This window comes from Halorientalis brevis, assembly GCF_023077655.1.
The window spans coordinates 1-57,671 of record NZ_JALLGV010000012.1 but is presented as its reverse complement, the minus strand read 5'-3'; the positions used below and the strand labels follow the sequence as shown (position 1 = coordinate 57,671).

At 58.0% G+C, this 57,671-nt stretch carries 54 protein-coding genes and 2 pseudogenes (1 of these 56 running past the window's edge); 29 read left to right on the top strand and 27 right to left on the bottom strand.

Annotated features, from left to right (window positions below):
* Window positions 1–965, top strand: the 3' portion of a protein-coding gene (locus tag MU553_RS22440) for a cobyric acid synthase (RefSeq protein ID WP_247381833.1). The gene continues 535 nt to the left of window position 1, outside the view; the window shows 965 of its 1,500 coding nt (coding positions 536–1,500); the start codon falls outside the window, past its left edge; it ends in the stop codon at window positions 963–965.
* Window positions 966–1,013: 48 nt separating this feature from the next.
* Window positions 1,014–1,796, top strand: a complete 783-nt coding sequence (locus MU553_RS22435; RefSeq protein WP_247381832.1) for a nucleotide-binding protein — start codon at window positions 1,014–1,016, stop codon at window positions 1,794–1,796.
* Window positions 1,797–3,594: 1,798 nt separating this feature from the next.
* Here MU553_RS22435 and MU553_RS22430 read toward each other — a convergent pair.
* Both MU553_RS22430 and MU553_RS22425 read right to left on the bottom strand, forming a co-directional pair.
* Window positions 3,595–4,722 carry a tyrosine-type recombinase/integrase gene (locus MU553_RS22430; RefSeq protein ID WP_247381830.1) on the bottom strand — a complete coding sequence of 376 codons (1,128 nt, stop codon included), beginning with the start codon at window positions 4,720–4,722 and terminating at the stop codon, window positions 3,595–3,597.
* Window positions 4,712–5,023, bottom strand: coding sequence for a hypothetical protein (locus MU553_RS22425; protein WP_247381828.1), 312 nt, complete (start codon window positions 5,021–5,023; stop codon window positions 4,712–4,714). The genes MU553_RS22430 and MU553_RS22425 overlap by 11 nt, the downstream gene beginning before the upstream one ends.
* A gap of 243 nt (window positions 5,024–5,266) precedes the next feature.
* On the opposite strand from MU553_RS22425, the gene MU553_RS22420 reads away from it, so the two are divergent.
* Entirely contained in the window at window positions 5,267–5,656 is a 390-nt protein-coding gene (locus MU553_RS22420; protein WP_247381826.1) for a DUF8054 family protein, read from the top strand.
* 255 nt (window positions 5,657–5,911) lie between these two features.
* Here MU553_RS22420 and MU553_RS22415 read toward each other — a convergent pair whose 3' ends face one another.
* Both MU553_RS22415 and MU553_RS22410 read right to left on the bottom strand, forming a co-directional pair.
* Window positions 5,912–6,148, bottom strand: a complete 237-nt coding sequence (locus MU553_RS22415) for a helix-turn-helix domain-containing protein (RefSeq protein WP_247381824.1) — start codon at window positions 6,146–6,148, stop codon at window positions 5,912–5,914.
* An 86-nt stretch (window positions 6,149–6,234) separates the two neighbouring features.
* Window positions 6,235–6,423 carry a hypothetical protein gene (locus MU553_RS22410; RefSeq protein WP_247381822.1) on the bottom strand — a complete coding sequence of 63 codons (189 nt, stop codon included), beginning with the start codon at window positions 6,421–6,423 and terminating at the stop codon, window positions 6,235–6,237.
* A gap of 186 nt (window positions 6,424–6,609) precedes the next feature.
* Here MU553_RS22410 and MU553_RS22405 point away from each other — a divergent pair, with 186 nt between their 5' ends.
* From MU553_RS22405 to MU553_RS22395, 3 genes are read left to right on the top strand one after another with little or no spacing between them, the layout of a single operon-like run.
* On the top strand, window positions 6,610–6,858 hold the full coding sequence (locus MU553_RS22405) for a hypothetical protein (RefSeq protein WP_247381820.1): 249 nt from the start codon (window positions 6,610–6,612) through the stop codon (window positions 6,856–6,858).
* A 48-nt stretch (window positions 6,859–6,906) separates the two neighbouring features.
* Window positions 6,907–7,065 carry a hypothetical protein gene (locus tag MU553_RS22400; RefSeq protein ID WP_247381818.1) on the top strand — a complete coding sequence of 53 codons (159 nt, stop codon included), beginning with the start codon at window positions 6,907–6,909 and terminating at the stop codon, window positions 7,063–7,065.
* Between the two features lies 1 nt (window position 7,066).
* Window positions 7,067–7,978, top strand: coding sequence for a UbiA family prenyltransferase (locus MU553_RS22395; protein WP_247381816.1), 912 nt, complete (start codon window positions 7,067–7,069; stop codon window positions 7,976–7,978).
* Window positions 7,979–7,983: 5 nt separating this feature from the next.
* On the opposite strand, the gene MU553_RS22390 is transcribed toward MU553_RS22395, so the two are convergent.
* Entirely contained in the window at window positions 7,984–8,220 is a 237-nt protein-coding gene (locus MU553_RS22390) for a DUF2196 domain-containing protein (protein ID WP_247381815.1), read from the bottom strand.
* A gap of 189 nt (window positions 8,221–8,409) precedes the next feature.
* Window positions 8,410–8,832: a DUF2267 domain-containing protein gene (locus MU553_RS22385; RefSeq protein WP_247381813.1), complete on the bottom strand. Its 423-nt coding sequence runs from the start codon at window positions 8,830–8,832 to the stop codon at window positions 8,410–8,412.
* A gap of 107 nt (window positions 8,833–8,939) precedes the next feature.
* Here MU553_RS22385 and MU553_RS22380 point away from each other — a divergent pair, with 107 nt between their 5' ends.
* Window positions 8,940–10,193, top strand: a complete 1,254-nt coding sequence (locus tag MU553_RS22380; RefSeq protein ID WP_247381811.1) for a CBS domain-containing protein — start codon at window positions 8,940–8,942, stop codon at window positions 10,191–10,193.
* An 18-nt stretch (window positions 10,194–10,211) separates the two neighbouring features.
* On the opposite strand, the gene MU553_RS22375 is transcribed toward MU553_RS22380, so the two are convergent.
* Window positions 10,212–11,537: an erythromycin esterase family protein gene (locus MU553_RS22375; protein ID WP_247381808.1), complete on the bottom strand. Its 1,326-nt coding sequence runs from the start codon at window positions 11,535–11,537 to the stop codon at window positions 10,212–10,214.
* Window positions 11,538–13,351: 1,814 nt separating this feature from the next.
* A complete protein-coding gene (locus tag MU553_RS22370; RefSeq protein WP_247381805.1) occupies window positions 13,352–16,966 on the bottom strand; it encodes a type IV secretory system conjugative DNA transfer family protein in 3,615 nt (1,204 codons plus the stop codon).
* 517 nt (window positions 16,967–17,483) lie between these two features.
* On the opposite strand from MU553_RS22370, the gene MU553_RS22365 reads away from it, so the two are divergent.
* Window positions 17,484–17,741 carry a hypothetical protein gene (locus tag MU553_RS22365; protein ID WP_247381804.1) on the top strand — a complete coding sequence of 86 codons (258 nt, stop codon included), beginning with the start codon at window positions 17,484–17,486 and terminating at the stop codon, window positions 17,739–17,741.
* Between the two features lie 95 nt (window positions 17,742–17,836).
* On the opposite strand, the gene MU553_RS22360 is transcribed toward MU553_RS22365, so the two are convergent.
* Both MU553_RS22360 and MU553_RS22355 read right to left on the bottom strand, forming a co-directional pair.
* Window positions 17,837–18,109: a hypothetical protein gene (locus MU553_RS22360; RefSeq protein WP_247381801.1), complete on the bottom strand. Its 273-nt coding sequence runs from the start codon at window positions 18,107–18,109 to the stop codon at window positions 17,837–17,839.
* Between the two features lie 422 nt (window positions 18,110–18,531).
* Window positions 18,532–18,927 (bottom strand): hypothetical protein, encoded by a 396-nt coding sequence (locus tag MU553_RS22355; protein WP_247381799.1) that lies wholly within the window; start codon window positions 18,925–18,927, stop codon window positions 18,532–18,534.
* A gap of 232 nt (window positions 18,928–19,159) precedes the next feature.
* Here MU553_RS22355 and MU553_RS22350 point away from each other — a divergent pair, with 232 nt between their 5' ends.
* The 7 genes from MU553_RS22350 to MU553_RS22320 all read left to right on the top strand — a co-directional run bounded on the left by MU553_RS22350 (window position 19,160) and on the right by MU553_RS22320 (window position 27,544).
* The gene (locus tag MU553_RS22350) at window positions 19,160–19,549 is read left to right on the top strand and encodes a hypothetical protein (protein ID WP_247381796.1); all 390 of its coding nucleotides are present in this window, start codon (window positions 19,160–19,162) and stop codon (window positions 19,547–19,549) included.
* Window positions 19,550–20,224: 675 nt separating this feature from the next.
* Window positions 20,225–20,701: a hypothetical protein gene (locus MU553_RS22345; RefSeq protein ID WP_247381794.1), complete on the top strand. Its 477-nt coding sequence runs from the start codon at window positions 20,225–20,227 to the stop codon at window positions 20,699–20,701.
* A 53-nt stretch (window positions 20,702–20,754) separates the two neighbouring features.
* Complete coding sequence (locus MU553_RS22340; protein WP_247381792.1) at window positions 20,755–22,392, top strand: DUF8186 domain-containing protein; 1,638 nt, start codon at window positions 20,755–20,757, stop codon at window positions 22,390–22,392.
* Between the two features lie 155 nt (window positions 22,393–22,547).
* Window positions 22,548–23,276, top strand: a complete 729-nt coding sequence (locus tag MU553_RS22335; protein WP_247381790.1) for a COG1361 family protein — start codon at window positions 22,548–22,550, stop codon at window positions 23,274–23,276.
* 1 nt (window position 23,277) lies between these two features.
* Window positions 23,278–24,537: a TrbL/VirB6 family protein gene (locus tag MU553_RS22330; RefSeq protein ID WP_247381788.1), complete on the top strand. Its 1,260-nt coding sequence runs from the start codon at window positions 23,278–23,280 to the stop codon at window positions 24,535–24,537.
* Complete coding sequence (locus tag MU553_RS22325) at window positions 24,537–25,556, top strand: TraC-like domain-containing protein (protein ID WP_282594427.1); 1,020 nt, start codon at window positions 24,537–24,539, stop codon at window positions 25,554–25,556. Before MU553_RS22330 ends, MU553_RS22325 begins: the two co-directional genes overlap by 1 nt.
* Window positions 25,553–27,544 (top strand): VirB4 family type IV secretion system protein, encoded by a 1,992-nt coding sequence (locus MU553_RS22320; RefSeq protein ID WP_247381785.1) that lies wholly within the window; start codon window positions 25,553–25,555, stop codon window positions 27,542–27,544. Before MU553_RS22325 ends, MU553_RS22320 begins: the two co-directional genes overlap by 4 nt.
* 103 nt (window positions 27,545–27,647) lie before the next feature.
* Here MU553_RS22320 and MU553_RS22315 read toward each other — a convergent pair whose 3' ends face one another.
* Complete coding sequence (locus MU553_RS22315; protein WP_247381782.1) at window positions 27,648–29,048, bottom strand: hypothetical protein; 1,401 nt, start codon at window positions 29,046–29,048, stop codon at window positions 27,648–27,650.
* A gap of 853 nt (window positions 29,049–29,901) precedes the next feature.
* On the opposite strand from MU553_RS22315, the gene MU553_RS22310 reads away from it, so the two are divergent.
* The 3 genes from MU553_RS22310 (at window position 29,902) to MU553_RS22300 (ending at window position 32,207) form a co-directional block, all read left to right on the top strand.
* A complete protein-coding gene (locus MU553_RS22310; protein WP_247381780.1) occupies window positions 29,902–31,398 on the top strand; it encodes a lamin tail domain-containing protein in 1,497 nt (498 codons plus the stop codon).
* Complete coding sequence (locus MU553_RS22305) at window positions 31,395–31,682, top strand: DUF3006 family protein (protein ID WP_247381778.1); 288 nt, start codon at window positions 31,395–31,397, stop codon at window positions 31,680–31,682. The genes MU553_RS22310 and MU553_RS22305 overlap by 4 nt, the downstream gene beginning before the upstream one ends.
* 186 nt (window positions 31,683–31,868) lie before the next feature.
* A complete protein-coding gene (locus MU553_RS22300; RefSeq protein WP_247381777.1) occupies window positions 31,869–32,207 on the top strand; it encodes a helix-turn-helix domain-containing protein in 339 nt (112 codons plus the stop codon).
* A gap of 72 nt (window positions 32,208–32,279) precedes the next feature.
* Here MU553_RS22300 and MU553_RS22295 read toward each other — a convergent pair whose 3' ends face one another.
* From MU553_RS22295 to MU553_RS22285, 3 genes are all read right to left on the bottom strand, one after another.
* Window positions 32,280–32,450, bottom strand: coding sequence for an exodeoxyribonuclease VII small subunit (locus MU553_RS22295; RefSeq protein WP_247381775.1), 171 nt, complete (start codon window positions 32,448–32,450; stop codon window positions 32,280–32,282).
* Between the two features lie 75 nt (window positions 32,451–32,525).
* A complete protein-coding gene (locus MU553_RS22290; RefSeq protein ID WP_247381773.1) occupies window positions 32,526–32,945 on the bottom strand; it encodes an exodeoxyribonuclease VII large subunit in 420 nt (139 codons plus the stop codon).
* A 160-nt stretch (window positions 32,946–33,105) separates the two neighbouring features.
* Window positions 33,106–33,624: a hypothetical protein gene (locus MU553_RS22285; protein ID WP_247381771.1), complete on the bottom strand. Its 519-nt coding sequence runs from the start codon at window positions 33,622–33,624 to the stop codon at window positions 33,106–33,108.
* 134 nt (window positions 33,625–33,758) lie between these two features.
* On the opposite strand from MU553_RS22285, the gene MU553_RS22280 reads away from it, so the two are divergent.
* The 5 genes from MU553_RS22280 to MU553_RS22260 all read left to right on the top strand — a co-directional run bounded on the left by MU553_RS22280 (window position 33,759) and on the right by MU553_RS22260 (window position 37,612).
* The gene (locus MU553_RS22280) at window positions 33,759–34,583 is read left to right on the top strand and encodes an HNH endonuclease signature motif containing protein (RefSeq protein ID WP_247381769.1); all 825 of its coding nucleotides are present in this window, start codon (window positions 33,759–33,761) and stop codon (window positions 34,581–34,583) included.
* A gap of 434 nt (window positions 34,584–35,017) precedes the next feature.
* A complete protein-coding gene (locus MU553_RS22275; RefSeq protein WP_247381767.1) occupies window positions 35,018–35,677 on the top strand; it encodes a hypothetical protein in 660 nt (219 codons plus the stop codon).
* Between the two features lie 107 nt (window positions 35,678–35,784).
* Entirely contained in the window at window positions 35,785–36,075 is a 291-nt protein-coding gene (locus tag MU553_RS22270; protein WP_247381765.1) for a hypothetical protein, read from the top strand.
* A 244-nt stretch (window positions 36,076–36,319) separates the two neighbouring features.
* Window positions 36,320–37,156 (top strand): N-glycosylase/DNA lyase, encoded by an 837-nt coding sequence (locus tag MU553_RS22265; RefSeq protein WP_247381763.1) that lies wholly within the window; start codon window positions 36,320–36,322, stop codon window positions 37,154–37,156.
* A gap of 12 nt (window positions 37,157–37,168) precedes the next feature.
* Window positions 37,169–37,612: a DUF6884 domain-containing protein gene (locus MU553_RS22260; protein WP_247381761.1), complete on the top strand. Its 444-nt coding sequence runs from the start codon at window positions 37,169–37,171 to the stop codon at window positions 37,610–37,612.
* Between the two features lie 78 nt (window positions 37,613–37,690).
* Here the strand turns inward: MU553_RS22260 and MU553_RS22255 are convergent, their stop codons facing one another.
* Window positions 37,691–38,845, bottom strand: coding sequence for a restriction endonuclease (locus MU553_RS22255; RefSeq protein ID WP_247381760.1), 1,155 nt, complete (start codon window positions 38,843–38,845; stop codon window positions 37,691–37,693).
* Window positions 38,846–38,953: 108 nt separating this feature from the next.
* Between MU553_RS22255 and MU553_RS22250 the strand changes: the two genes are divergently transcribed.
* From MU553_RS22250 to MU553_RS22240, 3 genes are all read left to right on the top strand, one after another.
* Window positions 38,954–39,712: a DUF429 domain-containing protein gene (locus MU553_RS22250; RefSeq protein ID WP_247381758.1), complete on the top strand. Its 759-nt coding sequence runs from the start codon at window positions 38,954–38,956 to the stop codon at window positions 39,710–39,712.
* A gap of 624 nt (window positions 39,713–40,336) precedes the next feature.
* Entirely contained in the window at window positions 40,337–40,879 is a 543-nt protein-coding gene (locus MU553_RS22245) for a hypothetical protein (RefSeq protein ID WP_247381756.1), read from the top strand.
* Between the two features lie 652 nt (window positions 40,880–41,531).
* Window positions 41,532–42,377 (top strand): DNA-binding protein, encoded by an 846-nt coding sequence (locus MU553_RS22240; RefSeq protein ID WP_247381753.1) that lies wholly within the window; start codon window positions 41,532–41,534, stop codon window positions 42,375–42,377.
* A gap of 438 nt (window positions 42,378–42,815) precedes the next feature.
* Here the strand turns inward: MU553_RS22240 and MU553_RS22235 are convergent, their stop codons facing one another.
* A complete protein-coding gene (locus MU553_RS22235; RefSeq protein ID WP_247381751.1) occupies window positions 42,816–44,171 on the bottom strand; it encodes a hypothetical protein in 1,356 nt (451 codons plus the stop codon).
* A 240-nt stretch (window positions 44,172–44,411) separates the two neighbouring features.
* Window positions 44,412–45,320: a beta-ribofuranosylaminobenzene 5'-phosphate synthase family protein gene (locus tag MU553_RS22230; RefSeq protein WP_247381749.1), complete on the bottom strand. Its 909-nt coding sequence runs from the start codon at window positions 45,318–45,320 to the stop codon at window positions 44,412–44,414.
* 87 nt (window positions 45,321–45,407) lie between these two features.
* On the opposite strand from MU553_RS22230, the gene MU553_RS22225 reads away from it, so the two are divergent.
* On the top strand, window positions 45,408–46,175 hold the full coding sequence (locus MU553_RS22225) for a non-canonical purine NTP pyrophosphatase (RefSeq protein ID WP_247381747.1): 768 nt from the start codon (window positions 45,408–45,410) through the stop codon (window positions 46,173–46,175).
* A complete protein-coding gene (locus MU553_RS22220) occupies window positions 46,172–46,717 on the top strand; it encodes a nucleoside/nucleotide kinase family protein (RefSeq protein ID WP_247381745.1) in 546 nt (181 codons plus the stop codon). Before MU553_RS22225 ends, MU553_RS22220 begins: the two co-directional genes overlap by 4 nt.
* Here MU553_RS22220 and MU553_RS22215 read toward each other — a convergent pair.
* The 6 genes from MU553_RS22215 to MU553_RS22190 all read right to left on the bottom strand — a co-directional run bounded on the left by MU553_RS22215 (window position 46,692) and on the right by MU553_RS22190 (window position 52,267).
* The gene (locus tag MU553_RS22215; RefSeq protein WP_247381744.1) at window positions 46,692–48,491 is read right to left on the bottom strand and encodes an HsdM family class I SAM-dependent methyltransferase; all 1,800 of its coding nucleotides are present in this window, start codon (window positions 48,489–48,491) and stop codon (window positions 46,692–46,694) included. The two genes, MU553_RS22220 and MU553_RS22215, sit on opposite strands and share 26 nt — an antisense overlap.
* 3 nt (window positions 48,492–48,494) lie before the next feature.
* Window positions 48,495–49,232 (bottom strand): hypothetical protein, encoded by a 738-nt coding sequence (locus MU553_RS22210; RefSeq protein WP_247381742.1) that lies wholly within the window; start codon window positions 49,230–49,232, stop codon window positions 48,495–48,497.
* 521 nt (window positions 49,233–49,753) lie between these two features.
* The gene (locus MU553_RS22205) at window positions 49,754–50,530 is read right to left on the bottom strand and encodes a RipA family octameric membrane protein (protein ID WP_247381740.1); all 777 of its coding nucleotides are present in this window, start codon (window positions 50,528–50,530) and stop codon (window positions 49,754–49,756) included.
* Complete coding sequence (locus tag MU553_RS22200; RefSeq protein WP_247381738.1) at window positions 50,523–51,161, bottom strand: TIR domain-containing protein; 639 nt, start codon at window positions 51,159–51,161, stop codon at window positions 50,523–50,525. Before MU553_RS22200 ends, MU553_RS22205 begins: the two co-directional genes overlap by 8 nt.
* A 25-nt stretch (window positions 51,162–51,186) precedes the next feature.
* Entirely contained in the window at window positions 51,187–51,636 is a 450-nt protein-coding gene (locus MU553_RS22195) for a TIR domain-containing protein (protein WP_247381736.1), read from the bottom strand.
* Between the two features lie 262 nt (window positions 51,637–51,898).
* The gene (locus MU553_RS22190) at window positions 51,899–52,267 is read right to left on the bottom strand and encodes a hypothetical protein (protein WP_247381734.1); all 369 of its coding nucleotides are present in this window, start codon (window positions 52,265–52,267) and stop codon (window positions 51,899–51,901) included.
* 165 nt (window positions 52,268–52,432) lie between these two features.
* Between MU553_RS22190 and MU553_RS22185 the strand changes: the two genes are divergently transcribed.
* A complete protein-coding gene (locus tag MU553_RS22185; RefSeq protein ID WP_247381732.1) occupies window positions 52,433–53,080 on the top strand; it encodes a hypothetical protein in 648 nt (215 codons plus the stop codon).
* Window positions 53,081–53,563: 483 nt separating this feature from the next.
* On the opposite strand, the gene MU553_RS22180 is transcribed toward MU553_RS22185, so the two are convergent.
* The 4 genes and pseudogenes from MU553_RS22180 to MU553_RS22170 all read right to left on the bottom strand — a co-directional run.
* Window positions 53,564–55,027, bottom strand: a complete 1,464-nt coding sequence (locus tag MU553_RS22180) for a hypothetical protein (protein WP_247381730.1) — start codon at window positions 55,025–55,027, stop codon at window positions 53,564–53,566.
* Entirely contained in the window at window positions 55,017–57,326 is a 2,310-nt protein-coding gene (locus MU553_RS22175; RefSeq protein WP_282594428.1) for an MrcB family domain-containing protein, read from the bottom strand. Before MU553_RS22175 ends, MU553_RS22180 begins: the two co-directional genes overlap by 11 nt.
* A gap of 30 nt (window positions 57,327–57,356) precedes the next feature.
* Window positions 57,357–57,575, bottom strand: a pseudogene (locus MU553_RS23840) (helix-turn-helix transcriptional regulator); the annotation flags it as partial.
* A 1-nt stretch (window position 57,576) separates the two neighbouring features.
* Window positions 57,577–57,671, bottom strand: a pseudogene (locus tag MU553_RS22170) (IS5/IS1182 family transposase); the annotation flags it as partial.

The window sequence follows — 57,671 nt, the reverse complement described above, 5'->3', positions numbered from 1 at the left end:
CGCTCGTCGGCACCGTGGAACTGCTCCCCGAGGACCTCCAGGACCGACTCGTGGGCGCGGTCATCACGAAGTTCCGGGGCGACCGCTCGCTGCTCGACCCCGCTATCGCGGAGGTCGAAGACCGAACCGGGGTGCCGATCCTGGGCGTGATTCCCCACGACGATCCCGGTCTGCCCGCCGAAGACAGCGTCTCGCTCCCGCCCGCGGGACGGCGCGCGGTCCACGGCACCGACGACGGCGCGCCCGACGACCGGACCGTCACGATCGCCGTGCCGCGGCTCCCTTGCGTCTCGAACTTCACCGACCTCGAACCGCTGGCCCGGGTTCCCGGGGTCCGCGTCGCGTACCTGCCGCTGGACGCCGACCTGGACGCTGCCGACGCCGTCGTCGTCCCCGGCACGAAAAACACCGTGGACGACCTGCTGGCACTCCGCGAGGCCGGGTTCGACGCCGCGATCGATACCTTCGAGGGAATCGTCGTCGGGCTCTGTGGCGGCTACCAGATGCTTGGCGAACGCATCACGAACGCCGACGTCGAGGGGACCGGCGACGAGACGACCGTCGACGGGTTCGGACTGTTGCCCGTCGAGACCCACTTCGAACGCGACAAACAGGTCGATCCGGTCACGCGAGACCTCGCGGGCGTCGGTCCGTTCTCGGGGGCGAGCGGTCCCGTCACTGGGTACGAGATTCACATGGGCAGGACGACGGCAATCGGCGAGATCGACCGGCCGTTTCCCGCTGCGCGTAACGACGATCCGGGGGGCGCCGCCACCGAGCGCGTGGTAGGAACGTATCTGCACGGCATCTTCGAGAACGCGTGCGTGCGCGAGGCGTTCGTCGAGAACGTGTTCGCGGCTGCCGATCGCGAGCGTCCGGAGGGCGACCGCGACGCGCACGACCCGTACGACCGCGCCGCCGCTCTCGTCGCTGCGAACGTCGATCTCGACCCGCTCGGATTCTGAACGGCCAACCGCAGGTTTAAATCTGATATCGCACAGACAGTTGGGTGAATGGTCGAGGCGTTCGCGGTGGCGAGTGGGAAAGGGGGAACTGGCAAGACGACGAGCACGCTCGCGCTCGGGATGGCACTGGCCGAAGAGCACGACGTGACGGTCATCGACGCCGACACGGGGATGGCGAACCTGCTCTTTCACGCCGGGCTGGAATCGGTCGAGACGACGCTGCACGACGTGCTCGTCGCGGGCGGCGCGCCCGCGGAGGCGGCCGTGTACGAGCGCTTCGGGATGGACGTCGTGCCCTGCGGGACGAGTCTGGCGGGGTTCGAGGCCGCGGACCCAGAGCGGTTACGCGACGTGGTGGCGACGCTGGCCGCCGACACCGAAGTCATCCTGCTGGACTCGCCCGCGACGCTCGCCTCGAAGTCGGCGGTCCTCCCCGTCGTGCTGGCCGACCGCGTCGTGGTCGTCCTCCAGCCGACGATTCCGGCGCTCTCGGACGGGCTGAAGGTCCAGGAGTACGCCCACTCCTACGGGACCGACACTGCCGGGACGATCTTCAACAAGGTGAGCGACTCCGAGGACGTCACGCGCGTCGCCGAGAAGAGCGAGCGCTACTTCGACGGCCCGACGCTGGCGACCGTTCCGGACAGCGACGCCGTCCGCGCGGCACGCAGAGCCGGGAAACCGCTGCTCGCGCACGCGCCGGCGACCGCCGCCGCCGAGGCCTATCGGAACGCTGCCCGGACGCTCGACGTCCGCGCCGGGGAGGCGGGGGCCGTCGCCGACCGCTTCCGAAGTGCCGTCATTCCCAAGGAGCCCAATCCTGGTCCGTGACCGATGTGATGAGTTCGTCCGTCGGGATATGTCAACATTCCCTATAGGGCACAGGTCATGCAACCTGTATTATGTCTGTAAGAATTGATGTGCTAAACAGGGCGCATAGTCAGCACGCCAGATTGCCGATCAGAATGAATAGCCGGTGATCAGTCAGACCACTCATCAAGAATACTGGTTGGCAGCGTCCAGCCTGTCGAGGCTTACACCTCGTCTTCGCAGGTCTCTTTGGGATTTTCCGAGTCCCACAGCATTATTTCGGGAGTTGCTCGCTCACTGGTAGTCTCTGAGTCGTAGGAGTTGATTTCCACGATAATGTGATGTCCGTCCTCCGTTTGGTCCTGTGTGAGATTGGTACGAACCCACTCCGAGCGATTGTCAAGACGCGCAGATACTGAGTACTGGCCGGACTCGTTTGGCCATGTTTGATTGACCGCGATTCTTGGCCCCATCCGCGACCGGAGCTCATGTGTGGAGCGGTGAACGACTTCACCGTCGGACGTGACGCGTACGTGGAGCGTGTGGGAGTCAGCGTGATTATTACTGACCTCTAAGCACCGGAGTCGAGTCTGTTCTGGACCGCTGGCGAATGAGAGGCAGCCAGCGAGGGCTGTCGCCCCACCCATGCAGAGCGCAAGGATCTGACGGCGAGAACGCTTCACGGCAGCGCTTTAATTCCGGTTAAATGGTATGTTTTCCGGTCGATCAGTACAGGGAGAACGAACAGTAGTCCCGAACCGAGGAAGGCGATGGCGTTATTGTTGACAATCGTGAATCTACACTATGGCGACCGACTCGTTGACCCCAGCGGATAAAGCCGCGCAAACAATGAGTGCCATACGGCAGATTCTCGGTGCAACGCTTCTCTGGGGGCTTCTCTGGTTCTTCCTGACAGCAAGTATTCAACCAGAATTCACTGGATTTCTCGCATTTTTACACCTAAGCAGTCCAGTATTCTTGGCAGTCCTCAGCGTGTTTCTCTGGAGGATGTTCACTGCATATCGAGCATCTATCTAATATATCTGCAGACGCGCTGGGCAGTTCGACCAGCTAGTTCCCACTCAATTTCGCTCAGTAGAGGGGGAATATCTCACCGACGTACAACAATAGGCTGATAACGAAAGAATAGCGCTCATTATGAGAGTCCAGACATGGGTGGCGCTTGGAAGCGAGTACTGATTGGAAATCACGGGAAGCGTCGGCAAAGGCACCTCATCGGCGCAGCCATACTCTTCACCGCATTTCTAGGGTATTACATCGTCGCACCCAGTCCAATGCTCAGGAGAGGGTACCTTCAGATCCGCGTGGCGGCGAACAGTGTTGCCTATGTCGCGGCTGGGATTGTTGCATACCGACGCGGCGGCGTTCTCATCAGCCTGGTCGTCGCATTTTCAGTATTTCTCCCAGCAGCAGTTGAGTATGGCCTGTTTCTCACCAGTACTCCACTCTTGAGGCGAGTGGTCACGATACTGCGGCAGATAGTGTGGATCGATCTCCCGAATACAGTAGTCGTCGGACTGCTTGGGTTCGGGACTGGGACGGCACTACGGAGTATCATTCAAGGGGAATAGCGGGCAGATGTCGTCACCGGGTAAGCCCATACAGCAAACTACCGATTGCTACAGTGGATGATTCTCAGCCCGCACGCACACTGAGCAACCGATTCATTGGGCAGGAGCTGAAAGAAATGAAGTCGAGGTGCTGAACTCACCCTCTGTAGCCATCACATCCCACCCAGACATATATTGTAGAATCCATCAAAACAGCACTGAGTACCTCTCGTTACGCAGTCCCTTCCTTATTCTGTTATAGTAAAGATTTGATCCCGATAGATCGGCTCGATATCCTCATAATAGGTGTGAATATAGTCATGGATACTTGCTCGATCATCAGCCTGGGTACTCCCGAAACGATCCCCACGCATATACTTGATCAGCTCGCGGTTCATTCCCTGTTCAACACGCCAATACGTTGTAAATCTGTGCCGTCCAAAGTGACTGGTGACGGCCCTGTACTCGTCGGTCTCACTGTATGTTGGATGGAACGTTTCTTTCCACACGTCGTTGACTGCTTGCTTGTTCAGTGGCAGATGTCGGGCTTTCGATAGGAATATCTCGGGCGTGTCTCTTGTCGGCCGGAGCAATAGATACCGACTCACTATTCGACGGACTTCATTATCGAGCGGAAGAATCCGGGGACACGGGGATTTGTTGCCATCACGGTCGTGTGGAATGTAGACCGCATTCTGTCTGTTTTCAAGCACAGCGCACTCGCCGAGACTTTCGTAATGTCGATTAAGCTCATCGTGTTCGAGGCAGAGGTCGCTCAGCCGGAGATTACACAATTCTGTGGCTCGCAGTCCCAATTTCAACTGTAGCGTGAGAATCGCCAGATCGCGAATGTCGGTCACGGCCCCGACAATATCTTGCAACTCCGTGATGGGAATTCGAGGTACCTCCTTTGGCGAGTCCCCCGAGAAATCGGTTTGCTGCTTCGCGAGTCGGAAGGGATTGTACTCCTGCGAGTGGGGGAACGCTGGATCATTCTGCCAGTATTCGTACGCGACGTTTAGACGCTCTAACTTGGAGATAACCGTCTTGTCGGCGTTTCCCTTCGTCTCACGCTCACGTTCGATGAATGCGTGAACATGCTCTTCGCTCGGGCAGGCTAGGTATCGACCCTGCTGGTGCATGTGTTCGCGCCACTGTCTGAATACACGGTCGTACTCGTTTCGGGTACGCTCTGTCAAGCAGCGGGATTCCACCACCTTGGTCTGCGCAATATCAAGCGGGTCGATTTCCCGTGTCGCGAATGTCGTTTTGATCTCCTGTTCAAACTCGGCGAGCGGGTCGAGACATCGTCCAATTGCGTCGGCCAGATCTTGGCGAGCGCGCGCTCCGTCTTCAGAAGGAGTCTCACCACTCATCTTCGGCCACCCACTTGAGAGAACTCGTCTTTTCTTCCCAGATCCGTCCCGCTGCTGGATACTCGGCAGCGGCCATAAGGAACGGATTGTAGACATGGGAATGATCCGTGTGCCAATACAGATAGTCATAGAACTCCTCGACACGACACCAGTATGGATGGTAGGCATGCCCGATACTGAATTCAGTAACTAACCAGGAACACCACTGTTCTACATCCGTTGGCGTGGCAAGCGCATGGTGACGGTCCCGGCTCTCCATATGTGATTTCCATCGCCGTTCGACCCGTTCAGTGTCGTCCATGAACCGTTCTCGCCGGTCGTCCGGTATCTCCTCGTCCACATATTCGGCCCAGGTCTCTCTCCCCTCGTACTCAGCAGCGTAACTCGAAAGCCGATAGCGGTCGGGGACTTGCGCTATTCGTTTGTATACGCCCATTCGATCCCGTGGATCCGCCGACATGCGTGGTTTTCCCATGATGATGCACCCTTCCCCCGTCATCTCATAAAAATCTCAGTCGGTGCGCACCCCGTTACGAAGAATGGCGTGCCCGTCCTGGCCTATCACACGGACACGGATCGCGGCGGTCCGGCAGCCCTGGCCGATCTCGCTGTTCCCGGTCCCTACCGGCTGCAACTCGTCTCGCTCCCGGTCGCGACGGTCGAAGACCTCCACGAGACGACGGACCTCCTGGTGCCGCCGGGGATGCCCGCCGAGCGGTTGGCGGGTGACCAATCGCTCGCCGAGCGCACGCGACAACTCGCACCGACTGACCGGTCCCGGACGACCGAGGACAACGACGACGGACACAGGTCCACGAGCGCTGTCGAGGCGTTCCTCGACGACGAAGAGAAGATCGCGGCCATCCGCGAACAGGCCCGCGAGGAAGCCCGCGAACGTGCGGAAGCGTGGGGACTCGACGACGTCTGCGAGTAGCGTCGCTCCTCCCCGCAGTCCCGCCGCTCGGCTCCCGCGATAGGTGTGCGTTGCGTTCACGCACCTCGTAAACAATTATTAGGTTCCGAACCGTTGTAGTGGTCATGGCGACAAGCCAGCCGTCGGCGGCATACCACACGTGTAGCTGTGGCAAGGAGTTCGACACGACGGAGGAACTCCTCGAACACGCCAGGGACGTACACGGGGACTGGGCGTACTAGACGGAGCGGCTCGCGGTTTTGGGGGCGAATCGATTCACTGATCGACGGGCACTGGAATCCACCAGACTCGGCTCCGTCCGCCGACCTTCTTGCTCGTGATGTCGGTGTCTTCCTGCAGTGCGTGGAGCTTGTTCAGTGCGGTCCGCCGTGAACAGTCCAGCCGGTCCGCGATCTCGGTCGCAGTGAGCGGTTCGGCGTAATCCTCGCGCGTCTTGAACACATCGATCACTTCCGATTCTGTGAACTCCGTCTCGCGACCTGGTTCTGCCATTTCGAATGACATCTCGCGGGCGTCCTACTTATTTCCTTCGTGCGAATGAACGAGGGGCGTCCTGTCCGACAGCGCCGCGGTGGCGCTCAGGACCGGCGGTCGGTCGCGGAGCCGTCGCGGTGGTGGCTGAGTTTCTCTGCGACGATCGCCGGGACCGACGTGCCGCAGTAGGTACACGACCACGACCGGCCCGCAGTGCCGGATCGTCTGTCGAGTTCGTCGACTGACTGAAGCGTCGCACCGCAGCCGTCGCACCGATGGGAGGGCGAGCTCACGACTATGTGTCACTACGTCGGCCTCGCATTTCAATCTCGCTGCGAGACGGCACCGGCCACTGATGGCTCTCGGTGACGTCGGGCCGGGAAAAGGGGAATTGGAGCGTGTGACACTAGGAGGGCTGATCGCCCTCTACACGTGTATGGGAGGTGGAGGGATTTGTAACCGAGCCATGCGGAGTGAAAGTGAAACTGCCGGACAGCGGCCGTCTGTGTCCGGTCGTGCGGACGCCGCCCGCGCGTCTCGCCGCGCGACGCTCGGCCGACCGGGGTGAATCCGATCGTTCCGGCGACGAAATCCTCGTCGCAGCGGGACTGACGGCCGACCGCGCTGCCGTTCGCTCGGGCTTCGGTCCCGACCGCGACAGCGACGCGTCGGAGTGTCTGCGAACCGACCGCTTTCAGGTGTGGTTACTGGTGCGAACGCTTCCCTAGCTCACCATAACAAAACACGATGCCTGTGTAGTGGGGTCGGCAGGCACGATGAGTATCGACTCGCATACGATTTTGAGCCGCCGGGGAGGCGATGACGTCGTCGACGAGTCCGAGGCGGCGGGCGAGGACGGCGTCGAACTGGCTCGACAGGGAGCGTTCACTGTTCGTGACGCACTGGGCTGGCTCGACGAACGCGGGTGGGAGTAGGGTGGCAGTCGGTGAGCGGTTGCGTCGGCGGGTCGTCACCGTTGCCTCGCTCGTTCGCCTCCAGACTCTCTTCACGGCGCCGCCGGACGTGGTGCTCGGGGCGGCGCTCGTCGTCGCTGCCGGTCGATCAGTGCCGTTCACACACCTGGTCGGCGTTATCGCCGTCTCGATGCTCGTCTCTGCCGGCGGGGCGACGCTCAACGACGCGGTCGACGCGCCACGCGACGCCGTCGCGAACCCCGAACGGCCCATCCCTCGGGGGTACCTTTCCCGGTGGGCCGGCTTCGGTCTCGGCGGGGTGCTCTTCGCGGCCGCGGTCCTGGGCGCGCGAGCAGTCTCGCCGCTGGCTGCCGGTGTGACCGCCCTCCTCGTGGCAACGGTCGTCCTCTACGACGGCTTCCTGATCCGAACGCCGCTGGGATCGCTGGGGATGGGGACGACACGTGGACTGAACGTCGTGCTGGGAGTGACAGCCGGCGGAACAGCAGGGCTGCCCTGGCCACTGGTCGTCGCGCCGGTAGTGACGGGCGGGTACGCCGCCGCGGTGACGGGGATGGCTGGACGCCAGCCGGACGGGCGCCACCGCGGTCCGATCGTCGTCGCTGGGCTGGGGGCGGCCGCGGCGACCGTCGCGACCGGCTGGTACGTCGCCGCGCGCACGCCATCGCTGTTCAGCGCGGCGACGGCGTTCGCGCTTCTGCTGGCGTTCTTCCTGTGGACGGCTCGCACGATCGTCACCGCGTACGTCGCACCGTTCCCTGCGATCGTCACGGCTGCAGGCGAGTCGTGCGTGCTCGCACTCGTCGTGTTGGAGGCAGCGCTGGCTGCGGTGACTGCCCCGCTCTGGGGACTCGCGACGCTCGCGTTTCTGGTGCCGGCAGTCGGACTGGCGCGCGCGTACCCCGTTCCGTGACGCTCTTACCCGCCGCCCTGGGGGAGGTCCCGGTCGTCTTCGTCCGGGTGAATCTCTTTGACGCCCCCCGTCACGTCGTCGTCGAGTTCGACCTTGATGCCCTGCGGGTGGCTGTGCTCGTCGGTCAAGATCACGCGCACGTCGCCGATGAGCGGTTCGCCCGGGTTGTTGTCCTGCTCCTGGACGACTTCGACGGTCATGCCCCGGTCGATTTCGTCGCGCGTCGGCAGGTCTTCGGCCATGGTCGCCGTTGGGGCGGTGGCAGCAAAACGAGTTGGCTGGCACGTGCAGGCCGTCGAGCCGGGTGCTCACTCCCCTCGTCGATCGTCAGTCTCGAAGATGGTGGCGAACTCGTTGGGGAGTTGCTCACGGGCGTCCTGGAGCACCGCACGGCCGCCGTGGTCGGCGATGGCGTCGAGGGGTTCGGTTCATCACCCCTCTCCCGGGCTGAGACCCTCCTCGTGCTCTGCGACCTCGAACAGTTCGTCCCAGCCCTGTTTCTCCGCCAGTTGGTCCCGAACCTGCTGGAGTTCGTTCTCGTCGACGGCTTCGCTGACGACGGCCATCACGGCCTGTGCGTGGAAGACGGCGTCGGCGCGCTCGTCGTCGTCGTACCCGCCGCGCTCGAGCAGGCGGTCGACGAACTCATCGAAGCTGAAGGACTCGACGGTGTCGACCTCGCTCACGAACCGGTCGATCTCCATCGGGAGTTGGGCCGCCATGTCGTCGGCCTCGTCGGGTTGGATGCGCTCGCTCAGGGTCGTCAGCGTGATCCGCGTCGCCCGCAGGGCCGGCCCGCTCGAATCCAGTTGCGCGCGGTTCTGGACGGCGCCGAGGAACTGGTCGAAGTGCATAGCGGGACGTTCGCAGTTGTCGAGGTTAGTCACGTTGCCTGCGATGGCTGGGTGTGTTTGCATGCGACGGCAGCGAATTGAAACGCCGTGCCTGCCAGACGTTCACAATGGACATTACAGGAATCGTCACGACCGAGTACGAGACGATCGACGAGGCGGAGCGCGTCTCGAAACTGCTCGGCGCGTTCGCCGAGCAGGAACGTCGCGTCCTCGTCGTCACGTCGGACGGCGATTTCTCGGGCGTCGTCACGCACCGCCAGCTGCTCGCTTCCCGGCACGCGCCGGACGAGCGCGTCCGGAACGTCATGCGCGACGATCCGCCCAGAGTGAGCCGGACCGAGGACGTGCGCGAGACTGCCCGGCTCATGGTCGAGAGCCAGCTGAAGCTGCTCCCGGTGTTCGAGGGCGACCAGTTCGACGGGGTCGTCACCGCCCGGGGAATTGCCGAGGCAGTCCGCTCGAACCTGGACGCGCTCGAGGTCGCCGACGTGTACACCCAGGACCTGGTGACTGCAAACCCCGACACGACGCTGGGAGAAGTGCTCCACAGGATTCGAGAACACGGCATCTCGCGGCTCCCGGTCATCAACGAGGCGTCGACTGGCGGTGGCGTCACCCGCGAGGCGCTCGGCATGGTGAGCATCTACGATCTCCTGGCGTTCATCCTCCGGGAGACCACACAGGAGAAAGGCGGGGACTCCGGTGGGTTCGACTTCCACGGCGGAGAGGGATCGTTCCCGAAGTTCCGGACCCACGGTGGCTACGGCGAGCGCGCCGGCTTCGAGGCGAGACTGCTTGACCTGCCGGCCCGCAACGTGATGAACGTCCCCGTGGCGACCGTGTCCTTCGACGCCTCGCTCGGGGACGCGACCGCCGAGATGCTCGACAAACAGTACGCGTCGCTGGTCGTCGTCGACGAGACCGACCAACCCGCGGGCATCGTCACGCTGACGGACGTGTTGCGCTCGCTGACCTGGACCGAAACGGAGTCGATTCGCATCCAGATCTTCGGCATCGACCTGCTCACTGGCGTGAGCCGCCGGGACGTCGCCGAGATGATCGAGGCGGTCGACGAGAAGTACGCGGACATGGACGTCATCGAGGCGTACGTCATCCTCCACCAGCACAAAGAGACGCTCCGCGGCATGCCGCTCATCCGCACGACGATCCGGCTGTTCACCGACCGCGGTCGCTTCTCCGGCACCGGCGAGGCGTACGGCGCCGCCCCCTCGATACGAGAGGCCCGCGATCACCTGGAGCGGGCCGTCCTCGACGACAAGGAACACGCCCAGACGCGCGCCCGCTCCGACCGCGATCGGGAAGCACAGGAGAAACTCCTCGGCTGGTGGCTGGAGGCCTGAGTGCCGGACGGCACCGCGTCAGAAACCCCAGGGATACGCCTCCGGAACCTCCCGCTGGTCGGCTTCGACGTCGAAGGGATGTAGCGCTTCGGTCTGGTCGACGAACAGGAAAGCGTCGTATCGCTCGGGGAGATCGGTCGGGACGTAGTTACCAAACTCCCGCTCGGGGTGGTAGACCACGCCGATGGCCCGGTGGCCGCGAACGTCGTCCAGGGCCGTCTCGCGGACGTCGTCGCTGACGAGCAGACAGTCTGTCTGGTCCGCGCGCCGGATGACGTGTTCGTAACTCCCCTCGCGCGCCGGCGGGACGCGCATCCGTCGCATCGGAGCGCCCCAGGACTCGCCGGCGACGACGGTCCCGCGGTGGGTGCCGAAGCCGACCAGGGCCACGTCGTCGGGGCCGTACGCCTCGCGGACGAGTTGGCCGACGCTCACCTCGCCCCGGGCGGCCATGTCTGTCGCCCGCGCGTCGCCGACGTGGGTGTTGTGCGCCCAGACGATCGCCGTCGCGTCGTCGTGGTGGTCTCTGAGCCGATCCAGCGTCTCGACCATGTGTTCGTCGCGGACGTTCCACGAGGAGACGTTTCCCCGGACCATCGCCCGGTAGTACTCCTCGGCGTTCGCTGCGACCAGGGCGTTCTGCTCCGCGTTGAAGTGTGCCTCGTCGTGATCCGCGTCGTACGTCGGCCGGTTCCTGCGGACGTCGGCGAGCACGGAGACGACTTCGTCCTCGCAGCTCTCGGGCACCAGCCGCGTCGAGCGGGCGTACGCCCGCGCGTCCTCGCCGTAGGGCTCGAAACAGTGGTAGGCGGCCCGCGCACGCTCGGCGGCCTCCGGGTAGTTGGCGTCGAGGTACTCGACGACCGCCGCCATCGACTCGAAGAGGCTGTACACGTCCATCCCGTAGAAGCCGATCTGACTGTCCCCGTCACGATCCTCGTTTTCGGCGCGGAGCCACCTGACGAACGCCTGGACTTCCCAGTTCGCCCACATCCAGGTCGGCCACCGGTCGAACTCCGAGAGGACTGCCAGGGCGTCCTCGTGGTCCGACAGGCCTCTGACGAAGCGGTTCACCTCGTAACAGTCCGTCCAGTCGCCTTCGACGGCGACGAACGCGTGCTCGCACTCCCGGAGGAGCTTCGCGGTGAGACTCGCCCGGAAGCGATAGAACTCGCTCGTGCCGTGGGAAGCTTCGCCGATGCAGATCACCTGGCGATCCTGGAATCGCTCGACGAGCTGATCCAACTGGGCGTCGGACAGCGGTCGCGCGTGCTCGTTCACCGCTTCGATCGCCGCGTCCACGTTCGTCGTGTTCGGTTCGTCCCTGCCGCGTGTGATGGCCATCTCTCGACAGTCTGTGGTTGGGCTGTGTAGCCGTACTGCTGGCACGTGCCGGGACCGGTTGCCGACGGAAATCAGATCCCCCACACGTTCTCATGTCGGTGGTTTCCAGCGGGCAGCACTCCGGCGGTCGACGACCGGATGCCAGGCACCATCGACGCCCCGGACGTGTCTGTGAGCCTTTCTGACAGTTGCTCTGTGGTTCCGCCGTCCGGCTTGCCCGGATCGCGTCCTGGCTGACTGGTCACCGCGTCCGATACGCCTGGGTCGTCGCCGCCAGTGTGATCGTTGGCCACGGGACTGTGCGGTCCCGTCGTGGTCCATGAATGGTTGCCCGCTCCTGCTCGGTTCATACAAGACCGATGCCACGAACGAGGAGATCAGGGACTGTCCTGACGGCCGTCATTCAACAGCACTGGTCAGCGACTGAGGGGACGTGAGAGCGGTGTTCGTGTCGTCTCGAACGCCAACCGGATCTTCACACTCGGTGTTTTCGTCCGGAAGAAACCCTGTGTCATTGGTTTCAGTCCGTGTGTGAAGTCCCCGAGCGCGACAGGGGGAACTCCCCGTCCGAATAGCACACCCGACACACACAGCAATAGCGGGGCTGAACCCTCGGAATCCGAGTGTGGCTGACGACCCACTGGGCGTGGTGCCTGGGACTGTCCCCTCGTCCGAACCTTCACACACGGTTGCCGTCTGGCGATTCGAACCGCGTGTGGAAATCCCACGTGTCGTGGTGCCGCTACTGGTTCGCCGACTCGCCATACAGACGGGTTGAACTGCCTGCTATCGGCACTTTCGCACTCCGCCCGGACGTCGGCCGTTCGGTCACACACGCCGGTCACACACGGGTGAATCGCACCGTTCACCGTCTTCTTCCGGCCGTGTGAACCGTGTGTGAACTCACCGTGCGCCCTCGACAGGTCGGGAGCGCGCCGCTCCTGGTGTGCGTGGTACTGAAACGCAGTGTGGACACGAAACGAAGGGGGGTTGCGGGGATGGCGCCGTTCACACTCGGCTTTCGTCAGGGAGACTGCGCCATCGAGCGACGCCGCCCGCGCTTGCGCTGCGCTCTCGCGGACTTGTGCGCGATGGACAGAACTAACGTGTCCTTGCTCGGCACCGTTCCCGACGTGCGTCCGAGCGATCGTGACTCGGCAGGCGGTGTAACTCTGTCTTCATACCCGGGACTTCCCGCTGGGTGCGACGGACAGTTATGCTTCGTGCACAACCCATAGATAATCGAACACGATGGAACGGAAACACCTTCGCCTGCGCTGTCGTCCGGTCCGTTCCGCGGTGCGTCTCGGTCGGTGAGCTAGTTGCCTGGGAACCCTTTCACCGAGCACGAGGTCGAACCTCGTCTCTGGTGTCTCGAGGGAGTCATACAACGGCTCACATAGCTGTGCTTCGCTCCCCGATTCGCTCAGTACAGGAACTTATCGTGTAGCTATCCTGGAGGGGCTCTGATGAGGAACTTATAATTGAAACGAACTTTCATGGTGGGTATGGCTGAACAGATTGTATTTGGTACAGCAACGTACGTCCAACTCACTATCGTAATATCAGTTGGAGTGTTTGTTGGGAACCTCTTCTCGAACTTGGTTTTCAATAATTCCGAAACCGGTCGATAAGCACGTCTACTGAGCAGGCGATCCGTCCTCACCACCGTCTCAATGATACCCTGTTGCGCGGTCAGCAGTCGGTCTGCTGAATCGATCGCCTGTACTGGCCACTTTCGTCTCTCTCTCTCCGCTCCTCCGAGGCGGCGTAGTCCACGGACCGTTCACCGAGACGACTGCGGTCCCCTCGCACTACTCCTCTTCGTCCAACTGCTGGCTGATGTACTTGACGGGGTACACGGCGGTCAACCCGGGCTCGTCGATGTTGAACTGGCGCGGCGGCGTGTTCTCACTGTACGTCTTCTCGACGCGCGGCTCCTCCGCAGGGGGATCGTTCAGCGTTTCCAGCACCGTATGGCCATCCCCACGCGTCATGACGACCCAGATCGCCTCGTTCGGGTCGCAGGCAGCCATCTTGTCGTAGTCCTCCGGGACGGCTCGGTTCACGTCGTTGTTGATCCGTTCGGCTTCGACCGTGACGACGATCTCCCCGTCGGCGTCGAGCCCCACCAGATCGAGCCGGTGGTGTTCGTAGTCCTGGGTGGCCTCCTCGACGTCCTCCTCACTCCCCATGAACGCGGCCGTGTCGACACTGCCCTGCCGGAGTTCGTAATAGGGAACGACTTCCTCGACGTCCGAGTCCGAATCCTCTGCGTACTTCTGGACGAGCCAGCGACGCACGAGTTCAACCATGAACACGTGCTGGCTGGACTCCCCCAGATCGCCCTTGGCGTGGCCGTACTCGACGCCCTGGCGCTGGTGTTCCGCGATGACGTCCCGGCCGGCCGCCGTCACGGTGTACAGGCGATGGGGGTGATCGCCGTCGTGTCGCAGTAGGTCTGCATCCAGCAGCTCGTCGATCGCTGTTTCGTCGACGTCGAGGTACTCCTTGAGCCGGATCATGCTGTCGCGCACGATGTCGTACTCGATCGGGTCGTACCGCTGTTGATGGGCATTGCACACCGCCTGCAGAAAGCAGAGCTGCCGGCGACTCCATTCGCTGGCGGCGACTTCGGCTGGCCCGAGCTTGAGCGTACATCCGCAGATCGGCACGTTGTCACGGTCGACCTCGTCGAGACTGTGACAACACTCGATCGCCTGCTGCATGCCAGCGACCGACGGGTCGTGGCGGCTGTTACACGTGAGACACAGGAGCGTCTCCGTCTGGTCGTCGTAGGTGACTGGCGTGGGCATTCGCGTCGTCCAGTCGAACACCGTCGGTGGGCCGCTGGACTCGGACGTCCCGTCTGACTCGTCGGCTGTGGTCGCGTCGGGCGTGGCGTCGCGTCCCGTCTCGGCGTGGTTGGGTTCGGTGCCCGGCTCGTCAGCGATCGACAGTCCATAGTCCGTCCGGGTCCGCGTGCACATGGCCTCGTAGGCGTCGTCATAGCCGGTCGGACGTGGGGCCGTACTCTCGGGATGGCCGTCGGGAAGTGGCAGTGACTCGACGACGAACGGCTGGGGGGACCGGCCCCCGAACTCACCGGGCAGGTTCACCAGCCACTCCCCACGGGAGAGCCCGCGCAGGCGGTTGGCCATCGTCTCCTTGCCCATGACTTCCGTGGCGAACCGGTGGGCGAGATCGTGATCGACGCCAACCGAGCTGGTGACGTACGTGCCGACGTTGTTGAGCAGTTCCCTGTACACCTCTTTATCCGCCTCCGCCACCTGGCCGGGGAACTGCATCGCCAGCGTCAGGGCACACCCGAACGCGCGCCCCTGGGAGAGCAGGCGCTGGAGGAGCTGGCTGGGGGCGACGCTGGCAGCCTCCTCCAGATAGACGTTGACCAGCGGCAGGTCCGCCTCGGGATTCCGACGGCGTCGTCGTCGGAGCGCCGTCCAGAGGTTCGAGAGCAGCGTGAGTGTCAACCCCTGTTTGACACCCGGGCGCAACCTGCCGGTGTCGAAGATGATGACGACGTCCTCGTCGAGCCAGTCGGCGAAATCGAACATGGACTGGTCGGCGTGAATCCCACTGGGCCGGTGGTTGAAGATCTCGTTCAGGTGGGTCGGCGTACTGAGTTTCTCCACGCGGTTGAGCGCACCGTGCATGATGTCGTTGAACGTCCGGGAGTTGACGTTCGACACCATGCTGTCGAGGCGCTCTTCGAGGTCGCTGTCACCCACCGCCGGTGGCGTCTCCCGATCGTGGAGTCGCCGGAGCGCCGCGTGGAGTTCCCGGTTGGAGAGGACGTCGTTGCCGTGGACCGGGTCGTACAGCGCGCGGAGCACGTTCTCGATGATGTCAGTCGACCGCAGGGCGCGCTCGTACTGTTCCTGCCCGATGTGCTGGGCGAGGACCTCCTGGTAGTGGCCGACGCGATCCTCGACGGCGACGGCTCTCGGGACGCCCGCCTCGAGTTCGGCGTGGATGTCGAAAAAGGAGAGGGCGGGCAGCCACTCGGCGCAGTCGAAGTACAGGACGTTCTCCAGGGTGCCGTAGCGTTCGTAGTAGCTCCGGAGATACTCGGTGGGCATGGACCCACCCTTCGGGTCGATGATGATCTCCGGGCCGCTCGTCGCGTGGAAATTGGCGAGGCTCATGTTGATCACGCTCGTAGTCTTCCCGGACCCGGTGCCGCCAATGAGGATCGAATGGAGTGGTTGGAGCGCCGGCGGGATGGCGACCGGCTCGGTGAGCGCCCCGTCATGTGTGCGCGGGTAGCCGAGTGCCTGCCCCGGCTGCTGGAACGGTTCGAGCTGTGCCGCCGGTGGTCTGGGGACACTCGTCTGGGACTCGGGAACGGTGCCGAGCGCCCGTTTGGCGTCCGGGGTGACCGCATCACCGGCGAGGAAACAGAAGTTGCCCACCTCCGTCGGATCGGCGAGGATGCCACGCGAGCGGGTCGTCGTCCCGGGGAGCCAGGCGGGGAGGCCGTCCTCGTTGACGCCGACGAGCTGGCGATCCTGCAGGCGCTGATACACTGGATTGTCGGCGAGCCCCTCGTCGGTGCCGAGGGTGCCAGTAACGGTGTAACAGGTGTGACTGACGTCACCGAACGCGGACGTACAGGGGCGGACCGCGTGGGTGGCCTGCGGTTCGGAGTCGGCACACGCCATGACACGCGCGTTGACGGCGAACGCGTGCCGGAGCTCCTTCTCGTGGAGTTCTTCCAGTCGTTGTTCCTCCGCCGCCGTCAAATCCAGCTCCTCGTCGGGTGGCCCGAAGACGACCTCAACGAGCTGGCCCCCGAGTGTGTCGGTCCCGGCTTCGATCTCCCGTTCGCGGAGCTGGGCGTCGGCGGTTTGGTCTGCCAGTGGTTCGATGAGCGCTTGGTACACCATCGGGACGTCACTGGCGGCCATCGCCTCGGCAACGGTTGCCAGCGGTACCGTCGCCTGTTCGCTCGTCGTGAACTCCGCGAACGGCGTCAGTTGCGTGTAGCAGTCCTTGGTGCGGTCCGGATCACCGAGGTACTCGACGGTCGCGACGTGCTCGCCGGCTGTCGGCAGGTGATCAGGGTGCCAGTTCGTCCGCGTCACCTCGTAGGAGGGTGGGAACGCACGCCGGAGGATCGATCGGAGGGCGTCCAGGGCTTCGGGCGGGTCGATACCGACGTAGTACTCGATGCTGGCCGTGTGGTCGGTGATCAGAAGGAACTCGATGGTCGGTCGTGGTGAGCCACGGAGCCGGGAGAGGACCCCTTCGTCGGCCCCGGTGTCGAGCCCGTGGAGATTGCGGGCCTGGGCGGCGACCTGTTGTGGGTCGAGTGGTGTCGCTGTTGGCTGGATCTTCAGGTACGGGCGGTCCTCTGTGGCCGGTACGGGGAGGTCGTCGGGGTTCGGATTCGATGACGGGCGAGCCATTGCTGCGTCGTGTCAGTCGAGAGTGTCCATAACCGACGAGATAAGGCCAGGGATTGGACTCATTTATTGCCTGAAATTAAATAACGAAATAAATGTGTGGGAGGGCAGAGTCGAGGCCCGCCCTCGGGGTGCTCGCGGCCGCTGGACGAGATATTCGCTGGCGCGGAGAGGGCCCGTCCAGCGACGCGCCGATGGCGCGAGCGGCTACGGATCGCTGTCGCTCCCCGTTCGCAGCGAGGTGCTCCCGTGGCTCGCGGTTGTCCCGCTCGCCATGCCGAGGTACTCGCTGTGCTCGCACCTCGCACCGGTCACACCTCGCACCCCTCGCCCGGGCAGCCCCCAGGGCGTGGCCGTCCCACGACCGAGACACTCGTCGCGGGGACGGCCCCCGACCAGTCCCTTTCAGTTGCTGTGAGTACAATTTCTTGATTCAGAACACGGCCGGAGGACTTGCTCAATTGGTTTGTGGATGAGTCAATCAAAACACGTACTTTCACATGACGAGAACAGACGCTCCATGCCCTATGAGTTCCCGCTTCCCGTGGATACAGATGCCGTCCGCGTTGTCTGTGGACTCCTTCTCATCGCGTTCGTGACGCTGACAACTGTGAAACATCTCGCTGTCACCTACTTCCCGTCATGGTCTCGGCTCGGGAACACGGGCACAGGTGGCGCACTGGGGGCTACCGCGATGTTTGCGATTGGGTCGTATCTCGTCGTGACAGGCCTGTTCCGCGGAATTGAACGTGCAGTGGAGAGCGCCGACACCACGTAGTCACACTGAACTACCCGGGCGGACAGTAGCCTCGGTGCTCACTATGCGTGCGTGTTAAGCACCGGGTTGGCTGCTGTCCAATCAATACATTTTGTTCAGATGCCAGGCACCGCAGAGAGAACAGTTCCGAGCAGAGTCAGACAGGCGGCACCGACTAACGTAAATAGGGCAGCAGCGGAGATTTCAAACTCATCAGGATCGGTTCGCAGTGATTGGTAGCCAGCACTGACAATCATCCCACCCCCACCGATTGTCATAAGCAGTACCGGAATACTATGGTCGCCAGCAATGAGCGATCGCACTGCTGGGAACCCCAGTGAAAGTCCGATCACTGAAAGTGCGCTGTTGTAGACGTACAACCGTTCCATAGGCATTTTCTCAACTCTTGCTTACTAATAGCTAAGGAAAAACGGACTCTTCCGCGCAGTTCGCATGCTCACTCGCCAGTCGTCGACTGCGCGAATACCCCTCTCAGGAGAACTCCGCCACTGCCGACAGCAAGTAATCCTCCGATAAATTGGAGGGCGGTCGACATAGAAACCCCAGAGACACTGGTTCCTGAAACTGCAAGGCTAAGCGATAATCCAACGATCATCGTGTACAATGCAGTCCGGTTCATGACCGGACATTTTGCTCGTTGGAGTTTAAAGACAAAGGTCTGACCGGTACATGAGCTGTACTGACCGGCCTCGCCCAAGAACCGGGTGTGATCTGGAACTGCTCAATAGAGCTGCGTACTGAGCAACCAAAGTAGATTGTCCACTGAGAGTGAGAGCAGTCCGAGTGGCCCTTAATCCACGACCGAATCCGCTGTCTCCGTCTTCATATGTTTTGACACAACTACTCTCGCGACAGTTCCAGCCAGCAGTATCAGAGCAATTCCCACAGCCACGCTGTACGATACAGCATCGGGGGCCATCGAGTCCAACGCCTGTAAGACCACTATCAATAACAGGACGAGCGGGAACTGTGTTGTATTCGGCAAGTCTCGAAACCACTCGTTGAATCCGGTGGCTTCGCCTATGATGTTCAACAGAACAAGCGTAAAGATTGTGTAAGCTACCACAACAATTGACAGTGGCTCTTGGAGAATAGACAGTAGATAGAGACAGGAGACACTGAACAAACCAAGGATCCCCGCCCTCCGCCAGCGGATGTCTCGATTCAGGCCGAGGTACCAATTCATACAAGCTCACTCACCTTTGTCGTTTCAGTGATGTAGTATCTTGTCCTCTATCTGGATTCGTCAAGTGTAATGAGAACTACCTATATTGACCAGGCGAGCAGCAGATCCGGTGCTCAATATGCGTGCGTATTCAGCATGTCGCATACGGAGAATCGGGGTCGTCTGATTCGGTCAGTAGAGACTGTGTAGTGATCACACAAAGCTTATCGCTGGATAATATTCATTCTCCAACATGACCGAACGTGGGGCAGATGAGACGAAGCAGCAACTACGTCTCGTCGGCCGACGAGTAATTGGGGTTGCAATTGTTGCAGTTGTCATCGCATACCCACCATCCGTTATTGGCCTCCAACCGCCTCTTGGTCTCGCTAGTATATTTCTCGCTGGTCTATCGCTTCTCATTGCCCTTATCGGAGGGATCATACTGGCCAGGGGGAAGACTGACCCGAAAAACGATCGTACCCACCGTGTGATGGTTCGCGCGCTAGTACCCGCTGTTTCAGTGGCTATGATTGGTCTATATCTCGTCTCTGTTGCCGGTCTTGGATCTTCCCTTGCTGTTGAGGCAACAGCAGTTGGATTTGCAATCGGGATCTTGGATGTCATGATGAGCTCAGTGTAGCACTGAGAAAATCTCTCCAATCGAACCGTGGACCTGCTGTAAGTACTCTGCTGCATAGAACCTCTGTACTGACCGTCCTCGCCCAAGAACCGGATGTGATCTGGAACTGCTCACTGTGCCTGCGAATTGAACACCACTGCCGCCGATTCACTGATCCCCAACGAAGTCCGAAATGAGTTCGATGATGATCCACAACGGAAGGAGATACATTAGCAAAATTGAGCCGATTTCGATTGCGCTGAATACCGGATTGTCAGTTCCGGGGGTTGTCACAATAAAGGTCATAACTACGAACCAGAGCGTAAGGACTTGGACCAATTCGTATCTATCCATCGTCACACGAATAGTGAATTTGTGCCCAGGCGTACTTTCTGATACGTTGACGGTCTGTACTGATCGCCTCAAGGATTTCGCGGGACGCTTTCTACGACATGCTGCTTTGTTTCGTCCCGTGTCTAGTACTGACCGAGCACTGCTTTCGACTCCATGACTAGAAAGTCCGTATTCACGACGCTGTTATGGAGTCATGCCCCATCCTGTGAGAGCCTGATTCTCTCGTTCATCACTGAATCCGACACCCCAGTCGCCAACTGCCACTCTCCGGCGAAACGCAGAAACTCCCTCAAATACAACCACCACAGTTAGATTTATTTCCCAATATGTGGGCGTACAATAATGAGTGCGCTCGCATCGGACCCCGAGGTGGGTGGGGGACGCGAGCGACCAAGTCTATCCATGCGCACGCTTAGTGACCTCTCAACTGCTGTCGTATCGACCGCAGCCCGAACTGACCGTCGCCTCCAGTGGTCAGGGCGGACCGCTGCCCTGAGTTGGCTCCTCCTGGGGGTGCTCGCAGTCGACCCTGTCCTGGCCCAGTCGACCGGGTCGGCGTTCTGTTCCTCCGACATGGCCGAGACCGCCCGCAACGTCTTCACCGTCATTCAGTTCGGTGGACCGCTCATCGGGGGAACGGTCTTCCTCGGAGCGACTGTGGCGATCCCGGTGGTCCGGCGGTCGGACCTGAAAAAGGAGTTCAAGGAACTCCGTAACCAGGGGTTGGTCTGGGGTGTGCTCGTGGCGCCACTCGCGACGGTCATCCTGCAGTTCCTGTTGAACAACGTCGTCGCAGGTGGGTCGAGTTGCGGGTTCTAACACTGCTCATGCTTGCCTGCACAACGACGGTGGTCTGCTCAGTGGGTGGGGCCATGACGGTCCCGGCTGCGGCGAGCGGCCCACCGAACGAGACGGATCACGGCGTCTCGAACGAGACGTTCCACACGCTCTGGGCCGGCGACCGCGACGAGTACGTGTCCGACGAGATGCTGACAGCGAACCGCTCGGCACTGGCCGCGCTGGCCAACGGGACGGACATCCCTCTGGACCGGCCACCGGGGGCCGTCGCCCAGTGGAATCGGGGCGATCACGACGAGTTCCCAGCGACGGGGCGGACCGCGGCAGTGCATCCGCCGCACGCGTCGCTTACCGACGGGCGATTCATCCGGGACGCCGGCGCCACCATCTTCGCGGTGACGCCCTCGACACGGGCGCGGCTGTCGGCGGCGGAGCAGCCGCTGTACGTCGCCCCGAACGGCACGGTTCGTGGGACCGTCGACTACCGCGTCTCGGTACCTGCCACGACGGGCCAGCCGGGTGATCGCGTCAGCTGGCAGCTCCTGCACCACAGCATCACCGACACACGGCTGCTCGTCAACGGGAGCGTCGTCGCGTCCGGTGAAGGATCGCGGACGCCGGCGCTGGCGTATGCGCATCTCCCGGGCCACGTCGATAATCGACGCCGACTCACGCTCGCCGCAGACGTCGAGGCGACGCTCGAACGCACCGCGGAGACCTGCGACGAGTGGGACAACGACACGTGTACGGACATCGAGCGGAACGTGACGGTCGTCACTGAATCGGTGACCGTCAACGACACCGTCACGGTCGTCCCGTACGATCTGGCGGTCTCCGGGTTCCGTGCCCGCTATCCGAACGGCGATCTCGGCTTGGTCGTCTACAAGAACCAGCCGTGGCTGGGGCACTCCCTTCCCGGTGGCTGGGTCCGCGGCGTCTGGCGGTTCTACGCGGCCCGGGACGCCCGCTGGGATACGCTGCGCAGGTATACAGCGAACGGGCAGTCACAGCGGGCGTCGCCACTGCAGCCCCTCCAGGTGCACGCCTATCCCTTCGAGCCAGGGCCGACGCCGTCCCAGCGCGACACGATCACCCTGCTCGCCAGCTACGGTGTCACCACGACCCCGCCGACGCTCCCCGAACACGTCAATCTGGACGTCCTGAACGAGAGCTATGCGGCGACGTACGGGCTGGCGAGCCGGACCGAGACGACCGACCACAACCTGTCGACCGTCGTCGCAACGGGGCTGGTGCGCGGGGTGACCGCCCAGGCACAGCCCGCTGATTTCGACGACCTCGCCATCAACCGGACGAACCTCACACTGCGAGTCGTCAACCGATCGGAGCAGCGACGGACGGTCGAAGCCACGCTGGTGGACGCCGCGACCGGTGCGCCGATCGACACGCGTGGTCGTGAGGGGTATCTGGTGATCGCCGGCGAGCGGGTCAACACCAGTGCGGATGGTACCGTTCGGGTCGTGGTGCCGGCGTCGACCGACGCCGTGTCGGCCCGTTACGAGCCCGGTGCCTGGTGGCGCAACACGCCTGGCTACACGGCTGCCTCCGACGTGGTCGCTATCGGCACGGGCGACCTCGCCTGGCTGCGCCTGTTGTATCAGTTCCTCGTTCCGGTGGGGATGTTCCTGCTGGGAGTGTATTTCATCGATCGGATCACCGGGTGGCGGATCTGGCCACCGTGGCGGGGTGTCTGAAGATGGACGGGAATCGACGACTGGACGGTGCGCCCGTCAGTACCCGGCGGTCACTGTTGCGGCTCGGTGCAGCGGCGGTGGCTGGCGGGGTGGCCGGTTGTTCTGGTGACTCGCCGGACTCGTCGGCCACCGCGACGACAGCTCCACGGCCGGACGTGATCGAGGCCATCGAGTTCGACGTCCAGCAGCTGGTCGTCCGGCTTCGTGAGGACCATTCGGTGTCGAAGCTCAACCTGATCGGCCCGGATGGGAGTCTGTACACGCAGACTTTCGTGGCAACTGGGGAGACGACCGCTCGCCTCCAGCTGATGGAAGTCATTCCTGACCTGGCAACCTCGGAGCACTACACGCCCGGGACCCACGAGCTGGTCCTCGTCTCTGGTGACGAGACCGAGTCGATCGAGATCGAGTTGCAACCTGATCTGGAGATCGTCGATGTCCAACAGCCGGAGCGAGAGCAGTATTCTGGCGATCCTGGACGCCTCGCCGTGACTGTCGCGAACCGAGGCAGTGCACCGACGTGGGTCCACGACGTTGAATACTCGAATGCTCCATATTATGGCGCCAACCATGACCTGGCTGATAACCCGGGTTTGATCACGTTCGAGGAGACGAGAGAGCCGACTGAGCTGATTATTCCACCTGGGGAGACCAGGAGCTATATTGGAACATCGACGCCACTCCTGTTCTCTGAGAAAGACCATTCATCCTGTGGCAGTGGCTCCTATCAATTGACAATTCACGTCGGGACTGGGTCTGGAGGTGCAATTCAGAGACAGGTTCAGGTATCTTCTGGTGGCTCTGACATCTCCACGGGATTTCGAGGGCAGTTCACTTGCAGCGACAACGAGGTAACGCTCCTTCCGACAACCGGGGACTCTTGATATGCCTGACTTTGGTGCCCTGGGCGACGTGATTGTCGCGGCAATAAAAGAGCTGCTCACGCAGTTGTTCAATCCGGTCACGAATGTTATTGAACAGCATGTAAGCAAGTTAGTCGAATTAATCGTAGACACGCCCTATCCAGACGCAATCTACACTGCGCCGTCAAACGGATCCTGGCCCGGCATTTACACCTACTACTGGGATTCGATCATCCCGCTGGCTCTGTTCCTCTGGGCCATGTCGATCGGGCTGGTCATCTTTTTCGAGTCAACCAGTCACCTGTTCACCAGCTATCACCGCACGAAACTCAAGAAGCGGGCGTTCTCTGGGCTCTTAGGTATCCTCGCTTGGTGGTGGATGGCAGCACTCTCGCTGCGGTTCGTGAGTGCGCTGGCGACGTTCATCTCTCCGGAGTTGTCGAACGTCACGCTGTTCGAGACACTGTCGTTCACGTCGATGAGCGTCCTCGGGACGGTCTTTGCGCTGATGGCTGATTTCACCCTCTTCGCGCTGTTAGGCCTGATCTATCTCACTCGCGAACTCGTCCTCTATCTGTTCGTCCTGCTGATGCCGATCCTGATCGCGCTGTGGATTCCAGGGGTCGGTCCGTTCACGCTCGTCTCGCGATTCGTCCGCCGGCTCGCGGGATTTTACGTCCCGTTCCTGTTCATGACGGTGCCGGTGGCGGTCCTCTTCCGGTTGGGCGAACTGGTTGGATTGGGGGCCGACCTCTCGATGGGTGGCGTCGGCCAGTGGCTGGTGGCACTGGTTATCCCACTCCTTGCAGTGCTCTCGCCGATCGTCCTGGTCTGGCAGGCTGGGGCCGTCTTTTTCGTCGCCGACCGGGCGTCCAGGCACTTCTCCAGAGAACGCGCTCGGCAGCGAACGGCACGGGCCCGGGAGAAAGGCGCCGAGACGGTCCAGGGCGGCCGGAACTTCGTCCGCGGTGCACAGGGGAAACCGGCAGTCGATCGCGACGGCCAGTACAAGCTGGACCACGGCGACTCCCGTGCCCATGCGGCTGGGGCGAAAGTGTCGCAGTCGACGACGCGGCTGGTGTCGGTATTCGATCAGGATGGCGACAGTGGCGACGGCTCCGGTGGCTCGGGTGGGACCGGTGGCGGCGATGGCACGGCTGGCACGGACGCTGGGGACGGCCAGGGGTACAATCGGACGAGCAACTTCGAGACGCTCCGCGACCGTGGCGGCTCGGGCGGCCGCGACGGGGCGGACGACGACCGACCGCGCTACATCAACTGATGTCACAGGATCGTTCTGCTGCGAAACGCGTACCGAATTCGTTGAACACTGACGCCAGGGTATTTGGCCGCTTCTCACTCGGTGACGTGGCGGTGGCCCTCCTGCCTGGCGTGGTAGTCGTCCTCTGTACGCAGGTGGTGTTGCCGCCTGGCATGCAGGTGGCGGGCTACCCCGTGCAGGCACTCACGCTCCCGGTCGCCGGGCTGGCGATCGCCGGTGGGGCAATCCTCGTCGCGGCGACGCCAACTTACACGGACAGTCTCGACTGGCTGGGGATGCTGCTCGGGTACGTTCGCTCGGACACGGACCAGCAGCACCACGAGGCGGCGGCTGCCACGCAGGTCGAGCGAATCCATCCCGACCACGACGCCATCGAACGAACGGACGGCGCGCTGGTCGCGCTGGTCCACGTCGACCCACCGAACATGGCGCTAGCGACCAACGAGGAGTGGGCCCAGAAGGCGACCGCCTTCCAGGAGTTCCTCAACACCGTCGTGGAGTTCCCCATCCAGATCTACTCGACGACACAGCAGTTCCCCGTCGACGAGTATCTCGCCCACTACGAGGCCCGCCTCGACGATCCGGACGTCGAGGCGAACCCACAGCTGGAAGCGCTGATCGACCGCTACGTCGAGTGGTATCGAGCGGATCTGGAACGCCGGCAGATGACCATCCGCGACCACTACGTCATCGTACCAGTGACGCCCGACGAGGTGCAGTTCGACCGGGCGAGCGTCCTCTGGAACCTCGCGGGGCTGCCGGTGGTGGGACTGTTCGTACGGGCCGCACTCGCGCCTGCCGCCGAAACCCAGCAGGCGGCCATGATCGAGGAGCTCGGCCAGCGGGTCGATCGCGTGCGGCGAGGGCTGCGTGAGATCGACGGCTGTGGGTCAAGTCGCGTCGCTGCATCGGAGGCCACCGAACTCCTCGCCTCCTACTGGGCCGGTGAGGACGTCCGGTACGATGCGACCGAGCAGGTGATCCGCTCGCAACCGATCGTCGGCGGTGGTCGACAATGAGCAGTGACGGCCTGACGCGGGAAGACGGTGAAACCGTCGACGAGGACGAACAACCAGCGGAGTCCGTGGAGGACGACGCGGAGAGGGGCAGTCAGTCGCCCATTCCCGAGGACGTCAGTGACGAGTCGCCGTCCATCTCGTTCGACTACGACTTCTCCACGGCGGGGCTGGAGTCGGTGTCGGACTCGCACGCTTCGGTGGTGGCACCCTCGTCGCTGGACGTCCAGCCAGGGGTGGTGCGGACCGGCCAGGACTGGACGCGAACGCTCTGGATCGGGGAGTTCGCCGACGCCCCGGCCGATGGCTTCCTCGAACAACTGTACGCCAGGGGTGAGACGCGGTCGACGGACGTCTCGATTCACATCGACCCGCGTGAGACACAGGCGACGCTCGCCTCCCTGGAGAATCGCCTGGAGGACATGGAGGCCGAGTACGAGTACCTCCAGGAGAAACACCGGGCGAGTGCCCGTGGCATCCAACGTGATCTGGAGGACTATCGCGACCTGTACGACACGCTGCGGAACACGTCGATGCGAGCGTTCGACGTCTCGATGTACCTCACCGTCAGAAGTGACGACCGCGACGATCTGGATGCCGATCCGGTCCGGAAGACCGCCCGGCGCGCTCCGGCGAACCTGACGCCGGTGACGCCCCGGTGGTCACAGCGTGACGCATTGGTTTCGACGAGCCCGATCGGCGTGGACAAACTGAACGAGTCGGTTGATGCGACGACGCCCATGCTCGGCGGTGCTGTGGGGGCGATGTTTCCGTTCATCTCCGGGGCGTTCGCCGAGCAGGGGATCGAGTACGGAACGTACGCACTGAACGAGAGCCCGCTCATCCTCGATCGATTCAACCGGGAGACGGGCTACTGTACGATGGTGATCGGCCAACTCGGCGCAGGCAAGTCCTTCTCGACGAAACTCCAGCTCGTTCGCCGCGCGATGTACGATCCCGACACGATCCTCGTCATGCTGGACCCAATGCGCGGGTTTGACGGCGTCAACGACGCGCTCGGTGGCGAACGGATCACCGTCGGCGGGCGTCGCGGGTTCAACCCACTGGATCTGCAGGCCACTCCGCAGGACGTGTTGGCGGACGTGCCGGACCTGGACCCGTGGGCCGAGCAGATCGCCTGGGTGCTAACCTTCTTCGAGACGTTCTTCACACACGTCGCGAGCAACCCGCTGGGTGAGCGCAAGCAGACGCTTCGGCGCGCAGTGCAAGAGGCGTACGAGCGCCGCGGGTTGACGCGTGATCCGTCGACGCACGATCGTGACTCACCCACCGTCCGGGACGTCATCGCCGTGCTGGAGGACATGCTCGACGACCCCACGGCGTTCGGCTATCCGACGCCGGGCGAACAGGAGCGGGTCCGGAGCGACGCCCAGTCGTTGCTGACCGACCTGCGGCCGTCCTTTCGTGAGGATGGAGACCTCGCGAACCTCGCGCGGGAGACGGAGTTCGACCTCGACGCGCCGGTGATCTATCTCGATCTCCACCAGGAGGAGGGTGCGCGTGGCCGGACCGAGACCAGCCTCATGATGTCGGTGCTGTTCAACGCGGTGTACGAGCGTGCCAAGCAGACGGACAAGCGCGTGCTGTTCGCCATCGACGAGGCCCACTACCTGATGAACGACGCCACCTCCCTGGAGTTCCTGGAGATGGCCGTCCGGCACAGTCGCCACTACGACCTGTCGATCCAGTTCATCACCCAGACCGGCGGGGAGTTCACACTGACCCCGGAGGCACGAACGATCGCGAACCTCTGTTCGATGACGCTGCTTCATCGCGTGAACGAAGAGGCCGAGAAGGTCGCCGAGTGGTTCGGCTTGAGTGAGCGGGAGGTCAACTGGGTCCGGACTGCGAAAGCGGGCAACGATGATGACAACTACTCCGAGGCGCTGCTCGGGATCGACGAGGAAGGGTGGTTCCCGCTGCGGGTGCGGGCGAGCGAGTTCGAGGCCGAGGTGTTGGGCTCGGAGTGACGGGTGTCGAATCCTGATCTAGGGACCGAACGACCGGCTCTTTCTAGACTGAACAGGGGACATACTACGGGATCGCACTGGCGTCACTGCCGCCGGTGACGTTTCAATCAGCGGTGGCTTCGTCGGTCGTGCTCTCTGGGTTCGATTCGGTGGCCGTCGACACCCGTGCAGTGAGCGCTGCGAGCGGAAGGGAAAGGACGGCCGCGGCGATGGCCCCTCCCACCGTGAGCATGAGGACGAGCATCCATGGCCGTGAATCGTAGGGGACGAACACCATGCCGGCGAGTGCAAAGGCGATGGTTCCGCCAAGGATGGCGTGCACCTGCCGGTCACGGGCGATCTCCAGGCCGAATGCAGGGGCGATGACCACTGGCAGGAGGAAGGTGGCCCCGTAGAGCGCCCCTAAAATGACCTTCTCGGTCGCCGGATCACCCAGGCCGTAGCCAACGGTGAGTCCGATGACGCCGACCATGCTGGCAGCCGCGACACCCAGACAGCCACGAAGCGTTCGCAAGCACGCTGGGCGGACGGCTGCAACGCTCCCGGTGATGAGGTAGATCAGTGCCGGGCCGGCCACCCAGACCGGCCCGTTATCGAGAGCACCGAACCCGGCGATAACCAGCCCGAGCACACCGAGCCCGACGATCCCGAGCGCGAATTCGTCTTGCGGGATGGCACTCGCTCGGACTCGCCAGGTGAGAGCCGAGACGCCGACGAGCAATCCGGCGTAGACGGCGGCCGCCGGCAGCACGAACGCCATCACGTTATCCAGCCAAATGGGGGCCGTCGCAAGCGCCAGCGCTGCGTCAGCGTGATAGGCGTGCGTCGACGGGTCACTGAACGCGACGTAGACGTCCTCATAAAAGCCCCACCGGTCGTCACCTGTGGCGCCAGGCCAGGTCACCGTTCGATTCTCAACCGTAGGTTTGCTCTCTGGCTCGCTGTACTCTCCTTCGAACGGTGCCTGGGGGTTGTTGACGACGGCTGTTCCGGGTGGCCCGACGATAGTGAACCGGTCAGCAGTCGAGAGCCAGCCACCACGGATCCCGTCGCTATGGAGGTAGTCAACGACGAGAATGCCGAGGTGGCGGGTCCCGGCGTCGGGATCGCGGAACCGAATCGTAAGGGTTCGGTTCGCGAGGTGGGCGCCTTGGAACGTGACGGTCCCCTCTTCGTACACGTGTGGGAGGCCCCAGCCGTCGGCCGCTGCCCGCTGGCCAAGTGACTCGACGCGGTCGGGATGGTCGGCCAGACGAGTGGCATTGGCGGCGGCCAGTCGGTTTCGAACCACCCAGGTGGCCGAGCCGTTCTCGTGGACGGTGATGGTGGCCGTGCTCTGGGTGACGTTGAGCTGGATCGCCTCTTCGTCGGCGATTTCTTCGAACGAGGAGCCACATGCGCCACACACCGGGTCTGGCTGCGGGCTGGCTAGGACGGCAGGTGCAGCGCCGAGCAGGAAGACGAAGGTGACAAGGAGGATGAGGGGAGCCGCGGTGCGAGACATGCGTATCGGGGAATGTTGGTTATTCAATAAGTGTCTTCTGCACGTTCGGGTTACGGCTTCGGCACTCCTGGTCGGCACGTGGAGTGCATCGACTGACTCAGAACTGCCGGTTCACCTCTGCTGACGCGCTCAGTATAGGTTCTTCAATGAGTACTCCAACAGCGGATCGTTGAAGTTGAAGGCCTGACATTAGTACTGCTACCCAATACCATAAGTACCGACATTACTCATGAATCGTAAAGGAAAACACTCGCCAGTCAAATGATACCTCTCTCATTTTCCATAAAATGCTGCTAAATGATAGATTGCCAAACTCGCTTGATTCTGGCCAGCGATCCGGGATTATCGCATGTCTGGTGATCTTGATCAGTCTCCTAGTGCCCTGGCGGTATCACGTTGGTGTCGGTCACAGAACCGTGATTGGCCTTCATGAACAGTATGGCCTCTGGCTGGCACTCCTGGCGGTGGTCGCCGGAATTGCAGTCCTCCGTGTGACATGGCGTCCTCTTTTGATTGGTCTGTTCAGTCTCGTCGGGCTTGCGAACTCCTACGTCGCGGTGACGGCCTATGACAAAATCCATGGAGTGACGAAACTGCCTCTGGCCTCATGGATGGAACCTGGTTTTGGTGTCTATCTATTCGGTTTTGGAACAGTCCTCGTGTTCCTCACTGTACTCGAATTGATTCTTGAGACAGACGACCCATCTCTACCAAGTTTTGGAACCCGTAGATAGACATACTCAGTAAGCAGACATACTGTGCTGCCTCTGAGGCTATCGGGGTTGAAAATCCCATATGCGGTATTGGATGGTGCCTCCGTCAAACCTATTCGCGCCGGCCTCAACTACCACGCATGTCGAGACGTGCAATCGTGGTCGTTGCGATGGTCGCGGTGGTCGCTCTGGCTGGCTGTGCTGGTGATCCGGGTGCGCCCACCACGACCGCACCGGGCACGGCACCCACGACACCAGCGGAGACGGCCAGCGATGGGACACCGACGGCGCCGGTGAATCCCTTGATACAACACGAGCCGAACGGCACACTGGACGTGCATTTTATCAACACCGGCCTCGGGACGAGCACGCTCATCGTCGGGCCGACCAACGAGACGCTACTCATCGACTCTGGCGACTGGCAGGACGACGGGGAGCACGTCCTCGCGTATCTCCAGGCCCACGACATCGATCGCCTGGACTACCTCGTGTCGACCCACGCCGACGCGGACCACATCGGCGGGCAAGCGGCGGTCATCGAGTACGTCGAGACCGAAGGGGAGGGCGTCGGCGCCGTGTACGATCCCGGCATCACGGCCAGTACGCAGACGTACGAGCGGTATCTCGACGCGATCGAGCAGTACGACGTGACGCTGTACGAGACGCGGGCCGGTGACTCGATCCCCATGGCCGGCACCGAGCTGGACGTACTGGCCCCACCGGAGCCATCTCTCGCGAGCGGGGACCGCAACGAGAACAGCATCGTCCTCCGGCTCGGGTTTGGCCAGTCGAGTTTCCTGTTGCCCGGGGATGCAGCGACGGACGGCGAGGAGTATCTCACGTCGGAGTACGGCACGGCACTGAACGTGTCCGTGTTGCTGGCTGGCCACCACGGGAGCAAGTCGAGTTCCAGCGAGCAGTTCCTGGACGGTGTCGCGCCACGCGTCGCGGTGATTTCGAGTCCGTACGACTCCCAGTACGGGCATCCCCACGAGGAAGTCCTCCAACGGTTGGCGGCCCGGTCGGTCACGACCTACTGGACGGCGACCCACGGCGATATCGTGCTGACGAGTAACGGCTCGGCGATTTCGGTGGCCACCCAGCAGCAGGCGCCAACGGCGCCGCTCGACCTGCGGGACGGGTCGGCGATCGAACCGGAGACGGGTGGTGACGTCACGGTGCGGACGGTGGTCGACGTCGCTGGTGGCCAGCAGGTCGTCACTGACGGGGGGACGGCGACACCGGATGCGGACGGGACTGCAACACCCACTGAGCTGGCACCGTCGACCGATGAGGCCCCGTCGGGAGCGCTGTCGATCGCCGAGATCCACGCGGACGCTTCGGGTGACGAGTACGACAATTTGAACGACGAGTACGTCGTCTTCGAGAACACGGGTGAGCAGTCGGTGGATCTCTCCGGGTGGACGCTGTCGGACGACGCAGATCACGTCTACACGTTCCCGGATGGGTTCGTGTTGGAGCCGGGTGCGACGGTGACCGTCCATACGGGGAGCGGGACGGACTCGGCGACCGACCTGTACTGGGGATCGGACGCGCCGGTCTGGAACAACGGCGGTGACACGGTGACCGTTCGCGATGCGAACGGGGACGTGGTGATCGAGGAGAGCTACTCATGACCGAGATTACGGATGGCACGTACACGGCGGTGGTGGATCGCTTCGAGGAGGATCTGGCAGTGGTGCTTGTGGAAGGTGAGGAGGAGTTGGTCGGGGAGCTGGTGGTCGAGACCGAGTCGTTGCCCGCCGATGGGCAGCACGTCGATGCAGTCCTGACGGTGGTTGTTGAAGACGGGGAGCTGGACGACGTGGCGTACGACGAGGCGGAGACGACTGAGCGGGCAGAAGACGCACAGTCGCGCTTCGACCAGTTGTCCGAACGGCCGTCGTCAAACGAGGAGTAAGTGCTGATATCCTCTTTAGGTGATGTGTGTGTCCGGGAACGACTCTCCAAAGCCGTCTCGATGCACTCTTTCCTTCGTTGTACAGCCTTCCTCGGTGCTGTGACGAGCTAAAACCCTGTTAAAGCCTGCCCACTCAATTGTGGCACCTGAGTAACACCTTTGTGGGGTGCGAGCAATGTCTCACGTATGTCGAATGCTGATCGGTGCGCGGATCCAACCCGGGACGAAATCGAGGCGCGACGGACGGAACTCTTAGCAGATGAACCACTCGTCCACGTGTTCTCACGGCCAGCGGTCTCGAAAATCCTCTCGGTGTTGATCCCTGCGTATGAGGCCATGTCCGTCAGTGCGCTTGCCCGCCAGGCAGACGTTTCGCCGAACACAGTTCGGAACTGTCGTGATATCCTGCTTGAGCACAATCTCATCGAGCATACTGGTGATAAGGGTGGCGCATCTTACTACCGCGCAAAGATGGACAGCGAAGAGATGCAGGCTGTCGTCGACCTTCACGGTGCATTGCGGTAACAGCGGTACTTCCTCGATCGGCTTCCGAGATTCCCATCGCAGTGCGGGCAGCACCTCTCCTGCCATTGGTTGCTATTGTTCCAGAATCTCGGCATCCCCGATATCGAGGTCGCTTTCCAGACTCGCGAGCAGCTCCTTGCCTTCGTCCCGGAGTTGCTTGGCCTCGCCCAGCGAGACCTCCCCGGCTTCCAGTTGGTCGATGATCTCCTCGACGCGGGCCACCTTCTCGTCGATCGTCGCCAAGTTGTTGGTAATTCGATCTCTTTATTCAACCGAGGACGTGCCGTAAGACCGTCCCGGGCATCATTGTGCCCGTCATCACGTATAAACCTGAGCGTGGATGCTTTCCCCGACTGCGTAATAATCTAATATCTGCGATGAGAGTTGTCCTCGGGGAGCGTAGTACTGGAGGTCGCCCTGGACGAGTGCCCGCATGTCGTCGTCGGGGTCATCGAAGAGCTGTGAACGGCGGAAGTTGAAGGCGACACACTGGAGTTCGCAGTTCTCGCCTTCGAGTGTGAAGTACAGGTGGCCGCTGCTGCTCTCGGAGGGCCCGGAGATGTCGCCCAGGATGTAGTCGTGGTGGAGGCCATCGCTGGTGTCGACGAGCGTTTCGACTTGCTTGCTGAGTTCGGCAACCGTGACGACGTCGGCGTCGTCGGGGAGGTCGTCGGTGACGTCCGGTGGGAGCGTGGGCTGGTCGTCGTGAGGGTCGTCGGTACCCGCGCCGTCTGCCATTAGTGGTGATATATCTGTGGCTGGTAATAACGGTGGTTGGTCGGAGGGGTTTCGGCGATCAGTTGGGAGAGATTATGTTTGAAGACTAGTTGGCAGAAGGTGAGTGTTCACTGGGTATGCGTATATGGCATATCTCAATAATCTTCCACATAGTATTCCTTCAAGACAGACCATTACCTGATTCGTCATCTTTGCAGAGTAATCCTTTCTCGACCATTTCTTGATGAACATCTTCTACCAGATATCGATGATATCGTTTTTCCATACCACCAACCGAATAGTCCCACCATGAGTAGATCTCAAAATCAAGATGTCTTCTGATACGCCTGGCCGCACCACTACCATGTTGCTCGTTTAAGGACCCATCTTCAGGTGAATCATGGTGGATTTTAGATCGCTTCAGTTCCCCATCTTCTAGCCAGTAGACGCTTCCCGATGCTGTATCTGTGGTATCGCACGACGACATGAACCCAACTCTTGAGACAGCATTACTGACGGTTAGTAAGTCAGAAACAATAGACCGGTTGTCAGATGGATGGACACCTGAATGAATAACTACATGACACTCGTCTGGCTGTTTTGGGCGAACCAGCTCATCACACTCTTCTACAAAAGATACAACATCCTCTGCAGCACCAGGGTCAGAGAGTTCGACAGTGAATGTGTATAGAGTGCTCACACGCCACGTCTAACTTGGATTTCAAAAAACATTCTGTCCCAATTGATCCCCCTGTATTGAGTAGTCGGTTCTCGATTGGTATCACTGCCCGATTGTGACATAAGAATAATCAATGTGAGAGACACGTATCCGGCATGGGCGTCGTTCGGCGAGAGGGTCAGTGGCGGTTGCACAAACGGGCTGAGGGCGTCTACGAAGTGACGCACAAGGACCGTATCGAACTGAAGATCGTCACCGACGACTACCGGCCGACTGGCGTTGGCGATGCCCGGGACGATATGACCGTTCCAGTGCGTGAGGTGTCATCGTTCAATGACGCCGAGGCACTGTTCGAGGACATGGTTGCTGGCCGGTCCGCGGGTGGTGGACTCGGTACTGCGCAACCGATGGCCGGTAGTAGTGGCCTCGATCTGGATTTGTCACAGGGTGAGGGAGACGCGGATTGGGAGGATCTGCCACCAGGCGGCGTGCTCCTGGTCGGGGTGATCGCCGGTGGTCTTTTCCTCTCACAGACCGGCTTCGATACCAGCAATCCGGTCTTCTTCCTTGGCGTGGGACTGCTGGGGGTTGGTATCGTCGTTTCCGGGCTGGCATACCGTGAGTATCAGCAGGACGGGTTTGGAGCGGCTCTGGACTACCTCGTGACGACTGGCGATGATGATGGGTCGGGAGCAACGGATGCCGACGACCCGGACCGGACACCGCCAACGCCGGAGACCCTGAAGAACGAGCTGATCTTCGATCGTGCCGGCCAGCAGTGTGAGTGGTGCGAGGAGCACACGGACAATCCGGAAGTCCATCACATCGAACCGCGTGCCGAGGGTGGGCCAAACGAGCCCGAGAACCTGATCGTCCTCTGTCCCAACCATCATCGGCTTGCCGACAACGGTGGGCTCACTCGTACGAAGCTCAAGGCCAAGGTGTCTAGGCAGATGGCAGACTGGTCGCGGGCGGATTGAACGAATCTCGACTGGTCTCTGGCTCTGCTTGCTTGTTTCGGTGACCGGTCGTGAGAACGCGGTGAAAGCCCCCGCGGGCTCCGGTCCCGCGACCGCACCTGCGCTCCTCACATGTTGCGGTGCTTGGCGGGTCGGGGTCACCGACCGACTCGCCTCGCTCGTCGGTCGAGATTCCGTTCACCCCGTCTGGTCGTTCACGGGACTCCCGGACCCCGCGGCCTCTTTCAGTCCCACTCACTCCGCTCGTGAGCCGGCGCAGGTCGTTTTTCTCTGATGTGGAATTAACAAGTCACGTCCCACTTACCCCACTGAGGAACGTGATCGCTTTGCTAGTTCGATACTGACGCCACCGTTTGATATCGTGATGGGAACGAGACTCGCTGGTATCAAGGCAGAAGTTCAGGATTTTACCGTCGTAGAGGAATTGTCACACTATGGCAGATACAAACGACATCTACTATCTTCTTTCTGCGCCGTTTGATGCCGATGCACAGGAAACGCTGGTTTCAGCGCTTACCGATTCGGAACACTTCAGCCTTATCGCACCCGACCGTATCGAGAGATCGGCCGCATCTGGCGCCCTCGAACTACAGATGGAATATGATTCGCTTTTCGTTCGAGCACAGACAGGCAGTCCGGATGGAATTCCTGAGATGCCGGCGCTCACACTGTCGGTGGATGCCCAGAGCTTCAGCCGTACAGCCAATTCGGAGGCGGAACTCGACCGGAATCTGGACTCGCTTGTTGCCCTCATCAAAGAGCTGTACCAGATACTCCGTGAGCAGGTGAGCCAGCCGCTGTACGTCATTGCGGCAAGTAATTCGGAGACAGTACATGTTCGTCAAAATGACGATCATATTGCCCGAACGACGGCCGACGGTGTCCGTGAAGGGAAGCTTGAACAAGTTTACTGGGGCCAACTCTTCTCCCCATCGATGGTATCATCGATCGGTGAGGAGACTATCACGTCTGCCCCAATCAACGAGCTAGACATCCTTGCTGACGGCAGTATCTTCTTCTCACATCATCCAAACCCGAACTACGGTGAGAAACCTTACAACGCGATCTATCAGCACTTCGGCATCGAAAATTAGCGTTTCTAGTTCGATTTTCGGTGAGGTAGGCAGGTCTTAGCCGAAGAGATTGGTACCGCGCACTTCCTCCCATACCGGATTCTCGTTTCCTTGTCTGGCTGGGAACGGTGCTTCCCGTCGCCTTTGCCGTGTTCACACTCTACCGGTTCATGCGTCGCGAGAAACGGGACGAGCTGTGGCGCCTCGAGCGGCTCCGGCAGGAGTATATCCAGAACCCGTGGGACATCAAATCGTTCAGCATTTCCGATGAGAATCGGGATGCAGTTGACGAGGTAGAGCAGCGGATGGAGCGGGCGAGTGCCACAAGGGAGTATCCGGCGACGTTTACCATCTGGTCGCAACTCCTGCTCAGTATCGTCTTTCCCAAGGCGTTCCAACTCCTGTTGGCGAGCATCTGAGTTTGCAGACGAACCTCCCTGCAACGCCGCCATTCCTTCGTATAAACGACTCTGTTGAACCCGGGGCCGGAGGCGTGTCCCTCCTTCGCCCGGTTGGTCTCTGTTATCAGGCCAGCGATGGGTGTGTTCATTGTCGGGCATGGTCGACCTTGCGGCACTCTCCCGCTGCCGAGATTGGAACGCAGTACTGTCCATACCTATCGCTCCAGAATGATTTTCCGTTCCGTCCGGTAACGATCTCGCAATGAACCGAACCCGAATCGATCCCCTCGCCGACGCGTTCGCCGCGCTCGGCCACGATGGGATCGCCGCCTTCGACGAGACGGAGCCAGAGTACGCAACACTCGAATACCTCTACGACGAGTTCGGGTCCGAAGCCCACGTGAAGCTGCTCGGCATCTGTGCCGCGACGCAGGACTACCAGCTCAACGGTGATGCCCAGGAATTCTGGCAGGAACTGGAACGCACTGCCAGCGAGTTCGACGCGCTCGACTCGACGCAGGCGGTCAGAGACGTTCTGGGTGACTTCATGGAGGCGGACGTGAACGCGCGGCTGAACCAGCAGAAACGGGAGCGGTTGATCAACATGTTCCACAACGAGTTCGACGAGTGGTTCGTCGCGAATCACACCGCGGTCCAGCCGGTCACGGTGTGGGAGCGCCTCGCCGACGCACTGGACACCCGGATGGAGGCGAAGACGGTCGTGCTCGCGATGAAGATCTACGACATCGCGCATCTGATTCGCCACGGGGAGTATCTCGAATTCCCGTACGACATTCCGATTCCCTGTGATCTGCAGGTCGAGCGTGTCTCTCGAACGTCGGGGCTCACCACCAGTGCGGAGACCGACGAAGTGCTCGATGCGTGGGCCGAGCTCATGCAGGCCGTCAGCGATCGCCTCGACGAGCACGTGTCGCTGCTGCGGATCGACTCGATCGTCTGGCAGGCGGGGCAGGTGATCGGCCGCCACGAACCCGATCGGGAAGCGGCTCGTGCCGCGTTGGTGTCGCATTTCGAGACGGTCGGGCTGGACTCTGATCCTGCTCGACGGCTCGCCGAAGCACTGACGGTCACGATGTGAGACATTGGGCGTATGAACTCAGCGTCACTGCGTGAGGTCGGGCTCGTGAGTTGCGTCAAATCGAAGCGCGACGAGCCGGCCGTGCCCAAGGACCTCTACACGTCCGCTTACTTCCAGAAGATGCGTGCGTATGCGGAGCGCGAACACGACGACTGGTTTATCCTCTCGGCGAAACACGGCCTCCTGGATCCGGACGGCGAGCCGATCGAGCCCTACGACGAGACGCTCACTGGTGCCCCTGTCGCACGGAAGCGTGAGTGGGCCGAGCATGTCTTCTCCGAGCTGGCTGCGGTTGGACTCCTGGACGAGTCGATGTCGCTCGTGCTCCACGCCGGGAAGGCGTACTATGGAGAACTGCTGCCGTTGTTGGAGGAGTCGGCCGTTGCCGAGATCTCGATCCCAACGGAGGGGCTGGCGATCGGGGAGACGCTCGCGTGGTACTCCGAGCGGCTATAGATGGACAAACGCTTGTAGGCCGGCCGGGGGCTCACTTACTATTCTGCAGGCCGGACAGTGAGAGGACCGACAGCTGACTCAGAACTCGTCCTCGATGTCGGCTACCACTGCATCATTGAGCGTCGCGTCGTCGGCCAGATCCGTTTGCACAAGGAGTTCAACCAGATCCTTCCCGGAAAACAGCCGCACTGGATAGGTTGAGAGGTTCTCCTCCTGTGCGCTTTTCGTATAGTACGAGGTGGTGAAAAACAGTCCAATCTCGCCGTCGTCGATCCGGGAAGCCAGGCGACTGAGCTGTCGCCCCGAGATACTACTGCTCGTGTTCTTGACCTGGGCTTTGAAGTCGATTGCTGTATCGACACCGCCGAGCTGGGTCTCGGAGAGGAGTTCGATCCGACCGGTCAAGTCGACCCCTTTGTCGCCACTGTCGGCAGTCATCTCGACGTCACTGATGTTTTCCAGATCCTCCATCAGATACTGGATGAGATATTCGAGTTTCTCGCCTTTCTTCGGTCCATCCAGTCGTGTCCGGATGTCCTGGAGGAGATCGCCGTATCGGCCTGCTGGTTGCTGAGCTGCTGTTGAGCGAATGTTGTCTTTCCAGACGGAGTACCGTCTGATTCGGCCCTCAGTAACCCACTCCTGCCAGGCGTCGGGGCCGCCGATGTCTCTGCCTGTGCGGGCCTTGCGGTGAATCCACTCCAGTTCGACTGCATCGGTATCGAGGATGGCGAGATCGAACAGATAGTTGACGACGGTCTCCCCGTCATCGTCCTTGTGGCGTTCGATACTCATGCCAGTGAGTATACAGAGGCCTCTGAACGTCACCTGGCCAGTCTCTGGCTGTTCGAAGAGAAGGACCGGTGGTGCGTCTTTCCGATTCCCCTGTGCATAGGTTTCGGTGTAGTCGGTCTTGACCCAGTTGTTCCCGGTGGCCTCGTCGGGATCCGGTCGGTGACGGGCCTTGGCGTCGCCCCAGTACCGTGCGGTTCCCTCCTGCATGTTGATAACGTCCTCCCACGGGTTCGGGTTTTTCGTCGACCCATCGGAGGTAATGAAGACCAGGAACTCCCGGTCGCCAGTTTCCGGGTTTGCGATGGCTCGGATCCCACCGCTGTTTCTGATTCCGGTGTCGATGGGGGCGTTGAGCCATCCCTGGAACTGGTCCTTTTCTGGATCGGTGGAACTGCGATAGGTTTCGTTGACGACGTAGCGGTTCCCGTGGGCGGACATGCTTTGCTCGGTGGTCGCAGAATCGGGTGTTAAAATGTCGGATATTCTTTGGTTCTGGGAGGGCTATGGACGGCGTGTGTTTTTCCCAGCGGCACACACAGCGGGAACATGACCCGATACGTCGGCGTCGACTGGGGCGGCAACGGGTGGATCTGTGCGAGTCGGTCAGCGGACGGTGACTGGACGGCCGCAAAGCACCCGTCGTTTCTGAGTGTCTGGCACGAGTATGCGGATGCGACCCAGATCCTGGTTGACATCCCGATCGGGCTCGCACCGGAGGGACTGCGTCGCTGTGACGAGGCCGCGAAAGAGGAACTCGGGTCCCAGCGCGGTCGGAGCGTGTTCATGACGCCGCCTCGGCCAGTGTTCGACGAACCAACGTACGAGGAGGCCAAGGCGAGGATGGACGAGCTGACCGGCCGCGGTCTGTCGACGCAGGCATGGGGGATCATGCCCCGGATTCAGGAACTGGACGAGTTCTTCAAGGAAGTGCCCGATGCTTGGGGCCAGGTCCGCGAGTCCCACCCGGAGGTCGCGTTCGCCAGCCTCCGGGCAGAGGGTGCCGTGGTGGAGTCGAAACTGAGTGCCGACGGGGAGCAAGTCCGCCTCGATACCCTCGACGACGTCGACCCCGAGAGTTCACCTGGGGATGAATTCGAGCGACTCGTCGAGGAGCACATCACTGAGCAACCAGCGTACGCCCGTCACTTCTCGGCGAATAATAAAGACGACCTGCTAGATGCGATGGGCCTCACCGTCACCGCCTGGACAGCGGACGGCGAGTTCACGACCCTTCCCGAGGACCCGGATGACGATCCGGTGCGCGAGGTCCCGATGGAGATCGTTGCAGCTGACTTGGAGAGTTGACAATGTGAATCGATCCAAGTTTGGACGGTATCCAGCTACATGAATCGGGTCTATCCAGTGATAGCTACTGAGTCCTGTTTCGACGCAGAGACCAAAACCCGACTGTCCTGCCCACGTACCGTTGGAGTACGGCTGCTTCCGAAATTGCTGCAATCTCGCTCAGTAAATCGTCACGAGATACAGCAGCAGAGCTACTAGGACCCCAAATGCGATGAGATTCTTCAACTGTGTCGTTCGCATTGGCGCGAACTGACCACCGGCACCACGTGGCTGGCCGAACACGGCGTCCATGAACGCCGCTCCCACGAACAGTGTCAAGATGAGACTCCCTCCAAGGACCAGCACATTACCCATCGCTTCGTGCACCCCTGCTTGATGAATTGAGGTCACTGTGCGCTGTCTTACTAAGCTGCCATCGAACCGCCATCGGAGAGTTGTCACTCCGTGTGTACTGCGTTCCTATCTCTGGCATCGGATCACGTCCCGGTTGGGACGGTTCAATCAACGAGCTACGGGGTTATAATGCCGTGAGACCGTTTTCGCAAATTCTGGGGTGTGAACCATATCACGACCGTGAATTCAGGTCGTGACACTCATCATACCCCCGTGTATGTGACAATATACATGGACGACGACCTCGAGTCATACCTTGAGCAATACGATGGACCGCAACAGGAGACCAAGCGTGCCATCGGTCGCTATCTCCATAACCGGCCACGGGACGAGCACACACCGGCGGAGATCCACCAAGCAATCGATGTCGATGTGACCCAGGGTACAGTCGAGAACAATCTGAGTGATCTAAAGGAGGAGATGGACTGTATCGAACAGGACAAGCAGCTCGTCTACAGCTGGGGCGGTGACGGGCGGCCAAAATCTCTCCGTGAGACCGTCGGTGAGCTTCAGACCGCCGCAGCTGAAACACTTACTCAGGATCGGCTCGGTGGGGCGTTCTTTCCGACGGTTATCGCAGTCACTATTTTCATTGCAGGGTTGGTCAATGGCGTCTTTTTCACACTCCTCTCACTGCTGGGTCGGAATCGACTCTGGGACACTACTGCCAGGGAGACGCTCCTTGCTGCTGGCTCTGCCACGACGTTCGCAACTGCTATGCTGCTCGTGGCCCCGCTCATCCTTGGTCTGGAGCGACTGGTCGCTCGCCTTTGATTGCAGATTCGAATTGTATGAGCAAAGTTCGTTAGCTGTGATTCTGCGTCTCGGGTTAGCAGCTCCTGGAAATCAAAGCACCCACTGAACGATCGTCGTTCGGTCGGGGTGGATACTGTTGGACCCAGAAAGCCCCCGCGGGATCCGGTCCCGCGACCGCACCTGCGCTCCTCACAGGTTGCGGTGCTTGGTGGGTCGGGGTTCCCGGACCCCGCGGCCCCTTTCAGTCCCGCCCGTCGTTGGTTTGTGAGCAGGCTGGACCCGATTCTCTCACCCATTCTGTTTTTGGCTCGCCCCGCTCGCAGCTGCCGGCCGGCGCGTCACTCGCGACCGACCATTCCGGGCATGCGGCGAGCGTGCTCGCCGTTCCGGGCTGAAATGCATGTGCCCTCGCGCCAGCGGGTAAGCGCCGGGGGTTGCGCGCCGTGGGTGCTCACCCGCCACCGCATACTCCGCTGGACGCTCGCGCCGGCCGGGTCTGCGCGCGTGGCTGGTTGGGTCCCGTCATGACAGCGCTCTCGCTCGCGCCCCAGGGGGGCGCTCACGAAGGCGCGAGCGAGAGCGCAGTGGCTGGTCGGTCTGTGTCCGGAAAACCGCGATGTTGGAGCATCGCGGGTCGGCGCGTGCGCGCCTTCGGAACCAGTGAGTTCCAATGAATTCTAACACCGAGATCGTTGATAAGGATTCGGTCGACGTACAGCACCCCAAGTACCGGTCGGACAACGAGTACGCGGTCGACGAGGACGCCGAGTTGCGGCCAACGGTCGAGTTGGAGTCGCAAGGCAAGGTCGATACGAACCATCCCGAGGCCCAGCCGGAGAGCATGACGCTGGAAGGTCAGGAACGGTTCGAGGCGCGCGAACAGGAGATCAGGCGGACGCGCCAGCGGCTGGATCGCCGGCTGGACTCGGATCGAGAGCACCGGACGCGACGCGTGGCGGCCGATGGCGGGGTCGAGCGACGGCGGGAGTTCCAGGAGCGCGCGGCGAGCGTGGCACCCTCCCAGGGGCCGGACGATCCCCGAACGCGACTGTCGCAGACGCAGTTGGCGGCGGTGAATCAGAAAGCAGCCCGGTTGGACGACGAACTCGACGGGTGGACCCGTGCAGCGATCAGTCGGCGGCTGGCGAAACGGGTGGTCGACGGGGCGGACGTCCAGTCGGCGGCGCTGAAGGTGGTCGAGGCGTGTCAAAAAGAGCCCGGGACGGTCATTCCGATCCGAGCCGTGTCGGAGGTCGATCGGGCGCGGGTGAGCATCGAAGGTCGCGTGAGCACTCTCTGGGAAAGTTCCCATCCAGCGATACGTCAAGTCGGGCTGATCGAAGACGACACGGACCGGATCAAGTGGACGTCCTGGGCTGCGTCGCGGATGCCGATCGTCGAGGAAGGTGACACGGTGTTGTTGCGGAACGTGGCCAAGAACTGGTATCAGGGCCGCTGTTCGGTTGCCCTGACTGGCGACAGTCACATCGCCTTCCCCGAGGACGAGCCGGTGTAGGCCCGTCTGGACTTCATTTTTTGCCGTGTTGGAGGGTGTGATCCGTCTGGTGAGAGATGTAGTAGCGATGCGGAGTCGGAATCTGCCGTGCATACGCGTTTCAGATTCCGTCGGGGACGGGAGTTTCGTCGGTAAGCTAGTGTTCGCCACCACCCAGCGGCCCACCTCCCCACCCTCCGCTCCCGGCCGCAAGCGGCCGGCAGCCACGACCTCACAGCACCCGTTCGACTCTGGTGTCTGGCGTTACAACCAAGTGGTGATGATCGGAGATCTTGGCTCAAACGCATTATGAGAATTCATTCTCATTACTGACTTGACCGATTCAGAGGTATGCCGCGTACTATTTCAGAGTTAAGAGCAGACAATTCAGTTCGCATGCCATCAGTGCGTCCGTCGGTAATTCAGCATAGATAATGCCCTCATCGTCCTGCTTAGGGCTTAGTCACTTGTTCCAACGACGGTCCACAGTTCTCTTCCCGCAATTGCTAGTCCAGCACCACCGACTATGGCGACGAAGGACTGGTAGATGGCAGATATGTGTGCCAGCAAAGCTCCCGGGAGCCACGACATTCGGCTTGTATATACTGGCGACGGATCCGGCTGGGCATTACGCTCCACAATTGCCCGTGTTTCGTTCAGGCGCGACTCAGAAAGGCCACGGCTGCTAAGTTGCCTCTCGAATTTACTGTACGAGGGACCATCGTACTGGTTGATATCGTTCCACATTTCCGCCAGTGTATGGCCCCGCTGCCAGAGCGAAGCGTCGAGGCGGGCAAGCACTACAGCACCCCATCTGTACGCAATGTCTTCGGACTCTGCCGTGGCTAAGTTTGTTGTTGGCTGATGCTGTGCATATCGTGCCAATGCAGCGTCGAATTCAATCGGCGATATCAACCCTTGTTCGAGGGTAAGTTGGGCAGCATAGTAGGTTGCACTCGCCTCCTGAAACCAAGAGAAATTCTCGCCAGAATACTCGACCTGACGCGTATGGATGTACTCGTGAATCCAGACGTTCCAAGCTGAATGAATCGAAGCGTCGGCCTCGATAATGATATTGTTCTGGAATTCTGGCACGAAGCCGTCGGCAGCGGGAATCGGCTTCGGTGAGGGGAAGACATACACCGTCGAATAGGTAGTTCCACCAGAGAGCGAAGCCGCAGCATTTGAGAGCATATTGAGTCTTGGTTCTGGGTCGAATCCCGTTGCCTCTGGCTTGATGATTGTAATGTTCTGGCACCCGGCCATCGTCGAGTGACGCGTATACTCCCCAAGGTAGAGAATATCTAAACCGATGAAGCCCGACGCTGCTGGTTGGAGGGTGACATCCGGACCACCATGTTCGGGTGTCGGGGCAATAATCCATTCAGGGCCAGCGGTATACGATGCGTTAGGAAACTGACCCTCCTCATCATGACCCATCTTTGTAAGCGCGTAGCGGAGCGTTAGCCGATCACCTTGGTCGGGAATGGTTCTTAGCTGATCACCGTCTTGTGAGAAACCCGACTGGTTGACGAGTTTGGCTCCTGATGGCAGTGTAACTGTAAAGGCCTGCCCACTAGAGTTCTCGACGACCGTATAGTTGATCTCGACGATGGAGTTGTTTTCGACCGCCTGAGCAACCTCGCCTGTGACTGGGGCGGTTCCATCATCCGGAACAGGACGTGGAAGTGGCGAGTCCTGACAATCCTCTGGAGGGGTTGAAGTTTGCATCGGTGGTGGACCTGGCTGGAAGAAGAGTGCATTAGCAGCCAACGACAGAAGAAAGAGACCGAGTACAAGCCGATACCAGTTCACGGAAAATGTTTCAAATGAGACTAAAATAAATGTCTAGCCCATCTCTCTACCTTTACAAGGAAGTAGGATTGCCGTCAGTCGCGGGGCGGTTACTCACTGGCTCTCATCCGATGTGCCTGAACCGATTGTTGAAGCACGTTCAAATGTATATATGTCGAAATTCTCGACAAGCAGACTGAGTGGAAGAAAATGGTGCAGCGTCGGAAGTATTTATAAAAAATCTAAAAATTGCCCAGAAGACTATGAGAATTTAGCTCCTCGATTCATAGCTCTGGTTTCAATCGTTTTGATATCGTCATAGGGCACAGATATTGGATCTGGATATATAGCAAATACAGCGGGTCCTAAAGATGACATTCCGGCCGCGTACCCTCTATTTTGGAGCTCTTCAACTATGGAAAGTGAGTCAGGTTGTCGCTGTAGTTCTCTCTTTTTGAATCCGATCTCTTGGATCTGTTTGACTGAATCCCTAAATAGGCCAAAATCCGGTTCTGAAACACTAGGTAAGAGTTTCATCAAAATAATATGCGAGAGCTCTTGTACTTCGGAGATGGGAATCGGGCACTCGTTATTAAATACGGATACCTCATCAGATCCATAGGCGCCAGTCGAATCAGGAATTAGTATTTTGATATTCCAATCAGGGAAATCCAGTCGAGAAATCACTGGTGGAGGCGATACAGATGAAGCCGAAGATGGAAGAAATCCACCTTTTTTATTTAGGTCATGGCCACCATCTAATACAAACCCTCCCTTCTCAAATACTGCAGTCCCAATTCCGGATGTCCCGCCACGTCCTACAACCTCAGCTACTTTGGATGTAGAGATCTCCAGGTTGTTCATTCTCGCAACCGCAAAACCAGCAGCTAAATCAGTTTGGGTACCAGAACCTAATCCCCTATGTTGGGGAATCGTTTCTTTGATTCTGATTTTGACCGGCTGAAGATTGAATTGGTCTATTACAGCTTCTGCTGCGTGTTTTGCTCTCTCTCGCATCGGCCCGTGGACTTTTAAACAGGTTGATTCTTCAACTTCCAGCATAACACCGGGATATTTTATTCCAAGTCCAATTCCGCCGTCCACACGACTCGATTCCGAACTCAAATCAATAAGTCCAAAATGAAGGCGACTACCCGTTTCTATTCTCATATGACTTTCTTCGGGGAGATAATCAAAAAGGTGGGGAACCAATTTATACGCGGATACCCAACCCGCTTATCAGAGCAGTGTACGAGCATGTCTGAAGACAGTATACCCCTGCCTCTCATAACGTCTAGTAGCAGGAAGTTTGATCACCTTCGTTACCTATCATATTTAAATAATTTAGAAGAAGAGCATGGAGTTGAACTGGTCCGCGTGCCGTTGGAATATAAAGAGATCCAGTCTGACGATATGGAATTACTGCTATCTGAGGCAATGAAAAGAAGTGCATTTGACGATATTAGAGACACATTCTTTCTTATAGAACAGACTTCAGTGTTTTTTGACGCAATGGATGGTGAGGGACCTGGACAATATTTCAAGAAGTGGTGGAATACCAAGTCAGAAGAAGACCTCAAACTAAAATTTTCTCAGAGCGAAGGAGCGACGATAGAATCGGGGTTAGCGCTAAATATCCCGGGCCATGATCCGTTAATATTGACAAATAAGCAGGAAGGGAAAATAAATCTAGACGGCCAAATCAGAGAAGAAAACGAGAGGTTCTCTTGGCTGAGCGCAGATGATTTCAATCTATATTTCATGCCAAATGGCGCAAATAAAGTCTATAATGAGATGCCAATCACGGATTTCTTAAAGTATGACTTTCGTCGCCCAATATTTGACCAGGTTTGCCAGAGAATGGGAGAATATGCGGCTATCGTAAACAGCGGTGTTTCAAAAAAACAAATAAATGCTACATTGGAATCTGCTACAAGAGATATTGTACGTAAAGATACCAAGGAGTTTGATTCAGAGACAGAGGATCCCAAGCAGTCACAGATAGGCGACTCAAGATTTTCATGATTATATGTATCGTGGGACCTTCTTGCGCCGGGAAAACAACTTCAGCAGAGTATATTGAATCAGAAACTGGTGCAAAGTATTTAGAAGCAAGTGACTTTGTCCGAAGTCGGTATGCTGAATGTGGATCTGAGGGTGAAATAATGGATTTTGTAAAAAAAGAGTTTAGTGAAGAAGGAAGGGGGACGTTTGCTTATCAGGTATGTGAACAAATAGAGGACTCAAACAGCGATTTGTCAATTATATCGGGCTTCAGAACCCAAGAAGAGATAGAAATCATTCGAAGCGAATTCGATTCGATCTCTGTGATTGGAATTTATGCCAATAGCCTCTTAAGATACCAGCGAAAATTGAAACGAGATAATCCAAAATCTGGATACACTTATCGGGATTTCTTGCAAAAGGATTTCACTGAGTATAGTTTTGGCATAATGGGAGCTCTTACCCACCAATTGGATGGTTTAATAATTAATGAAAGCACTCTTGATGAGCTATATGAATCAGTTGACAAAGAGATACTTAGTCAGATTTCCGTGTGGGAGTGAACGATTCAATTAGATTTATTTCATCACTCTTCAAATCTAGCGCATCATAAATCAAAGAATCAATCTCATCCCACTCGTGCTTTCGATAATGTTGTCCAAGTCGATTTTCGATTTTTGGACCGAGCTGCGATGGTAACGGAACTGGCAAATCCACAAGATCCCTTTTCATCTGTCGCCAAAAGCCAGAATCCATCTCTGGTAACGAGGATTTTAGAAGAAATTCGAACACACTGCTATTGAGGGCGGCTGCCAAGGCGTCGAGTTCCTCTTCAGAGAAAAATGAGTAACAAGTATTGTGCGATATCTTTCGTTCTGTCACAGCGAACCTAGATGTAGAAGTCAAGTCCGGTGTAACGATTCTCTTCGAAGTCTCCAGATCGGTCTGGATAGTGTCATGCGTCTCATACCATATTTTTCCCTGCTCTCTAACACAGTATCTTTCTTCGAGAGCAGGTCTATGATATTCGAGATATTTCTTGACCTCTGGATAATTATCCAAATCCATGGGAGCCCCATTTTCATCATACGGGTTTATAATGTATCTATCCTCGCTAATTTTCCCCTTCTTAACATCTTCTCCCTTGATCAGCGGATAAACAACCTTAGCAGACATTCTTTGTGCGTCATTCTCACTCAGTATGTAGATATCATCCGCACCAGTAGCAATTCCAGTTTTAATTCTTATATTGGTGTTTTTTATTACAGGGTTCCTGTTTCGTAGCTTAGTTTGGAGTTTCTTGATTTCAGGCGAGGTAAACAACCAGCCGTCAGTACTGAGAGCATTCTGATTAATCTTAGTACAGAGGTTTGGCATAGAGCCAGAATCGCAGTTCAATGTCTCCGATAATTCTCCTAAACTAGCCGTATCGCATTCACAATACCAAAACTCATTCTCTCTTTGATAATTTGGAAAGGAATTGTCTTGCCTTCGTAAAATAGTAATTGATGGGTACGCATTAACGACTGGGAACGGATTGTCTTCGATTTTGATTATTGAATTGAGGTATGTCCTGTTGAGAAGTATTTCTCTGAGTTTTTCGCCGTAGTCGGTGTGATGGAATCGATCAGGTGTGACGAATCCCAAATTCCCATCAACATCCAGTAGTTCAGTTCCTCTTTCAAAGAAGAGAAGATATGTGTCATATTTACCGGTAGCAGAGTCGTACTGCTCTCTATATATCTTGTCATCTTTGTCAGATATATCTCTATTTTTTATATATGGTGGGTTTCCAACAATAACATCAAATTTTGAATATGATATCTCTGTGTCTCGTTTTAATGAATTGGCGTGGAATATCGGAAGTGATGAAACCGGATTGGACTTATCCGCTGCTACGATCTCACTATCCAACACACTCAAGATATGCTGAGCGGTTCGCCAGACAGCGAGCGAATTTATGTCATATGCATATATGTTATTTTTCACTGTGGAGATGATTTGTTCGGCACCTTCTGATGTTTCGGGGTCATATCCGATCCGAATCATCCGATCACGAAGTCTTTCAGTGATAGCCCTAACAAAGGAACCAGTCCCACACGATAGATCAGCAATTTTTTGATGTTCTATTTTATTATCGGCGGTATATCCAACAGAATCCAAAATAAATTCAACTATTGGTTCAGGTGTATAGACATCACCAACACCAGTGATAGGATTACCCTGGTATCCTTCAATTTCGTCAACCTTAGAATCACTATCCCGTATTTTTTCAAGTAGCTCATCATCGACATGGAAAGGCTCTAAATCATCAGGATAGTCAAATCTGTTTTTCATGGCTCACTCAGCGGGGTCAGGTACTCGACTATCTTCCCATAGTGCGTCAAAGTTCTTAGTGTAACTGTTTACTAAGTCTCCATCTGTTCTCCCTAAGAAGGTCAGAGTCTTTCGACTCGGTTCACTCATGAAATATGGGCCTACGAAAGCCTCAGAATCGACCCTAAAATAATTCGTTGGTAATCCCTCATAATATCGGACTTCCAGCGAATCGATTTCACGCTCAAGAAATCGGTTAGTGGAATCTCTGATAGTGGATTCAAGGTCTCCCCTTTCTGTATCCGCATCACCATACCAGTCGCAAATTTGTGATTCAGGGTCTAATAAGAGAAGACGAATCTCAACATTTTGGTTCCCGAGGCGATCAAGTACATCGCCTAAGTCATTCTGAAATCTCGATAACGAGATCGCCTGGATATGCAACTTGTCATTGCATCTGAGCATGAGCTCTTCGTATTGTTCCTTCTCAGCTCTTCCCCTGCCCCCCTGTATGTCCAAGATACCCCATTCTTGAACTAGATCATCTACGAGTTCTTTCTGCTCACCTAACTTGAATAACTTATAATCAAACATTCGGACTGCGCCAGCAGCAATTATTGGTAATCCTATATTTAGCCCAATTGTGCTTTGACTTGGAAAAAACACAGACATAGTTCCAATTACCACGGCCCCAACTAGAATCGCACCAATATTAATCGCGAGAAAGCGGTTACGCCGCGTTCGATATTTCTCTAAGTACATCCATCAAACGAGAATGATATCCTATGGATAAAAGTCCAGCTATTATATTCTCGTTCGACGATTGAAGAAGTAGGTCCCCACGGTTAAAAAGGCCAGTTGGCTGTAATTCTACAATGGTTTCTCAGCTGAATGAATATGCTTAGGAAGTGTTTTAACGGGCTCATCATTTAGATGATGGACACTAGATAATTTCAGTTTGCACTGCGGTTTAGAGGGATACAGACGACTGACTTTGAGCCATTCAAATGTATGATCAAATCCTGCGGTGCCTATTCGCAAGACTATCGTATATCGTTTATAAACGAGCCGTCGGTCGCGTGCTTGATTTCATTCGATTATTGAACAGGGGTCCTGCTGTCCTGCGATTCGCCAAAATCTACTGGATAGGTTAGAGTCATAAACCCCGGATTTGAATCACGTGCGCATCAAAACTGGCAGGGGACCAATAATCAAAAAACATACAGAAAACACCTCCCACGCACCACCGCCGACCCACTGACCAAGTCTGAATCGAACTAGAATTAGCTTCGAATGTTCTTCAGTTTCGTCGAAATGCTCCAACCCTCATCGCTATCCATGTAGCGATAAATCTCCCAAATGACGATTGTCGCAAGCGGTGATAGAATTAGGGAAACATTCCCCGCAGTAGAACTAGTATACGAGCCGGTAGGAAGAACAATTGTAATTAGCTGAGAAATTGGATTCCACGCGCCGCGATACATCTCGAGAAGAACGAATACGAGAGCATAACTTCCCACAAGTACATAGCCGATTTGAAGCAGTCGAATATATCTTCTTTCCACGATAGTGTGTGAGCGGTGGTTTTCACTATCTGAATCTCGCGGATCTATCATTTCTGGGTCGGGCTTTTTCTTTTTCAAGTATTTCCACTCATCACTAAACACCGGTGCAGGAAGTTCTTCCTCGATCTTATTTAGGATCGTGTACCTCGCGTTGTTCAGCCGTCTATATGACTGAATACTACCGTACCAGTAGTGGCAGGTGATTGCTCCGATTGCGGATGCGAACAGAATAGACGCTGCCAAATTGATTCCAAGAGTAGCCTGACTGAGGCCGAACAGACCTGCCAAGAGCGTAGTGAGGATGATGCCGAAGGTACGATTAGTTTGAATCCGCTGACTACTCGTCTCTATCGCTACCTCTGAATAGTGGATATACTGATCAACAAGTCGGTTCTTCTCCTCATCATCGAGATCTTCATGAAAAAAGTCGTGCTCCGTCGCTTCAGGGTTTTCAGGTTCTGACTCTGGGGAATCCTCCGGGCTTTCTTCAGGCATATTCACCAAGTGCTTGAGCTACCGAAGCTCTGGTCCATCCGACGGTCTCGTCGGCTGATTCCTCGATATAGCCCGGGATGTTTTTTTGACCCTCTGGCTTTACAGCTACTATGGGTTTGCCGAGTTCCTCTGCAATCTCGTGCTCTCTAGGGATCCACGTACTGTAGGCCTCTGAGCCGTACATTCCTGCAGAAGTAATGACCACAGATGCATTTCTCATCCGATTTCTAAGGCCATTTTCTAGTTCTTCATTAGTTACGGTTTCCAGCTCTTTCTCCTCTGGTACAGAGTGGTTTTGCCAGTCGAGCGAAGGGATGTTGCTTAACAGATTCACGATGCCCTGATAGTCATCATCATACCTCCAAGAATGAGAGATGAATACATTGTACTGCTTATCGTCCAGCTTCTGAGCAGCACGGGCCAGTCTTGATGGAGAGTTTTCATTCTCTTCAGAGCCGAAGATAGACCCAATTGCTTTACCACCAACGTAGGTTGCAGCCAGTATCGCAAGGCCCTCCTTCCACGTCAGGTCTTTCTGATCTAAGCTGCGAAGTTCCCGCAGATTCAGATCTCCTTTTCTGTTCGGTGATGGCCCATCTCGCCACGGATCACGTCCTCTATTTGGATCCATATACAGTAATCAATCTCTGATTTCGCTAAGGAGCGTTGGTTCTGATTGCGTCAACTATCGAACCGCCGTTCCACCCGACCATCGTATCCGCCGCATCCTTGACTTCTTCTGGAGTTCTTTCCTGACCCCAGGGTTTGACGCCAACAATAGACTTACCTAAGTCTTCTGCGATTTGCATTTCCTTCTTAATCCAGTAACTGTGCTCAGAGTACATCCCCGCTAGAACGAGGACGACAGAGCTAGGACCAATCTGTTTTTCTCTCAGGTGTTGCCGTAACTCGGCGTTGGAACTAGCATCAATCTCCTCTTCCTGAGGCACGCTATAGTTGCGGAATTGAAAGTAGTTCTTTTCTTCTAGAAGGTCAACTAGCCGTTCATAGTCATCCTCGTAATCCCAAGAGTGAGAGATGAATAATGAATATTCATCTCGTCGATTCTTACTCAACTCCACCTCATTAATTGTCACATCTACCATAGCCTTTGATAAGAGTGGCTTACCTTTAGACGTTTCTCACATCCTCTTCTCAGGAGAATCGACAACTTCAACAAAAGATATAGAGTGGTTTTATTTGACATCAGAAACATACAATACAAAGCTAACAAGGATCATTGCCAGCACTCCTCGGGTCACCAGCTATGCTAGCGGTTCAATCTATTTCTGAAGTGACCCGGCATACTTTGTATCCTTTGGGTTATTTTACTCTGTTGTAGTCGGGAACATCGGCTGAGGTTCATATTCAGCTATCGTCGTCGCGTTCGCTCGGGTGCGGAGAATCCGGAGCGGCCTTCTCCCATGCATCGACGTCGATATCCTTATCTTTCTCGTCCAGCCGTTCGAGTGTCTGGTGGGGCTCGTAGGCGGCACTCACTCGGTCGAGGTCTTCGGTGATCGCCCAGTACTCCCCCTTGTGTCGAATCAGGTCACGGGACTTGAGCCGTGATAGCGCTGTCCCGACAGTATTCGAATCCTCGCCGATCGCACTCGTAATCTCGGATCGGGTGAATGCCTGATCTCGATGTGTGTACAGGTGCGTAATGACCTGCTCTGGGACGCTTGGCCCCTCCGGGAGATCCCCGGCCTCAAAGTCGTCGATGCTCAGTGGCATATAATGTGATTGGTGTGCTGACGTAATCACTGTACTGCCGTACTTCAGTCAGCGTCTATCGGTGTGGCCGGGACCTCCACAGCGGTTCCTCCCATTGACCGATTTCAGTGTGGGAGATCTCGTCCCGTCACCATCACTAAGAGACCTCTCTGACATGACTCGGTAATGACCGATGCACGCAGTCTCACCGGAGAGCTCGCGGCGACGTTCACGGATGTCATCCACGAGGTTGATACGGAAATCGGGGAGAACCGCACCTACGGTGAAGGTATCGGCCCACACGACGAGGACGATCAGGTCGATGCGCTCGTGAACGCAGTCCGTGCCCGGGAACTCTTTGACGGAACAGTTGCCACAGCAAAGTCTGATTCTGGTGCAGTGAGCTATCCTGGTGGACAGTCAGCTGATTTGCGTATCGAACGGGGGAGTACGACAGAATACTGTGAGGCCAAACTGCTCCGCTTCCAGAAAGCAAACGGGAATCCATCGACACGAGGATTCAGCAAGGTGTTTAACCCATTTCAGGACCACAGCCCTCGTTCATTTATTCACGATGTTAGCAAACTTGCCGAGTCAGATATCCGCGCACGTAAGATATATCTTGGGCTGTACTATCGGCCTGTCGATGGTGCGGGTTCTGAAATCCAGAGTTCGGAGATTGCGGAGAAGTTCGCAGCGGATGTCACTCACTGGACGGACCACCCAATCAGTGTCGACACGGTAGCACAGTTTTCCGATCTCCAACACGAGGTTCACCAGCGTGGTGCGATCATCGTTTGGACACTCGATGATCAGCCCAGACGGTTCTTTTGACTGTCCTGAGAATCGGAACTGGCTATTTGGCTCTTCCAATTCACGAGTACTCAGTTGTAGGAGAAGACACGAGAGTTGTGATGACAGGAGATGGGTAACTTATTTCGAGCGTGCTGACTATAGAGCGTGAACTCAGCACAGTCCCTCGTACTACGAAAAAGATTCACCGAGAGAAAGTCCGTCGGGTTGAACACCAGGCTCAAAGAAACCGGCATCATCCAGTTCAAATTATTCGATGGGAATCGGTATAGAACCCAATCGAGTCGATCAGGTTGTATCTACTTCCGTAGATGATGGCGCCGAGAAGGCAACCGCGCTCCGGCTGGAATACAAGATCACAGACGGCCATACTGAGGAGAAAACAACCCGTGACTACCGCATTCTGCTTGAATACTCGGAGTACAACTTCGGTGGAGAGTTATAACAAAAATCCGTTGCAAATTCAACAATTTTCAACCTATCCAGCCTCTGGCCAGTCCCATTTTAGAAGGGGCGTGAAACTCTGTCTCCGAACTCCAGTATATCGACAGACGGATCCCCAACGGCAGAATGGGGAACCTGATCGATACACAGAAATCCTTGCACGGCCGGCGTCGCGAAGTGATCCGGGCCGGTGGTGAAGTACCGGGTTTCTGATCCGTTCTTCTCTTTCCGGGCGTAGATCATGTACTCCAGCAGCTCCTCCAGACCGTCGGCGGCGGTCGACTGCAGTCTGGTATACTTAACCTCGCCAATTGCGATGCGCTCGATCTCGTCAGTGTCGACGTCTCGTCTCAATAGCACGAAATCGGGGCGGCGTTCGTCCGGGCTGGTTGGCCGCTGGTGACCGAAAACAGCCTCGGTGGACCTCGCTTGCGTGTTCAGGAGGTGATCCAATCGACGGAGATAACGGTCCTCATCTTTGGACTCCGCAAGGTCCTCACGGTCGAAGACAGGAGGTTTGAACGTGAGCATATTACCGCCAGTCCAGTTGTGATAGAGTTCGTACTGTGTCTCGGACTCTCGCCAGGCAGCGACCAGGTCGGTCGGCCCGGTGATCAGCCGGAGTCGGGGGTTGTCGTACGCCTCCAGCAATCTGAAGACCCAATACAGTTCGAAGAGGGTAGGGACCTCGTCGTAGTCCTCGCGTTTGGGATCGGGATAGAAGAGTTGACGTCCCAGCAGCGATTTCGCTTCACTGTCGTCGATATCGTGGCGTTTGAGTCTGCGATACCAGTTGAGGAGATCTGCCGCTTCACGGTACAGTGGACTCCGAGATTCGCTGACCGCTCTGATCATGCGGTCGCTGACTGTCACGTCGGCGTCCTTGAGGGAGCTCAGATAGACGTCGCTGAGTCCGGCTTCGAGGTGGTTCTGGAGCATCGAATCGTCCAGCCAGAGATCGAACCAAGTGGCTTCGTCCTGGTCAACAATGTCGCTTGCTCGGCTGTGAGCGTCGTGGATGGTCGTCAATAACTCCCAGAGAACGAGGTTCTCGGGCGTCGTTACTGTTTCTTCCGTGAGTTCGCAGGCGAAGGTGAGCGAGTCTGGATTGCCTTCTCGGTAGCGTGCCTTGATCGTTTCCTGCCAATTGATCCGACCTCGGAGTTGACCCTCGAACTGCTGCGTCTCGCGTTTCGTAGTGGTGTAAAGTCGGCGGAGCCGCCGTCGAAGTAACGATATGAAATCCATCACACCGTAATCCAAGGTCACCGGGACGTCAACCTCCAACCGCGGTGGTCGCTGTTCGGCCTGAGGAGACAACTTCTCTCCCGATAAGAGGAAGTGGATATCCAGTAATTCGTCTATATTCTCGATATTGAGTGTGGGATCGACGTTTTCGAGAATGGAGTCCAGCTGGATACCCCGTCCGAGGTAGACACTAAACGAGGAGGCAATTTCTCTGACAAGTTCCTCGGCCGGGGTTCGTAGATCGTCTTGCCCCGGCTCGGCGGCGTCAACTCCCATTCTCGTCGCTGAATTCGACTTCGAAGTAGTCTCGAGCGAACTGTTTCAGTTGACCTGTATCGACGACATCGATGTCGTCTTCGTTCACCGATCCGACCTTCTCCGGGAAATCCCGCTGTTTCGTCTTCGGGAGCCCCTCAAGTTGCGGCATGACGAACATAATAAGAGCATCTGTGTAGTCCGTGGAATCGCCACCACGAACCTCGGCCAGGATATCCCGGACGATCGCAGGGCCGATGGTTCGAACCTCGTTGATGGTCCTCCAGAGCTCGGCGGTGATATTCGCCGTTTCCTCCGGGACAGTCGTACCGAACCAAGCCTTGGCGTACTCCTGGATAAGGTCTTCTTCGATGTCTTCCGCAGTGGGAACCGACACAGGGATGAAAGCGAAGCGCCGCATGAACGCATAGCTCATTTGGTACAGTGAGGTCTTGTCATAGGTGTTCATCGTCGCTAGGAGTCGCCAATCCGGTGGAATGAAGTAGTGGTTAGAGTCCAATGACGAGACTTCAGTGTCGGTGGGGTCACCGACGAGCGTTACTGGCCTCTCGTTCTTCCCATCGAAGGGAAGCCTGATAGTCTCCCCAGTAAGTGCCGAAAAGAGCGCGCCGAACGCTTTGTCGATATCGGCACGGTTGAGTTCGTCGATAATCAGCCACTCATTCGCCGGTGTTCCCTCTTCATCGGTCATGAAACGATCAAGAAACACCCCGGGATGGAATTCGAGACTTCGATCGGTCTCGGGTCGATAACCACCAATGGTATCGAAGGTCGACCAATCGGCAGATGCCGTAACCATTTCGTGATTCTCATCGACGTAGTGGCGAGCGACCTCCCTGGCCAATTTGGTCTTTCCAGTTCCCGGCGGGCCAGTAAGTATCACGTGTTTTCCGTTTTCGAGGGCAGACTGAATCCGATTCAGGAGCCGTGTCTTTTGATCCTGAGTGAACACGAGCTCCGGTAATTCGATGTCATCGTCGCTGGTTTCGATAACCGAGGATCGTTCAGCCTGCCATTCATCAAAAATATCAACACCGTCGTCTTCGACCCCGTCTTCTTCGGGTATCTCTTTTCCATTCCCGTATTTATCGTCGACGCGTTCGACTTCGAGCGTCTCTACAAAATCGTTTATTGTATCTTCAACATCATAAGCGATATCAGCAACCTCCATCCGACGGCTCAGGGCCCCGATGAAATGATCCAGGCTTGGTTCGAACTCGTGTACGGTCCATTGATGAAACAGTTCCTTATCGGGCTTGAGACAATTCACCGACACCCCACCATCCGGATCGACGGTACCCACGGTTACCCAGTCGACCCCGATGAACTGAGAGTGCTCGAACTCTCTGGAATCGACATTAGCTGCGATGTCGTCGTGTGTTTCCACACCTTTGACATCCGGGAACTCGTCGAAAGAGGCAGTCACTCGACCGATGCCATATGGGACATCGATCGAATTTACTCGAGATCCGGCGACAATGATGTCTCCTGTCTCGATTTCGTGTTGGAAGTTATATATTTGACGTTCAGAATCCTGTGTTCGATCGCCTGTGGGGCTATCGGGGGATTCTGGAATATCATCAACTGACCAGCCGATAGAGGCGAATTCGTTCTCTACCCAAGTTGGCCAATATTCTCCACCTTCCGGGGAGATAGTCCACACTCCTTTGCTACCGATATCGAACTCGGGTGTTGCATAGAGTGTATCGAGAAAGTGGTCGTAAGTCTCAACAGCTGTAACGAGATCTCCGACTACGGCCCCGGTACTACTCAAATCATCGGGACTGTATTCTTTCACAAAGACGGTCCCACTGTTGTATACTTCGGATCGGTTAAGCTCCGATGAGAGTTCAGCCTGTTTCGCTGTGAACCCGTTGGGAACGTCGATTATCTCGCGGTAACGCTCGGCATGACGTTCGAGAATAGTAGCAGCGGTCGGGCCGACTCCACTTCGACTCGATGTTCTCATTGCCTCGGCGGATCCTTGATTCAGAGTGAGGTAGAGCCGCTTTTTATCCGGATCGAACAGATAAACGACATAAATGCCAGATTGAGTCGTCGTAGTCTCGTCGGTTCGTTCGATCGGTATATAGGGTATATCAGAGATGGCGCCCTGGCCGAATGTTGGGTTGATATTGTAATTACCACTCTGGTTACCCAAGGCAGCCTCCACAGCAGGTTCTGTTCGGTTACCGATTAGATCCTGAATGTCAGGAAAGTCACTCGTCCTATAACCTCTGTTTTCAGGACCACGATCGTCCTGCTCCGATCCAGGGTAACTCTCAAGAATCCGCCGCAAAATGCTCGGAAGGTTCTTCGCCTCTTCGATAGGTGTCAAATAATAGGTTTTGTCTCCATCAAGATTGGTTTCACTGCGATCGATATACCCTCTGTCAACAAGGAATTCAACAATGCGTGACCCCTTTCGTGCGGAAATGTCCAACTCCTTCCAAAAATCGACTTGATGAATGCCTCCTGATTCATAAATCAGTTCTAACCCCACTTTTTCCAATTTCCGGCCGTGGTGAATCGCCAGACGTAGCGTGATTTTACTGTTTCACTGCCTGCGTGATGTTGTAAACCGCACACATCAAAACGAGTTCTCGAAATTCACCGTACCAGGTTCGCGCACGCACGGCGTCGC

Bases quoted from the DNA above. Each gene is read 5' to 3' on its own strand.
- MU553_RS22435 (WP_247381832.1), top strand. From the start codon at position 1,014: ATGGTCGAGGCGTTCGCGGTGGCGAGTGGGAAAGGGGGAACTGGCAAG.
- MU553_RS22430 (WP_247381830.1), bottom strand. From the start codon at position 4,722: ATGAGTGGTGAGACTCCTTCTGAAGACGGAGCGCGCGCTCGCCAAGAT.
- MU553_RS22425 (WP_247381828.1), bottom strand. From the start codon at position 5,023: ATGGACGACACTGAACGGGTCGAACGGCGATGGAAATCACATATGGAG.
- MU553_RS22415 (WP_247381824.1), bottom strand. From the start codon at position 6,148: ATGGCAGAACCAGGTCGCGAGACGGAGTTCACAGAATCGGAAGTGATC.
- MU553_RS22400 (WP_247381818.1), top strand. From the start codon at position 6,907: ATGAGTATCGACTCGCATACGATTTTGAGCCGCCGGGGAGGCGATGAC.
- MU553_RS22390 (WP_247381815.1), bottom strand. From the start codon at position 8,220: ATGGCCGAAGACCTGCCGACGCGCGACGAAATCGACCGGGGCATGACC.
- MU553_RS22385 (WP_247381813.1), bottom strand. From the start codon at position 8,832: ATGCACTTCGACCAGTTCCTCGGCGCCGTCCAGAACCGCGCGCAACTG.
- MU553_RS22380 (WP_247381811.1), top strand. From the start codon at position 8,940: ATGGACATTACAGGAATCGTCACGACCGAGTACGAGACGATCGACGAG.
- MU553_RS22375 (WP_247381808.1), bottom strand. From the start codon at position 11,537: ATGGCCATCACACGCGGCAGGGACGAACCGAACACGACGAACGTGGAC.
- MU553_RS22370 (WP_247381805.1), bottom strand. From the start codon at position 16,966: ATGGCTCGCCCGTCATCGAATCCGAACCCCGACGACCTCCCCGTACCG.
- MU553_RS22365 (WP_247381804.1), top strand. From the start codon at position 17,484: ATGCCCTATGAGTTCCCGCTTCCCGTGGATACAGATGCCGTCCGCGTT.
- MU553_RS22360 (WP_247381801.1), bottom strand. From the start codon at position 18,109: ATGGAACGGTTGTACGTCTACAACAGCGCACTTTCAGTGATCGGACTT.
- MU553_RS22355 (WP_247381799.1), bottom strand. From the start codon at position 18,927: ATGAATTGGTACCTCGGCCTGAATCGAGACATCCGCTGGCGGAGGGCG.
- MU553_RS22350 (WP_247381796.1), top strand. From the start codon at position 19,160: ATGACCGAACGTGGGGCAGATGAGACGAAGCAGCAACTACGTCTCGTC.
- MU553_RS22345 (WP_247381794.1), top strand. From the start codon at position 20,225: ATGAGTGCGCTCGCATCGGACCCCGAGGTGGGTGGGGGACGCGAGCGA.
- MU553_RS22340 (WP_247381792.1), top strand. From the start codon at position 20,755: ATGACGGTCCCGGCTGCGGCGAGCGGCCCACCGAACGAGACGGATCAC.
- MU553_RS22330 (WP_247381788.1), top strand. From the start codon at position 23,278: ATGCCTGACTTTGGTGCCCTGGGCGACGTGATTGTCGCGGCAATAAAA.
- MU553_RS22325 (WP_282594427.1), top strand. From the start codon at position 24,537: ATGTCACAGGATCGTTCTGCTGCGAAACGCGTACCGAATTCGTTGAAC.
- MU553_RS22320 (WP_247381785.1), top strand. From the start codon at position 25,553: ATGAGCAGTGACGGCCTGACGCGGGAAGACGGTGAAACCGTCGACGAG.
- MU553_RS22315 (WP_247381782.1), bottom strand. From the start codon at position 29,048: ATGTCTCGCACCGCGGCTCCCCTCATCCTCCTTGTCACCTTCGTCTTC.
- MU553_RS22310 (WP_247381780.1), top strand. From the start codon at position 29,902: ATGTCGAGACGTGCAATCGTGGTCGTTGCGATGGTCGCGGTGGTCGCT.
- MU553_RS22305 (WP_247381778.1), top strand. From the start codon at position 31,395: ATGACCGAGATTACGGATGGCACGTACACGGCGGTGGTGGATCGCTTC.
- MU553_RS22300 (WP_247381777.1), top strand. From the start codon at position 31,869: ATGTCGAATGCTGATCGGTGCGCGGATCCAACCCGGGACGAAATCGAG.
- MU553_RS22290 (WP_247381773.1), bottom strand. From the start codon at position 32,945: ATGGCAGACGGCGCGGGTACCGACGACCCTCACGACGACCAGCCCACG.
- MU553_RS22280 (WP_247381769.1), top strand. From the start codon at position 33,759: ATGGGCGTCGTTCGGCGAGAGGGTCAGTGGCGGTTGCACAAACGGGCT.
- MU553_RS22275 (WP_247381767.1), top strand. From the start codon at position 35,018: ATGGCAGATACAAACGACATCTACTATCTTCTTTCTGCGCCGTTTGAT.
- MU553_RS22265 (WP_247381763.1), top strand. From the start codon at position 36,320: ATGAACCGAACCCGAATCGATCCCCTCGCCGACGCGTTCGCCGCGCTC.
- MU553_RS22260 (WP_247381761.1), top strand. From the start codon at position 37,169: ATGAACTCAGCGTCACTGCGTGAGGTCGGGCTCGTGAGTTGCGTCAAA.
- MU553_RS22255 (WP_247381760.1), bottom strand. From the start codon at position 38,845: ATGTCCGCCCACGGGAACCGCTACGTCGTCAACGAAACCTATCGCAGT.
- MU553_RS22250 (WP_247381758.1), top strand. From the start codon at position 38,954: ATGACCCGATACGTCGGCGTCGACTGGGGCGGCAACGGGTGGATCTGT.
- MU553_RS22245 (WP_247381756.1), top strand. From the start codon at position 40,337: ATGGACGACGACCTCGAGTCATACCTTGAGCAATACGATGGACCGCAA.
- MU553_RS22240 (WP_247381753.1), top strand. From the start codon at position 41,532: ATGAATTCTAACACCGAGATCGTTGATAAGGATTCGGTCGACGTACAG.
- MU553_RS22230 (WP_247381749.1), bottom strand. From the start codon at position 45,320: ATGAGAATAGAAACGGGTAGTCGCCTTCATTTTGGACTTATTGATTTG.
- MU553_RS22225 (WP_247381747.1), top strand. From the start codon at position 45,408: ATGTCTGAAGACAGTATACCCCTGCCTCTCATAACGTCTAGTAGCAGG.
- MU553_RS22220 (WP_247381745.1), top strand. From the start codon at position 46,172: ATGATTATATGTATCGTGGGACCTTCTTGCGCCGGGAAAACAACTTCA.
- MU553_RS22215 (WP_247381744.1), bottom strand. From the start codon at position 48,491: ATGAAAAACAGATTTGACTATCCTGATGATTTAGAGCCTTTCCATGTC.
- MU553_RS22210 (WP_247381742.1), bottom strand. From the start codon at position 49,232: ATGTACTTAGAGAAATATCGAACGCGGCGTAACCGCTTTCTCGCGATT.
- MU553_RS22205 (WP_247381740.1), bottom strand. From the start codon at position 50,530: ATGCCTGAAGAAAGCCCGGAGGATTCCCCAGAGTCAGAACCTGAAAAC.
- MU553_RS22200 (WP_247381738.1), bottom strand. From the start codon at position 51,161: ATGGATCCAAATAGAGGACGTGATCCGTGGCGAGATGGGCCATCACCG.
- MU553_RS22195 (WP_247381736.1), bottom strand. From the start codon at position 51,636: ATGGTAGATGTGACAATTAATGAGGTGGAGTTGAGTAAGAATCGACGA.
- MU553_RS22190 (WP_247381734.1), bottom strand. From the start codon at position 52,267: ATGCCACTGAGCATCGACGACTTTGAGGCCGGGGATCTCCCGGAGGGG.
- MU553_RS22185 (WP_247381732.1), top strand. From the start codon at position 52,433: ATGACCGATGCACGCAGTCTCACCGGAGAGCTCGCGGCGACGTTCACG.
- MU553_RS22180 (WP_247381730.1), bottom strand. From the start codon at position 55,027: ATGGGAGTTGACGCCGCCGAGCCGGGGCAAGACGATCTACGAACCCCG.